The following is a 57,671-nucleotide window of genomic DNA, read 5'->3' on the forward strand; positions in this document are numbered from 1 at the left end:
AACAAACATATCTTTGAATACCAATTATTTCTATTTACATGTTTGTATATTTAGGTTATGCACTTGCTAAAGGAAATTTTGTTGGTTTTTTAAGAAAAGGAACAACAGAAATTGATTATTCATTTCCATATCCATTTTTAGATTTTCATAAAAGTTTAACTACTTTCTTTATTTATATCTTTGCAATTTTAATCTTATACATAATTTTGATGTTACTTTTTACTCTTTATAATAATATCCTTTATAAAAAAAATAATAAACCAATAGCGGCTTTAAGAGATACAAATTTTTAATGTAAAATAATTTATAAATAAAGTGTACTAGTTTATAAACTAGTACACTTTATTTATAAATTATTTATTATTTAAAAAATATTGAAAAATAATTGTAGGGAGGAATATATATTTGTGAAAAGTAAAAATTTGAAATTGTATTATTTTTTTTAAATATTATTTTGTTATTTTTTGCCTCCTTTTTCTTAATATATTTTATTTTAAAATTATATAAAAACTCCTTGTATAGCATATATAGTATACAAGGACTTAAAGTCAAATATAAAATTAAAACCGGCATTACCTAAATATTTTCTAAACATTTATAAATGCTATTTTTATTGTAACTCACTAAAAAGAAAAAACAAGTAATAACATTTTTTACACTTATCATTTTATATTTTTATATAAAATATTGTTTTTTAACAAGTACTACTTAAAAATAATAAACTTTATTTTAAATATTTCTTTTTACGAATAATAACAACAACTATTGGAATTATAGTTAAAAAACTAATAATGAAGCCACAAATGATAATAATATTTCAATTATTAACTAACATCTTAGTTGTTAATGATATATTAACATCTCAGGGACGATCTGAATTATTACTTTGTAAATAATTAACATAATTTTGTTTAGTAATATCACCTTGATATTGAATAAATCATGATAAAAACTCACCAGCAGCATTATTTTTTAAATCTTCAATTTTAATACTATTATTAGTAGCACTAGTTAAATATTGTTGAAAACCCGCTAATAAATTATTAGTTTTTTCAAAAAAATCAGTACAATTTGGAAAATTAGGTATTTTTGTATTGCTTCTATAAACAGTAATATATTGTTCAGAAGCAGCTTGACGTTGTAAGTCAGATGTATCTAAACCTATACAATAAACTTGAAAATTACTTCCTTGATTAAGAGTTAAATTATCACCATCTTTAATAGGTGTTCCCAAATCATTTTTTGCTTTTTGTAAAGTTTGTGAATCAACTTTTCATTTTAATCAATGTTGTTGTGAATCACTAATATTTACTTTAGCTTTCTCAATGGCTTTATTCATAACTATTAATGTATTTTTATTATCTTGTGAATTATTTTGAACTAAATATTGAGGTACAATTACAGGATTTTCTTTAACTTTTTCATCACTAATAGTACTAAATTGAATATTTGAACTATTATTTGTTAACTTAATAGTTTTACTATAACCACTATCTTTAACACTAACATTAAAACTAGTTGATTTTAAATGATCATCTGGTTTATGATTTAATATTGCATAACTAATTGAATCATTATCAACAACTTCATCCTTTTTATCATTTATTAATAATTGTTCATTCTTATCATTTTTATTTTTTGCTAAAATAGCTAACATTGGTTGATTAGTATCATTGGGATTACCATTATTAAGTGGTAAAATTGCTAACCGATCTTGAACACTTTTATGACTATTTAAAAAATCATCGCTCGGTTTAATCATATAAGGAATACTAAAATAATTATTAAAATCTGCCCTAGGATTTACCGTTGCAAAAATACCATTGTTAATCTGCGCTGGTAAACTATTATCATGGTAACCAACATAAACATAGCCAAAACTAACAATATCATTAAAACTTTGTTTAGCAACACTACGACCAATAACTTTATCAGTAAAATATTTAATACCATTATCTGGCAAGATATTATTAGCTTTGTTTTCAATTTGTTCCTTAAATTTCTTATTAACATCTTTACTAATATCATCATTTGGATTATTATTAACCTTATTAATAAGGTCTGATCAATCATTAAATTGTTCTGTTATTACTTCTTTATGCAATCTAATAAAATCTTCATAATTATTATTAATTGAATTTCAAGTATTAGCTTCACTAATTAAATTTTTATTATTTTCCTTAACAGTAATATGAAACCCAGAAAGTTTGTTACTCTCATTAACAGTACTAATATTAGATTGATGATTAGTAACTATCATTAAACTACTAGTAAGAGATAATGCCAAAGCCAAACTTATTGTTTTAAAACTTTTAGTTTTTTTAAAACTAAAAGATAAGAAATTTGTCATTATGATTACTCCTTTTTTACCTATTATTTGTGTTTATAATTATAATATTAAATTAAGCATATTTAATTAAATACTTAAAATCTTAGTTTTAATAAAATAAAACTAAGGATATATAATCAATTATTAAACTTTTTGTTAAATCAACATATATAATTTTAATACTTATATAATTACTTATATATTCATTAAAATTATAAGGATAAAAATTATATCCTTAACATTAATAATAAACTTTATTAGCAAAAAATCAAGATTAAATAATTAATAAGTTAATTTTTTTAACTTATTAGGTGTTTTAAATAATCAGTTAGTAAATATTAATAGTGATAAGGAAAAACTTGATATACTAAATAAGTAGCATATTCAATCATAATAAAAAATTAAATTTCCTATCAAAAATTTAATTAAATTTAATTCTAATATAAATAGGAGAAAAAATATGAATTGAAAAAATAGTAGTGAATACCGATTAAAAAAAAGAAATCTTATTAAATTTATTTGACGTTTATTTGGTCTACTTATTATTTCTTTATTCTTAATTTTTGATTTAATAATTACTATTAATTATCCCAATGCTTTCATTGTTCCTAATGTTGATAAACCAACTGAAAGATTAGCAATTTATTATTTTTATTTTACAACTCAAACTAATTATTTAGTACTCATTTATTTATTTGCTTTTTTATTTGAAAGTAAATTTAAAGAAAATTCAAAACCAAGTTTTTATATTTTATTAAGCATTACTATTTATATTACAATTACAATGTTAGTATTTTGAATAGGTATCATTAGTAATAGCCAAGAAAGAAGTAAATATGGAACTGATATTTATTTATGATTTAAAACAATAATTCTAAATCTAATTATGCCAATTGTTATGATTTTAAATTTTGCTTTATCATGTGGACGTGATTTTTATTCACTAAAAAATCATCATAAACTTTATATGTGATTTATCTTATTTTCTCCTTGTTTAACATGTAGTACACCACGAACCATTACCATTACTACATAAAAACAAGGAGAAAATATTAATACTTGTTATCCTTACTTTTTTTTCAACTACCAAAAATATGGTGTAGGAGTATTAGTTACTGCTATTATTTTTCTGTTAATTATTAGTATTGGTTTACAATACCTTTATTTATGAATTAATAATATACAATATAAAAAAAGCATGATGATGATAAACCAAATTTTCCAATCATTACTTATCCTTATGGTTTTAAATTATAAAAAAATAAAATAAGGCTTTTAATTTCTAAAGCCTTATTTATATAATTTATTAAATATTTTTAATTATTCATTTACCATAGAAACTACTTCTTCTGGTTTATTAGTAACTGGAAGATATTTACCAATAATTAATAATACACCTGAAGCAATATTAAGTCCTAAAAAAATAATATTAATACCACTAATAAAATTAAAATGTGATGAAAACATAGCTATTAAAGAAAAACCTGCTAAAACTAAAGTTACAATTCCAACAGCTAAACCACTATTAGCATTTCCTTTTAAAACATTATTGCACATGATAATTATTGCAATTAAAAGTCCAAAAATCAATCCAACAATAAATATTGTACTAACTCCTGATGTTAATGAAGTGTGATCATATTTTGTAAAACTGTTAAAAATGACACTACTTGCTGTAGCTAAAATAATTGTAATAATTACACTTTAAATAATACTTATAATATTTGTTATGAATCCAATTTTAGCTCCAATGTATAATTTTTTATCTAATTTCTTTTCAACCTTATCCATTTTTTCTCCTTTTTTCTTAAAATCTTTTTTACATTTTAATATTCTCAATCTTAACATAAAAAAAATTTGGCATCGTGCTATTTTCCCATTGCTGGTATTTTCGCCGCTGGAGTGCTTAACTGCTGTGTTCGAGATGGGAACAGGTGTGACCACTCCGCCATGGACACCAAATAGTTTAGCAATTGCTCCCTAAAAACTAGAAACAGACATCTTTAAATTTGATTACTTTTGATTTGCAATAGAGAATATATTCTTCAATAAATCCTCGATCTATTAGTATCAGTAAGCTGAACATATCACTATGCTTACACACCTGACCTATCAACCTTGTAGTATTCAAGGGATCTTACTTCTTTCGAATGAGAAATCTCATCTTGGAACTGACTTCGCGCTTAGATGCTTTCAGCGCTTATTCATGCCCTACATAGCTACCCAGCTGTGCCACTGGCGTGACAACTGGTGCACCAGAGGTAGGTCCATTCCGGTCCTCTCGTACTAGGAACAGCTTTCCTCAAATTTCTTGCGCCCACGACAGATAGGGACCAAACTGTCTCACGACGTTCTGAACCCAGCTCGCGTACCGCTTTAATGGGCGAACAGCCCAACCCTTGGAAGCGACTACACCTCCAGGATGCGATGAGCCGACATCGAGGTGCCAAACCTCCCCGTCTATATGAACTATTGGGAGAGATTAGCCTGTTATCCCCGGGGTAACTTTTATCCGTTGAGCGACGGCCTTTCCACACAGCACCGCCGGATCACTAAGCCCAACTTTCGTTCCTGCTCGACTTGTATGTCTCGCAGTCAAGCACCCTTTTACCTTTGCGCTCTACATATGATTTCCATTCATATTGAGGGTACCTTTGGGCGCCTCCGTTACTTTTTAGGAGGCGACCGCCCCAGTCAAACTACCCACCAGACACTGTCCTTAGACCAGATTATGGTCTCAAGTTAGAATTTCAATATAGCAAGGGTGGTATCCCAATGGTGACTCCATGCCTACTAGCGTCTGCATATCAACGTCTCCCACCTATGCTGTACAAACTACACCAAAATTCAATATCAAGTTGTAGTAAAGCTCCACGGGGTCTTTCCGTCTAATCGCGGGTAACCTGCATCTTCACAGGTACTAAGATTTCACCGAGTCTATAGCCGAGACAGCGTCCGGATCGTTACGCCTTTCGTGCGGGTCAGAACTTACCTGACAAGGAATTTCGCTACCTTAGGACCGTTATAGTTACGGCCGCCGTTCACTGGGGCTTCAATTCAAAGCTTCGCTTATTACGCTAACAAATCTCTTTAACCTTCCAGCACTGGGCAGGCGTCACCCCCTATACATCGTCTTACGACTTAGCAGAGAGCTGTGTTTTTGCTAAACAGTCGCCCGGACCTCTTCACTGCGACTCATATTGCTATGAGCTCCCCTTCTCGCTAACTTACGGGGTTATTTTGCAGAGTTCCTTAGCTATAGTTATCTCGCTTGCCTTAGGATATTCTCCTTGACCACGTGTGTCCGTTCTCGGTACAGGCACCATGGTGATGTCTTTAGAAACTTTTCTTGGAAGTATGGCATCAAATGCTTCGTTACTAAGCGAACCGTTCACTCCCCATCGTACTTCAAGGTTAACGCTGTGCGGATTTGCCTACACAACCCTCTTTGTACTTAGCCCAGCACTACCAATCACTGGGACATTTTAGCCTTCTCCGTCATTCCATCAGTCACCATGGTGGTACAGGATTATCAACCTGTTATCCATCGACTACGCCTTTCGGCCTCGCCTTAGGTCCTGACTAACCCTGGGTGGACGAACCTAGCCCAGGAAACCTTGGTCAATCGGCATGAAGGATTCTCACCTTCAATCGTTACTCACGCCGGCATTCTCACTTCTAAACACTCCACTAGTCCTTCCGGTCTAACTTCGTCGCAGATTAGAACGCTCCCCTACCGCCCACAATATATGTAAACATATATATATATATAGACCCATAGCTTCGGTACAATGCTTAGCCCCGGTACATTTTCCGCGCAGAATCATTCGACTAGTGAGCTGTTACGCACTCTTTAAAGGATGGCTGCTTCTAAGCCAACCTCCTAGCTGTCTGAACAATTCCACATCGTTTTCCACTTAGCATTGATTTGGGGACCTTAGCTGATGATCTGGGCTGTTTCCCTCACGTCCATGGACCTTATCACCCATAGACTGACTGCCAGATATGTAACAATGGCATTCGCAGTTTAATTGCATTCAGTACCCCGAGGTGGGGCCATCATACATTCAGAGCTTTACCTCCATTGCACTAATTCTGACGCTAGTCCTAAAACTATATCGGGGAGAACCAGCTATCTCCAGGTTCGATTGGAATTTCACCGCTAGCCACAAGTCATCCACGGTCTTTTCAACGAACGTTGGTTCGGTCCTCCATTAACTGTTACATTAACTTCAACCTGCTCATGGCTAGATCACCTGGTTTCGGGTCTACGACCACATACTAAACGCCCTATTCAGGCTCGCTTTCACTTCGGCTCCGTCTTTTCAACTTAACCTTGCATGTAATCGTAACTCGCCGGCTCATTCTACAAAAGGCACGCCGTCACCCATTAACGGGCTCCAACTTGTTGTAAGCATATGGTTTCAGAAACTATTTCACTCCCCTCTCGGGGTACTTTTCACCTTTCCCTCACGGTACTGGTTCACTATCGGTAATTGGTTAGTATTTAGCCTTACGCAGTGGTCTGCGCAAATTCCAACAAGGTTCCACGTGCCTCGCCGTACTCAGGATACTGTCAAGAGATTTATACATTTCGCATACTGGGCTTTCACCATCTATGGCGTTGCTTCCCAACAACTTCTGCTATATATAAATTTTGTAACTCTTCATAGGTCGAACCTAATAGACAGTCCTATAACCCCAGTCTGACGACTGGTTTAGGCTGCTCCCTTTTCGCTCGCCGCTACTAAGGGAATCGCATTCGCTTTCTTTTCCTCTAGGTACTAAGATGTTTCAATTCTCTAGGTATCACTCTGCACAACTATGAATTCATTGTACAGTACTATCTGATTAAAGATAGTGGGTTTCCCCATTCGGACATCTCCGGATCAAAGCTTATTTCCAGCTCCCCGAAGCTTATCGCAGGTAATCGCGTCCTTCATCGTCTTCCAATTCCAAGGCATCCACCATACGCTCTTAATAATTTATTTTTAGAATATCCTATTGCAAGATAAAAATTATCTTATTTTTTTTAAAAGATGTCTATTATCCAGTTTTTAAAGAACAATTGCTCAGAGAAAACAATCCCTGAAAACTAAACAGAACAAAAGAAGTAATCCAATAAATCATCCATCTATTTTTTCTTGTTGTCTTGGTTTCTTATTAGAAACTAAACTCCATAGAAAGGAGGTGATCCATCCCCACCTTCCGGTAGGGATACCTTGTTACGACTTAACCCCAATCATCAACCCTGCCTTTGGCAGCTCCCTCCTTACGGTTAGGACACCGACTTCTGGCATTGCCAACTCTCGTGGTTTGACGGGCGGTGTGTACAAGACCCGAGAACGTATTCACCGCGACATTGCTGATTCGCGATTACTAGCGATTCCGACTTCATGAAGTCGAGTTGCAGACTTCAATCCGGACTGAGACTGACTTTTTGAGATTTGCTTGACCTCGCGGTTTAGCGACTCTTTGTATCAGCCATTGTAGCACGTGTGTAGCCCAGGTCATAAGGGGCATGATGATTTGACGTCGTCCCCACCTTCCTCTAACTTACACTAGCAGTCTCCTTAGAGTCCCCAACTTAATGCTGGCAACTAAGGACAAGGGTTGCGTTCGTTGCTGAACTTAACCAAACATCTCACGACACGAACTGACGACAACCATGCACCACCTGTATCCTTGTTAACCTCTACTATATCTCTATAGCTTCGCAAGGTATGTCAAGACCTGGTAAGGTTCTTCGCGTTGCTTCGAATTAAACCACATGCTCCACCGCTTGTGCGGGTCCCCGTCAATTCCTTTGAGTTTCACTCTTGCGAGCATACTACTCAGGCGGAGTACTTAATGCGTTAGCTACAGCACTGCCTCATGGCAACACTTAGTACTCATCGTTTACGGCGTGGACTACTAGGGTATCTAATCCTATTTGCTCCCCACGCTTTCGTGCCACAACGTCAGTAATAGGCCAGTTAGCCGCCTTCGCCACTGGTGTTCCTTCATATATCTACGCATTCCACCGCTACACATGAAATTCCACTAACCTCTCCTATACTCTAGTAATGTAGTTTCCAAGGCGGTTAGGGGTTGAGCCCCTAAATTTAACCTCAGACTTGCAAAACCGTCTACGCACGCTTTACGCCCAATAAATCCGGATAACGCTTGCCACCTATGTATTACCGCGGCTGCTGGCACATAGTTAGCCGTGGCTTTCTGGTAAGGTATGGTCGATACTAAAATCATTTCCTATTCTAGCACTTCTTCCCTTACAACAGACCTTTACAATCCGAAGACCTTCATCAGTCACGCGGCATTGCTCCATCAGGCTTTCGCCCATTGTGAAAAATTCCCTACTGCTGCCTTCCGTAGAAGTTTGGGCCGTGTCTCAGTCCCAATGTGGCCGTTCATCCTCTCAGATCGGCTACGCATCGTTACCTTGGTAAGCCATTACCTTACCAACTAGTTAATGCGCCGCATCCCCATCAATTAGCGAAGCAAATGCTCCTTTCATTATTATTTATCATTGCAAATAAATAACATATGCGGTATTAGCTGTCGTTTCCAACAGTTATTCCCCACTAAATGGTAGGTTAGATACGTGTTACTCACCCGTTCGCCACTAAAGTATTGCTACTTTCGTTCGACTTGCATGTATTAGGCATGCCGCCAGCGTTAATCCTGAGCCAGGATCAAACTCTCAATAAAATTGTTTTTGTTAAAAGATGATGTCTGACTTATTTAATTTTTAATAAAAAATTGACGGATTAATTCTTGTTCTATTTAGTTTTCAAAGATCGTTTTTTCTAGTTTGTAACCCATTTATTTTTGGGACAATAACAATAGTACAACATGCCATAATTATTGTCAACCTAATTATCATAAAAAAGCATTATTTTTTTAAAATTAAAATTATTAAAATTTTTTATAAAATTAAAAAAATAAAATATTATTTATTCTACTAAAAATTTAATAGTAATATAATCACTTTTAATTGTTAATTGATATTGACCAATACCAATAAAGTCATACAACTTTAAAGCAAGATTTTTAAATTTTTTATTACAATCATTATTTAAAAATAATATTTTTTCAATATTATTATTTTGTAAATCTTTCACTAATTTTGAATTAATCGTTTTATTTTCTGGTATTGATCAGTAATATTCTTTTGTTAATTTATTATAACTAGTTAATTTACCATAATTTGTTCCATCAATATCTGCAAAAATTACTGATTTATTTTCATTAAATGTCAAATGACCCGCTTGAAAGGCAATAATTTTTAAAGGTCCAAGTTTTTTATTAAAATTAACACGATTAATTGCACATAGTGCCTGATGCACAGTAAATGTTGATTGATAAGATAATAAAGGGTAATCTTGATTAAAATGTTCATTAAGTAATAATGTTTCATAATCTAGTTTATATTTAAGAATAATTTTTAGTTCATTAACAACTAATTTGTTATTTTCAATGAAATTTGTAACTAAACATGGTATTTCATTAAAATTTGGAAAAATACGATTAAATACTTTATTACTTGTAACCTCATATAATAATGATGCTATTAATAAATTGTCATAATGATAATTAATTAATTTAGTATCTAATTCTTGACTTAATCTTAAATAAAAATAATTAACTATTTGATAATCATTTAAAAATAAGAATTGTTTTAAGATATTTTGATTACGATTAGTATCATTATCATGGGTTTGATAATTTTTTATTTTTTTTGCTATTCGTAAATAAAAATCATTTAAAAAATTATAAAATTCTTGAATTGTCAAATCATAATCAATTAATATTTTAAAAATAGCATTATCATTATAAAGTTGATAGTATGATTGAATTACCAAATAAATTTTTTTTCGCGATTGATATCATTGCTTTAAATTAGTTAAAATGACGTTTTGACTTCTTGGTTCTAAAGTAATAGTACATCCATAAGGTAAATTAAAACTATTAGGTAATTGTTTATTAACATTGATAATATGTGAATTTGAAAGATTTTTAATACCAATCGTTATGTCATATTTTTTATCAATATTAGCAATTAAATCATAAACCTCTAAACAATGTTTAGTTTCTGTTTTTCTCAATCCTCTTCCTAATTGTTGCAAATATACTGTTTTTGAATTAGTTGGTCGTAATAAAATAATAGTATCAATTTCAGGAATATCAATTCCTTCATTAAAAATATTTACTACACATAAATAATTAATAATTCTATTTTTAAAATCATTAATTATTTTACTACGATTAGTTTGATTTTTACTTGTTAAAAAGTCTGCTTTTAAGCCCTGATTTTGCAAAAATCTAGCAACAATTTGTGCATGAGTAATGTTAATACAAAAAATTAAACAAATCCGATTACTATAAAATCCAATATAGTCATTAATTACATCTAATAATAACTTATTTCTTGCTTCAGTATTTAATTTTTTAAATAATTGCTGATCATTATTTAAATCAATACCAGTTAAATCAGCAGTAATGTCATCAATACAATAATAATCAAATGGTGATAAAAGTTTTTCATTAATTGCATCTCACAATCGTAATTCATGTGCAAACTCATTATCAAAATAATTAATAATGTTTTTATTATCTTCTCGTTCTGGTGTTGCTGTTAAACCAATAATTTGTTTAGGATGAAAATAATTAAAAATTGTCTGAAAAGTTTTGGCAGCCAAATGATGAGCTTCATCAAAAATAATAATATCAAATTGTTGATGTTTAAACTTATTTAGATGTCTATGTACAGTTTGTACTGTTGCAAATAAATATTGTTCTTGAAAATTATTTTGTTTACTATTTAAAATAGTTGCAAATTTTTTATCATTTATTACTTTTCGAAAAGTAATAATTGCTTGTTCAATAATTTCTCTTTGATGTGCTAAAAATAAAATTGAAGGTTTTTGATTATTATTTTCTTTGATTTGATTTAAATAGTCGAAAGCAGATACTACTGTTTTACCAACACCTGTTGCCATGACAATTAAATGTTTTGTTTTTTTAAGTTTTCTTCTTAACTTTAATTTATTAATTAAGGCAATTTGAAAATCATAAAGAAAATAATTAGTTGCTAATCATTGTTCATCTTTTTTATTTACAAGCAATCGATTATATTCAATTCGCGATAGTAATTGTAATCGTTGTTGTTCATTATTTAAATCAACTAAATTATCATTTCATAATTTATAATACTGATTTAAAATATTTTGATATAGTTGCTTATTATCAAATTCATTAATTTTAATATTTCATTCACGACCACTAGTTAAACCTTTTTGCGTTAAATTTGATGAACCAATTATTGCTGAAGAAAAACCTGAATTTCGTTTAAAGATGGCAGCTTTAATATGAATTCTTTCACTACGTTTTTCTAAATTATTTTCAACTTTAACTTTAATATTAGGATACTTTTTTATTATTTTAACTAATGCATATAAATTAACAAATAAAGCCATATCATCAAAAGTAGTAGTAATAAAATTAATAGTAATATTATGATTTAGAGCATAAGTAAATGATGAACGTAACTTATTAATAATTGAATTTGATATAAAAGGATAAATAAAGTATACTTCATCACAAGTTCTGATTTCCTGATTTAAATGATTAATTAATACTTGTTGGTTTTCATTAGTAAATAGAAAATTGTCACTTAATCTAATATTAGAAGTTAAAGGATTATCAATTATACTATCATTTACTTGTAATAAAATGTTATTACTAAATTTATTAGTAGTAAAATTACTTATGATTTGATTTAAAAAATTAATTTTTGCTTCTGGTGATTTAATCGTTTTTAATTGTTCAATTAAAATATTATTTAATTGTTTAACTAAATAATGATCAATGTCTTTAATTAATTCTTTTTCATCATTAATATGTGATGTTTGGAAATTATTGGTAATATCATCACTAATCTTTAATAATAAATCATAATAGCCCTTATTTTTCATACTCTACACTTCCTAATAATAAATAGTGTCTATTTTAATAAATTATAATCTATATTTTAATAAATTATTAACTATTATAAAATAATTTTGTAAAGTAAAAAACCTCTAATATTTAAAATATTATTTTAAATAAATAAGAGGAAGGTAATCTAAGATAAGATATATTCATATTTTATTTTTTTTCTGTTGATGATGTTTTTTCTGCTTGTAATGGATTAGTAATACTTACACCTTTGTATGCCTTGCATTTCATACAGGCATGATGTGGTTTAGTAATTGCTCCACAATTTAAACAGTTAGTTGTAGTTGTTGCAGATAAACTATCATGGGCACGACGTGTATTTTTACGCATTTTTGACGTTCTTCTTGCTGGTACTGCCATAGTCTGTTGCCTCCTTACTTTCGTATCTCATAAATTATATATTGATTTATCAGAAAAATCTATTTTTTTTGATAAGTTTTTCAAATTTTTGGAAATAAAATACTAATAAATCAAATATTTTATTTATTGTTATAAAATAAAAAATATTTTAATTATTTTATAATCCTAAAATAAGTTATTTATAATCGTGTTACATATTTATATTGAAAAGAATTATCTATATTTCAGTCTTTTATATCAATTTCTTTTTGAACTTCAGTTAGTTCATTATGTAAGTAATTAATTTCAGCTTTTACTTGTTCAAACATTCTTTCATAAATTTCCAAAATAACATCTTTATTTATATTTTCTATTTTTAATATTTTATTTTCATATTTGGCTAATTCTCTTTTTCTTTTTTAACATTTTTTAATTTGACTAACAGTTGTATTATCAACTTTGATAATTTTTCCTTTAACATAAAATGGAGAAATAAAATCATTCTTATTTATATTTTAAATATTATCACCTTTAATTATACTATTTTCGATTAAAAAAATTTTAATACTATATTTATTAATGTTACTTAAATAAATTTAGATAAAAAAATTGTAACTTTCATTAGTAACTTTTATTGTATATGATTTTTTTAAATTTTATAAATTAAAAATTAACAAGGAGTAAAAACAATTATGTCACAACAAAATAAAAACGAACAAAATACTTTCAATCAAAATGAAAAGCAATATTCATCAAAATGAAAAGATGAGATTCCCAATTGTTTAGCATTTGAAGTAGAGTATAGGATGACGAAAGCAAATTATATAAAAATTTGAATTGATTATTTTACATTTAAAAATTTGATAGATATTTATGTTTCAAATGTTTCTACAGAAGCTCGTCTTTTTGAAGAACTAAGAAGGTTTCCACGAATTGATAATACTAAATCAAATATTTGACTTACAGATATAGAAACAGGTTTTAACATTCTTTATAAAAACTTTCCAGAAATAAGAAATTTTTGAACAAAATTACCAACAGATGGATCACAAGGTTTAGTAGTCAAAACAAATAGAGATGGCGATTGAAATAAATGAGATTTTACAGTACACTATCAAAGCAAAGATCTCTAAATAAAAGAATGAAAGAGGTTTTTTAGAAACCTGTACATATTTGTTTTGCAAAGTACTAATTCAGATTAATTCTATCTTTAAATTTATTATAAATTGAACAATTCCTATTCAAAATTGAAATGAATTGTTCAATTTTTGTTATATTTTAATTACTAAGTAAAATATTTTGAAAAACTGCCATATCATTAAGAAAGACTTTTTTATTTCTGATGACTTTTTGTAATTGATGATTAATTATCTTTGCTTAGTAAATTCAATGTTAAATATTTTTAAACAGTATTATTTTCAATAATTTTCCTATCAAAATCAATCATTTTTAAAAAATAATATAAGCATTTTTCAAAAATAATTTTGTCTATTAAAGAAAAAACTTCTTTAAAAACAATCCTTAAATATCAATTTTTATCAAAATTATTAGTTTTCATAAATTGATTTTAATTATTTAAAGATAATAAATAAATGAAGTTAATGATTATTGTTTTCTCATTTTCTGTTTTAGATATTTTGTTCTTTCTTTTATATTTAGTATATAATTGTTGATTTACATTAATTAATAACCACCCTTAGTTTCTTGTCCTGAAATAATAGCAACACCATTACTAGTACCAATTCTAGTAGCACCAGCATTAATCATCGCCATTGCATCATCTTGATTTTTAATACCACCAGAAGCTTTAATTGCAACATGAGGACCAATATTTGCTTTCATTAATTTAATATCAGCAACCGTTGCACCACCATTAGCAAAACCAGTTGAAGTTTTAATAAAATCTGCTTTTACTTTAGTTACTAACTGACAAGCAATAATTTTTTGTTCTGTTGTTAATAAACTACACTCAATTATTACTTTTAAAATAATATTTTGTGGACATGCATTACGAACTGCTTGTAGATCTTGCAATACAAGTTTTTGATCATTATCCTTTAATGCACCAATATTAATAACAACATCAATTTCTTGAGTACCATCTTTAATCGCATTAATTGTTTCTGCTACTTTAGTTTGTTTAGTATTGGCACCCAATGGAAAACCAACCACTGTACATACTTTAACATTACTATTTTTTAATAAAGTAACAGCACGATTAACATAAAATGGATTAATACAAACTGCTTTAAAATAATAAGTTTTAGCTTCTTTACATAATGTATCAATCATTGATAATGTTGCTTCTGGTTTTAATAATGTATGATCAATATATTCATTTAAATTAATATTACTTTTCATAAACTTCAACTCCTAATTCATTTTCACTTTTAATAATTGCTTCAATAACTTCAAGATTCATTAAACTATGATTTAATCAATAATCTCGACTTAAATAATCTTTATTTTTAATCATTTTTACAAAATCATTTAATTCATATGTCATTAAACTTTCTTCATTAGTATTATCTGCGATTTCTTTTATTCCGTTTTTAGTATAAACCTTAATTCCACTTAATGGATGAACTTGTGATAAAACAAGACTACTATTATGACCTATAAATTCACTTTGTGCATAAGAGGTTACTCCTTTACTACAAGTAATAGTAGTAATAGTTCCATTTTCATGCTTCAAAATAACATGATTACTTAAATTAACACCATTAGGTAATTTAATTGCCATCGCTTTAACTGTTTTTACTTTACCTAATAAATACAATACTAATTGTAATGGATATACTAAACTATCATAAGTTGCACCTTTACCAAAATCTTTATCAAAAACAGAATCATATATTCCTTTTTCAACTGATGGCATTCTTGAAGAAATACGATTAAAATTAAGGTTAACTATTTCTGGATTTATTTCATGAACTAATTTTTTTAATTTAGAAAAAATAGGTAAATGAACAGTAACATAAGCTTCTAATAAAATTATTTTTTTACTTCTTGCTAAAGAAATTAGGTCTTTAACTTCTTCAACTGTAAAAGTAATAGTTTTTTCTACTAAAACATGAATATTATTATTTAAAAATAATTTACTTTGTTCGTAATGCAAACCATTTGGTGAAGCAATATAAATAGCGTCAATATGTTCTATCATTTTATTTAAATCATCAGTACTATGGGCAATATTATATTTTTTTGCTCATGTTTCTGCTTTATCTAAACTTCTTGAATATATACAAGTTATTTTAACTTTTTTATTAGTTAACGCTTGCTTTATAAATCTTTGAACAATTTTTCCAGTTCCAATAATACCAATTCTAATCATCTTGTACTCCTTTAACTTTTTAAACTTGTTTCATAATTAATGATTGACATTAAAAATAAAGGTGCAGTTTCGGCACGTAAAATTAATTTTCCTAAACTAATATTACTAAAATTAAGTTGTGTTAAAGTTGCAATTTCTTCTTTAGTGATTCCTCCTTCGGGTCCAACTATAATTGTTATTGATGATAATTTATTATTTATTTGACTAATCCAACTAGTTTCTGATGAATTTTCATATGCAACCAAATTAAGATGAGACCGATATCGTTTTAATTGTTTTAAATCAAAAACAACGGGTGTAACAATCGGAATTAAATTGCGATTTGATTGTTTGGCAGCAGCTTTTGCAATATTTTGTCAACGTAAAACTTTCTGTTCTGCTTTTGTTCTCGTTAAAATACTAACACATCGTTTTAACTGCAATGGCACAATTTGATAAACTCCCAATTGTACTGCTTTTTGAATGACTAAATCAAATTTTTGTTCTTTTAATAACGATATTACTAATGTGATTTTACATCTTAATTCTGAATTACTATTTGGCACTGTTTTTATAATTTCGCATTTAATAACTGATGTAATTTCAATAATTTTTGTTAAATATTTTTGTTCTTGATGAATAATAACTATTTCATCATTAATTTTATGACGTAATACTTTAATTAGATGTTTACTATCTTCTTCATCTAATATTAAAATATTATTAGTTTTATGGTTAGTAAAGTAGCATTCCATAGTCCACCTCTAATTTGATTATAACATAAGGTAAAACTCAAATTAACAAGTTTTAACTATCATCTTTAATTTCTAAAATATAAAATTTCTTTTTTCTTTTATCATGAAACTAAATTAAAAACTACTTAATTAATTAAGTAGTTTTTAATTATTTATAAAATAATACATTTTGCAACTTTAGTAGTAGCATTATTATCTATGTTTACTAAAGGTTTATCATTTATTATGTTCTTATTTTTATTACTTTCTTCGAATGTAGCAGCAACTTTTCCTCGTCTTTCTCTTTCTTTTTCTTTTCCAAAACTATTATTTACTTCATCTAATTTTTTTGCAAGTGAATCTTTATCTTTTGTACTTCATTTTTCATATGGTTCTCATGGCATATTTTTTTACTTCCTTTATTATTTTTTGAATATTTTTTCTACCCTTTAAATACTCAGTAAAATTATATATTTTTTATAAATGTAAATATAAAAAATATATAATTTTACTCTTTTTAACAAAACTATTAAAATTATTTTTAAAACAATATTTTATATTGAATAACTTCGTTGTTTTGTTACTGGACTAATTGGGGGTTGTATATCAGAAGAATTAACTATAACACTTAAATCAAAATTTTTAGCAACAGGATTAGTAACTGTTGGTTTTGCTTTATCTGGATTTTCTCACGTTATTTTATTACTTAATAGTTTATTTATTTTTTGCTTTTTCCTATTATCTAATTCTTGTTTTAAAATATTAAATTGTCTTTCTAATTGAGTTTCTACTTTATCACTTGTCAAGTCTCTAATTATTGTTTTAAATTCTTTTTTATCTTTTTCAATTTTTTCTTGATTTTTAAACATTTTATTATAAATTCATGAATCAACTTTTTTTATTGCAGTTGAAACTGTTGTTGCAGCAGTTTTAATAAATAAGCCAAGCGTAATTGAAATTAAACCAACTATAAGTTTGTCTTTTAATTCTGTTGCAATTTCCCTCCTTACAAAGGGTAAACAAGAAATCAATATTGGAACACCAACAGAAAGTACTGAAATAACACCCCACATTGTGAATTCCGCTATAGATGGTTTTTCTTTACATTCTGTTTGTTCTTTTATAAACTCTTTGATTGGTATTCTATCAAAATTATTATTATTATTATTTATTAATAAAAGATCATTTTTGTATTGACTTAAATTTTTATATTGTTTTGTTTGCGTTAATATTTGTATATTATCATTATCAAAGTTGTGAAAAAACATTATTTTTTCTGAAATTGATTGATTATTATGTATAAAAGTTGTTATATAATAACAATTATTATTTATTGTCAAAATTTCTTCATATATTTGTTTAACTTTTTTACCATTTTCAATTTTTTCTTGTTTAATTTCGTTTTCTAATTTTAATATTTTATTTTCATATTTTAATTCTTTTTGTAGAATGTTAATTTTATTAAGTTTAATTTTTAGTTTTTTTATTTTTTTCTATTTTTTGTTAATATTTTGGTTTTGTTCTTTTCATCATTATTTAAAAATTGTTTAATATCATTTTTTAATTCATTTTGGATATTGCTATTTATCTTTTGATATTCATTTAATTGTTCTTTTCTTTGTTTTAATTTCCTTAACCTAGTTGTTTTTTCTTTAATTTCATGTTCATATTTGGCTAATTCTCTTTTTCTTTTCTTTAACGTTTTTTTACCAAATAATTGACCACTAACTATTGCATTTTTAATTTTTTCTAAATTTTCCTTTGCTTTTTTTAATTCAAATTCAATTTTTAAAGTTTCATCATTATTTTCTTTTTGTAAATTTAATATTCTGTGTGCTCTTGCTTCTTCAATTATTATTTTCTTTGCTATTTGTTTATCAAGATCTAAAATTGTTACAGAATTATATCTATACTTTTGTGATCCATTTTCAATTATTTTAGTTTGTGATATTTGACTTGAATTAAAAGAACTAGTAAATTCAGTATTATTTATATTTTTTTTATTTTTTTCAAATCTTATTGTTAAGCCCCCATGTCTTGCTTTTATAGCAATTTCTGACTTATTTAAAATATCATTTATTCTTTGTTGTTTAATGATTTGATGAAATGTTTGCAAATTTGTTTTATCAGCCATTCTTTTTTCTCCTTTTTTTAAACAAAAACCCATTTACTTTAATTTAAAGTAATGGGTGATATAAACTCAATAATAATTATATGTTATCAAATTTTGTCTTTTTTACAACAAATTTCCATAATTCAAAAAATAAATAAAATTTTAAGTTTTAATTAAATTTAATAAAAATATATTTTTAAATATTATAAATGTTATACTTTAATATATTATTTAAAAATTAGTGTTTACATTTTTTTAAAATAAAAATTTAAAAAAATGTATTTTATTTTTACGGGGGTAAAAAATATGAAAAAAATTAGCAATAAAACAAAATGTATATTAGCATTAAACTGAATTACAATTATCACAGTTTGAATATTACATAAAAAAAGTACTGAAGAACTAGATAAAATAAATAATAGTTCAGAAAAAAATATAAATGAACTTGAATATAAAAAATTAAAAACAACTTTAACTGACTATATTACTTGATTAGAATACTATTCTAAAATTTTTGTTATTTTTGGCATAACTCTTACTACATTAACAGTAATAGAAATTTTATACCAACAAATTTTTTTCCTAATAAACCAATAACAAAAGAAATGAAAAAAATCTTTAACTTATCTGAAAAATTAACTTTTAATGAATTAAAAGAAATAAAAATTAAACTTTCAAAAATAAATATTAATATTCCAAAATTTAAAACAAAATATACGTTATTACAACAAACTAATATTATATTAGAAACAATTAATAACTACCTTGATAATGAAAATAAAACAAACTATCAACAATACTTAAATGAACTCTATACTTTAAAGTCATGATTAGAAAATCAAAAATCACTTTTCATTTGTGAAACTAAAAAAGATAACAAACAACAAAAATCATTAATTACCACATCCATAATACCTAAAACAAATCAATCAGTTAATAATATTACTAAATGTAATAATAAAGAATTATCTTCTCATTTTTTAGAAAATCTATGACCAAAATGATTTAATAGTATTTTAACTATAGAAGAACAAACACTACTAAATATTGCTTATCAAAAAGCAAAAGAAAAAGAAGAAAAAAATTTTGAAAATTATTAAAAGAAAATAAAGAAATAATAAAAAACAAAGGAATAAAACACTTTTTAGAAATAACATTTAAAATAAATAAAACTGAAAATAAAATAGCAAACATAGTAAATCAAGAAATATTATTTTCAGATATAAAAATTATTGAAAGAAAACAAAAATTAAACTTAACTTAAAATTTGACATTAAAATACTTATATAGTATAAAATATCAGTATAATTAAATAAATTTTGCCCTTATATGCTAGTAATATGGACTAGTGTTTCTACGTTTAACCAGAAATTAAACACTATGGGTTTATTAATGATTTTTTGTCATGATAAATCAACATCAAGCACTTGGGAAATGTTGATTTTTTTATTTTTAAATTAACTCTAAGAAAGGAATAAAATATGTTTTATAAAAAAACAATTAGTAAGTTTTTTAAATTTGATAGTCTTAATGCTACTTTTAAAAAAGAAATTATTGGTGGTTTAACAACTTTTTTAGCAATGGTTTACATTTTATCTGTACAACCTAGCATTTTATCAAGTGCACCAAGTATTAATGTCAATAATGGGAATATGCAATTTGGGGGAATTTTTATTTCTACTGCTATTGCTGCATTCATTGGTACAGTGATTATGGGATTATCTGCTAATATGCCAGTTGGATTAGCACCAAGTATGGGATTAAATGCTGTATTTACTTTTAATATTGCTAATAATGGAATTGGATATGAAGGAGCTTTAATCGCAGTAATGATTTCTTCCATTTTATTTTGTTTAATATCTGCTACAAAAATTAGAATGTTAATCATACAATCATTACCACAATCAATGAAATTAGCAATTGGTAACTGGTATTGGTTTTTTTATTGCATATATTGGTTTTAAAAATATTGGCTTGGTAGAAATTAGTGGTAGCGGTTTACCAATTGCCTCATTAGCAAATTTAAAAGATAACTGACCATTAATTTTAATGGGAATTTTTGTTTTAACTCTAATATTCATTTTATATTTTAAAAAAGTTCCAGGAGCAATTGCATTAGCAATTTTATGCGGTCTAATAATCTCATTAATTATTGGTAATGTTAGTAATAGTGATTTTATTAAAAAAAACTTTGCACATTGAACTAATTGAAGTTACTCAGATTTTAGTTCTTGAAAAATTAATTTAAACAATACCTATAATGCAATTGTAAATCCGAAAATTTGAAGTTCACCAACAATGTATATTGCTATTTTTGTCTTTTTATTTGTTTCTTTCTTTGATGCAACAGGTTGTTTATATTCAATTACTCATCAAATTAATGAACAAGTTAATAGTAATTATGAATTAAATAAAAAAGCATTAATGGCTGACTCATTTGGTACATTATCAGGTAGCTTAATTGGTTGTTCACCAATTACTACTTATATTGAATCTTCAACTGGTGTTGCACAAGGTGCTAGAACCGGATTTTCAGCAATAATTACTGGAACAATGTTTTTAATTGCTATTATTTTATATCCAATATTTAAGCTAATTACTCCTTGTGTTTCTGGAGCAGCTTTAATTTTTGTTGGTAGTTTAATGATAAAACAATTAATAAACATCGAATGAAAAAAATCTGAGATTAGTATTGCGGCTTTCTTTACAATTATTATTATGATAATTACTTATTCAATTACTAATGGTATTGCAATTGGTTATTTGATTTATACTTTGGTATCAATAATTAATAAAAAATATAAAGATATTCATATTATTACTTATATTCTTGATCTAATGTTCATTGGTTACTTTATTGCTTATGCTTTTGTTCAATAATATATGATATATTATCGGTGTTATTTACTAAACTACTTTTACTCATAAAACTCAATTTATAAAATTAATATATAATTTATACTAGATTAATTAAATTAATTAAGTATCGTTTTTCTTTTATTATTTGTTTTTATAATTTTTTATGTTAAGATTTGTTTATTATTAAAATGTATAAAATTGGTTTTTTAAAACCTAGAACGCGGAAGTTTTATATATGGATATTCAACAAGATTTTTATGTTAAAAAAATTTTTTATGCTTGTTATGTTAAAAATGTTGTTTTACCTATTTCTTTTTTAAATAATATTGGAAATAAAAAAGGTAAATGTTATGTTGGAAATAAACAAAAATTGAGAAATAATACTTCTCGTACTAAAACTAATTTAATTCAAAAAGCATTACATAATTTTTATAATAGTAAAATGTTAAGTTTTGTTACTTTGACTTATAAAAATAATATGCAAGATATTAAAAAAGCAAAAAAAGATATTGGTTTATTTTTTATTAAATTAAAAAAGTGATGAAATGACCCTAAACGTTTTCAAAATTTAGGAGAATTAAAGTATTTTTATGTTTATGAATATCAATCTCGTGGTGCTATTCATTTTCATATAATTTTTAATAGAAAGATATATAAAAGTATGTTAGCAGAATGATGAACTCATGGTTTTAATGATTTAAAAGTAGTTAAAAAAGGTACAAATGAATTTGTTGTTAAATATTTAGGAAAATATGTTACAAAAGCCATGGATGATGTTAAATCTATAAATCAGACAGATGTAGGTGTAAAGGCTTATGCTTTTAGTCGTAATTGTAAAAATCCTCTTGTTGTTCGTGGTATTAAAAAATTGACAATTGGAGATATAATTAAAGCAAGTTTTAATGCAACAAATGTATTTTATTTTAAAACTCAAAGAGATAGTAATGGTGATACTGTGATGATTGGTGTTATTATTGAGAGTACTGTTGTAAATGATTATTTTAAAGAATATGAAGATTACGAAAAATATGTATATTTAAGTGCTTTATCGTATAAACATTATTTATGGACTAGTGAAATTGGTTATTTAAATCATAGAGATAGAGATGTTTTGACTTGGGTTTATAAAGTTTTTGGTAGTAAAGTTGAAGAAATAAATTTTAAGAAAAAAGTTTTATATTAGTTTAATTTTTAGTATTTTTTTTATTTTTTTAAATTATAATAAAATATAAAAGGAGAAAAAAATGGATACTAAAACAATAATTGAAATTTGTACTAGTATTATTAGTGCTATGTCTGTTATTATAACTTTAGGAATTACTATATATTTTCAATTTGAAAATAGAAAAAGAACAATTAGAACAGAATTATATAAAGAATTAGAAAAGATTTGAAATAAATATCAATTTTTTTCTTATGAAGAGAAAAATTTACTTAGAGATTATAAAAATGAAATAATAGGTAGTAAACAACTTTCAGTAAAAGAAATGTCAAAACAATTTATAACACATTTTAATTCGTATTTGTGAGAAGTAAATATTTTATTATCTATTTTTAATTTCGAAAATAAATATGAATGTTCTCAATGTAGAAGTATTATTGATACAAAAAAATGAGATGAATTTACTAATTCATTATATAATAGGAAAAAAATAATTGATTGAAGTGTAATTTTTAAATTCTTTTTAGTAACTGAAAAAAACAAGTTAAAAATTATGATTGCTATTTGCCCGAATTGTTTAAAAAATGATTTAAAATAATAAATTTAAAAATTTTAAGTTTTATCATAAAAAATTAAATTATTAAAGAATATACTTGTATATATATATATATAATGGTTAATGAACATTAGTGATTATTCGCGTTCTTACTAATGTTCATTTTTTATTTTTAGTTGAAATTTTATATTTTTATGATATATTATTAGTAAGTATAGGTTTACCCTACTATGCTTGACTTATTAAATTAAATTTTAATGAACGCGAAAGGTTAAGTATTTTTTTATGTTTAAAGTTCAATTAGTTAATATTGAAAAAGGGCGTATTATTCCCGATAAAAATAATAAAGGTCAAACATTAAAGTTTGATGTTTTGAAGTTTGTAGAAATAAACAAACAAACAAGTGTGCCAACTGGTCAAACACGTGATAAATGATATAATCCGGAATTTGCTAGTGATTTTAATAATTGTTTATCTACTCTTGATTTAAAAGTTGGTAATTTTTATTCACTTGAACTTGATTTAAGCGGTAATATTAAAAAACTTTCTAATTGAAAATAGTTATTTATTAAAAGGGTAATTTTAAATAATTATTTTATGTTAGGAGTTAATTTTAAATTATGGCTAGAAGTAATAATTGTTCTTGTGGACAACCGTTTCATTTAGCTATTTATATGTGTAAACTTTGTGACCAAGTTATTTGTCCTAAAAGAGTTTTACAAAACTTATATACTAGAAAATATTATTGTCCAAATTGTATATTAGATATTGCTTTAAATAAGGCAATGAGACAGCAAGAAAGTAAGTTAAATTATGAGACATAAATGTAGTGATTGAACTTATGAACGAGTATATGGTTGTGAAATGTGTTACAGAGTTGCTAATGAAATGGAACGAGTAAAAAAAGAGAATAAAAGAAATAAGTAAAAATTAAATAAGGGACTTATATATGGATTATATATTTTTCATTAAGCCCCAATGGATTAGATTATAATTCATAAATAAGCTCCTTATTAGTATATAAAGTAAGGAGTTTTATTTATGCCTAATGAATTAGAGCAAACTAGTAATTATACTTTAACTAAAATTTTAAGAACTGGATTAAGTCCATTAAGTGCTATGGTAGGTGTTAGTGCTTATTATGGTCAATATTTAAAAGACCCAGTATTAGGTTCTATAAATTCTTTGTTATTTAGTAAAAAGTTAGGAATTGATATATGGAATATTAATCAAAGACCAACTACTAGAAATAAAGTTATTAATAGTTATAAAAAGATATTTTTAGGTTTAGGGACTATTGGTTTAATTAACTATGCCAAGTTTGTTCAGTATGTAGATAAGTCAGTTTCTTTATTAAGAGATGAACCTTGTTTTTGGCCGCCTTGTCCTACTGAACCACCAATTCCTACTCCAATACCAACTCCTAATCCAGTAATTGATAAGCCTTTTGTAGATTGAGATACTTATATATCTTTAAATAGTTTTGGTATAGCGAATGTTATTAGTGGTTTAACTGAGTTAATACCTAATAAATTTGAAGCAATAAGAAAGATATGTAATATGGCTACTGGTGGATGTTTGATTAGTAGTGGTGTTGCTATGGGAATTAATAATAATTTTAATAATTATTTTGCTATTCCTACGATAATTGCGGGAGCAAGTGAAATTATAAATAGTTTATTGTTGCCATTAGGCAATACACATAATAATATAGAGTTACAAGAAGTATTTACTGATGAAAGAGCAAGATTAATTAACACTAGTGTTAGTGATTATCAAAGTACAAATGACAGTATGGTTGATGTTGATTTAAATGATGATAATATGTCGGAGATTAATTTAGATAGAGCAAGTTTAAACTGGGATTATTCTTATGCTTATACATTAGGTGGTGTTTAAAATGAAAAAAGATAAATGAAAAAATATGCCAAGACAAAAGTTACATAAGAAAAAAGCAAAGCGAAATTTTGAACAAAGATTAAGTGAAAATATGAGTTTTGATAATTTTTTAGGAGGTAAAAAATAATGGTTAAATGAATAGTTGTAATATTGGCTGTGTTTGCTACTTCTTGGTTTTTTAAAGGTACTATTAAAAAGTTAGTTTGAAAATTTAAACATAAAAAACATGATATAGTTGATCCCGATTGTTGATATTGTAAAGAACAAAAACGGAAAGAAAGAGCAAGAAAAGAATTAGAGGAGGGAGGTGATTAAAATGCCCGCAGGTTTAACCGCACTATTAAATATGATTGGAGGTATTGGCCAAAAATTATTAGAATCTTTTAGTTATGTATTTGATTGAGTATTTGCTGGTGATTCAATTATGACAAATTGACCAGTTTTAATTCCAATATTTATGATGGTCTTAGTATTTATTAAAGAATTTATAGGACATATTATTCGTGGATTTAGGTAGAAAAAACTAAAGTTGTTTTTAGGAGGTAATAGTTATGATTAAATTATTTTTTGCAATAATTTTTGTTTTTCCTTTATTAGGTAAACTTTTACCTTCTTTAAATAATATTGTGCAAAATATTTTGCAAAGTTATATTACTGATTTTTCCGGTTTACATAATTTATCTTTGGTTATTAAAAGTTTTATTTTTGGTGATAGTTCACAACAAATAGTTTCTATGCCAGCACCATTGTTAGCAATTATTTTAGTACTTTTTACTTTTTCATTAATTTTAAAATTATTAAAAATAATATAGGAGTAGTTTATTATGGGTGTTGCTTTTATTTCAAAAATTTTAGAATTATTTGCGCAAATTTTTATGAAATTTTGAAATTTGCCAATGGCAGATTTGGGTTTTAATTTGGGGACTTTTGTTGTTTTTATTCTTTTAATAAAGTTTGCTATGTCAGTTTTTTTAAATATTGATATTCAGCCAGTTTTTACATCGGGTACTGTAAAGCAAAGTTATAGAAATATTAAAGGAAGTTCAAAATTTGTTGGAAAGCAAATTGCTAAACAACATGAAAGAAAACGTTTAAGAAATAAGGCTAAGGGTGTTGAAAATAAAAAAGGGAAGTTTGTAGGTGCTTAATTTATGAGTGATTTTGTTAATAGTATATTGCATTTAATTTTTATATTTTCTAGTAATGATATTAGTATATTTTTAAATCAACCAAATATTACTGATGAAGTTTATATTTTGTTTAATTTGACTTTTTGGTTGGTATTAGGTGTATTTTTTAATTTTATTTATCGTAGTATTAAATTTGTTTTTAGGTCATTATTTGGGTAGGTGTTAATTATGAGTGTTTGAGATATTTACAATAAAATACATCAATGTATAGTTGATTATTGAACTATGTTTATAGGTAGTCCAGTTGATGATTTTACTACTATTTTATGAAATTTAGTGGTTTATGGAACTCAGTTTTTTATTGGATTTATTATATTTTATGGTTCATGGTGAATTTTAAAATGTTTATTTGGTAAATAATTATGTGATTTAAGTTTGTTAAATTATTTTTTGTTGTAAATAGTACTGTTCAAGCACCAACTAGTTTAATTGTTTTTAATGCACCTAGTGAAAGTAATTACACTATAACTAGCGATATGGTTAAACCCGTTAAATATAATGATTTTAATGATTGAGCAACTATTCCATGAAACTCTGCTTATTTTGATGTTGGCCAACCAGATTTAAAATTAGTTTCTGCTGTTGTACATAAAACTACTGATACTCCTTATTCAATTCAATTTCATTCTGATGTGGTAGGTAATTTTGATAGACGAGTTAGTGATTTGTCTACAAATTATGATTTTACAGAGCAAGATTTAAACCAGTTATCTCTTATTTTATTTAATCATAATTATATACAAACTGGTAAGTTTAATGAGTTAGTTTTTTGAAATTATAATGTTTCTAATAATTTAAGTTTTAAGTTGACTTTTGAAATTACAAAACCTTTGAGTTTTTATATACAAGGTTTTATGTTTTATATTTCTGCTGAATATTTTAGTTATTTTTCTTCTATTTATACATTTTCATTTTTAGATTATGAGGGTAATATTCGTTATAATTTTAAAGGTGTATTAAATGATAAAGATAGTGTTTATAATTTAGGAAAATATAATTTTGTTACTATGCCGGTTCGTGTTCCAAATTTAAAGCATTTAACAATTGATTTTGATTTATCTTCGTTAACTAATCGTGACGGTTTGCATGTTAAATTTGGTCAGATGAATATTTTTTCTTCCAAAGATATTGTTCCAGTACCACCAAATAGTCCTTTTAACCCTGAGTATGAACGTGTTAGTTGATATGATGTTTTTGGTCATCTGCGTAATGCTTTTAGATGAATACTTTATGGTGTTGTTGGTAAAGTTTTACCAGTTGAACCATTAAGACAATTTCTTTTTACAACAGATAGTTTATTACGACATATTTTTTCAGATACGATTAGTACTGCTTTAAATGTTGATATTGTTAGTGGAATAGAAAATATTATACCTTTATGGTTATTTGTTAGAGCAATTAGTTTAATTATAGGTTAGGAGTTTATTATGGAAAATAAAAGATTGTTTTGATGTGAAATTTTGATTACAGTTGTTGTTTGTTTTTAACATCATTAGTTACTGCATTATTTTTTAATTTTGATGTAGATAAATTAAAATTATTTTATGAAAATTCTGGTTTTGATGTTCAATTTTTATTGTTTATTTTTAATTTTATTTTTTCTTTTGTTTTTGGTTCATATTTTATGAAATTTTGTTTTTGAATTAAAAGTAAGTTTAAAAATAAAAATAAGGTGGTTAAATAATGCCTTGATATGGTTACGTGTTATTGGTTATAGGTTTGATTATGATTATTTATCCAATTCTTATAACTATTCGTAATGTTAAAATTTTAAAACGTGTAGGTAGTTATATTATTTCAGCGCCACCACGCACTGGTAAATCTGCTCTTGCTTGTTTTTTAGCACAAACTCATAAAAAACGAGTAGTTAGTCCTTTTCCTATTAAATTAAAAAATGGTTATTCTTATTTGGTTAATTATAATGATGTTTTTACTTTTAATCAGTTAGCAAGTAATTATGCTTTTGAGGAAGAAGATTTAATAATTTTAGATGAATTAGCATTAAAAATAAATTCTAATGATTTAGGAGTACAGTTTAAAAATCAACAAGAAAGTTTAGGACAATTTTGTAAGTTAATAGGTCACATGTTTAATGGTACAATGTATTTGATTGAACAACACCCTAATAGAATACCAGTACAAGCAAGAGAAAAAGTAGAGTATGTTGTGCAAGTTAAAAGAATGCGTTTTTTGGGCTTTGTTGTTATATTTAATCTTAATTTATATACTAATATTGAGGATTATAATAAAGTAGTGTTTTCACGACGTAGAACAAAGAAAATGATTAAAAAAGGCATAATGCCTCCAAGTTATAGCGGTGAAGCAATGGCTATGACTTTATTTTTTCCTAGACATTGGTTGAAAAGGTATAATTCTAGGGCTTTACATTATGTGCATGAACTTAAAAGTGAATTATCACCTAAGAAATACCTTAAAGAAGCAAGTAGTATCGATATGACTTATAGTGATATTAAATTTGCTGGTTTGGATAAATTGGATAATATTTTAAAGAAAAAAGATAAACTTAAAAATAAAGATAAATAAAAATGATTATAGTCCCAGTGAACCTACTGGGACTATAATTTGGGTGAGCCACGTAGTGGCGAGGGACGAAGTCCCTATATACTTGAATATTACTCTAAATGATAGTTATAAATCATTAAAAGTAATTAATACTATTTATGGGGGTACAAATATGAGAAGTATAAAAATAACATTAAAAATGATGAGTGCAATTACTTTAACTTCTATTAGCACAAGCTCAATTATTGCTTGTGAATATGATTCAATAAAAGTGCCTGATTTAAATTCTAGATATGCAAAATTATTAGGATGATATAATTCAGATAACTCAATAAGTTTAATCCAACAAAAATTAAGTTATGATAGTAATAACGAAAAATATTTAATTATTGCCGATGATTCATTAATTACACCCGATAATCTCTTTAAAAATAAATTATTAATTACAGGTTCTACTTCAAAAAAATATAAAGCAAGAAATGAGCATGCTGCAGCATTTTTACAAGAATTAGGATATACATCTGGTAATGAAAATCAGGATTATTCAAGTTATGATGTTAATGAAATTAGTAATTTAATTGCAAAAGTTAGAAATAGTAATCCAGGTAAAATTACAGAAAATAATGAAAATGACTTTCAAGTTAGTGACGGTACTTGTCAAATTGATATTGTAAACAAAGATGACAAAATTGATAAACTTATTACATCTTATACTATCAATACAAGCAAAAATAATCAATTAGGTATTAATAATATAATTATTACTAATATTATATTTAATAAAAGTACTTTAAAATTAACAACAGAAGAAGGTTTTAGACAAGGTAATCCGATTACTAGTTTTAAATTTTAATTTAAAACTAATGATAAACAAAAGCAATTTGATGAACTAGTTAAAATACTAAATACAAAAATTTCTACACAATTTTTTAGTGATAGTAACACTTGAACACCAGTAACAGGAAATTTTCCAAATTCAAAAGTTTTTTTAGAAATCCATTTTGGTAATGTAAGTATCCATAGAATTGATTGTGGAATAGCTCCTACAGAATAAATTAAATTTGATTTTCAACACTTTCAAAATTTTTAAAACCAACTTTCAACAAGATTACTTAAATGAAATTTTCAATAATATAAATAAACATATAAAAAAGTTATCAGAAATGATAACTTTTTATTAAATAAATTAAATATAAAACTTATATAATTACTTCAATTATGTTAATTTACTATAACTTGTATTGGATTTATTACTATCATTATACTTTTTTCTAAACATGGTTAAGACAATAAATTTTTATGTTCTAATTCTTCTCTTTTAAGTTGTTCTAAATAATTAGATACTTGTCTTTGATTATCACTTATATTTTTGATACAAGTTTCTAAATTACTTTTAATAATAGCCATTTTTTGTTCAATTAAACTTATCTCTACATTTAATATATTTATTTCTTACCCTCTATTCATCATTTTTTTCCTTTCAATCTAAACTCATTTATTTTAAAATAAAAACTATATTAAGTTTATAATAATTATAAATTAATAATTTTTAATTTTAATTTTTAAACTTACTTTGTATATCCTTTTTTAGTTATTTACTTAATTTATATAAAAAGATATTAAAAATGAGAGTATTATCTCTCATTTATCTTTTTAATAAAAATTAATATTTCAAAATTATATGATTAACAGTAAAACTATATAAATATAATCTGTTAAATTCTAACTAAAGGTTACACCTTGCAAGTTAATATTCCATACTCGATCACGGAAACATTTAACTGTATCAATGCTTCAATTAATGCTTACATAAACATTTTCTTCATCATGTCAAATATGAATATAACCATGTAATTCAAGAAAGGCTCCTCAAAATCCACCATCATAATAATAACTAAGCTCAAATATATTTTTGTTTCTATCATTATTAATATCATTAGTATTAATACTTAATTGCGAACCTTTTAATTTTTGATCAGTATAAGTATTACAATAAAGACTAAAATACGAATTATCACCAAAACTTAATTTACTAAACTTATTAGAAAAACTATCTCAATCTGGTGCATAATTTGTTCAATTAGATAATAGAGTAATATCGGGGCTGGTTCAAGTACTTTTTAATGAACCAACACTATTAGTTTCACTATAATTATAATTTAGTTGATCATTATTAATAATACTACTATCAATAGTAAAATCAGCAACTATCTTCCCTTTATAAATAGTTTCATCACCACTAATAGTTACTTGTTGATTAGTAATATCATCTTCACTAAATTTAATTGCATCTAACTTTACATTTGGATTACTTTTACTAATCGCAGTTTTAATTTCTTCAATATTTGGTTTTGATAATCCATTAGTTTTAATTGTTCCTAAATTTAAATTTTTAAAAACATCACTTAAAAGTTCTGTTTTATCACAATCATAAGTAACAACAATACTATCATTGCTATAAAATTTACCATCACCATTAATAACTGCACTATTATCAGTAATTTTATCAACTATAATTTTGCTTACATCAAGATTATAGTTAGCGGTTTTAAGTGCTGAAATTAATTGTCCTTTACTTGGTTTGTTTTGTCCAGGAATATTAAAAGTTGGTAATTTATTATTTAAAACACTATTGAAATCAATAAGTAAATTATCAATTACTACATTAGGACCAGTGTATACATATTGATTAATAGATTTAATAGTAACACTATTATTTTGCAACGTTACTTGAATAGCATTCATATTTAAGCTTGAATATTGTTTTTTCAATGCACTATTAACATCTTCTAAAGTTATTACTTTTCCTATAATAGCAATTTTATCTAATCCCTTATTAATAACGTCTTTAAGAGCAATTCTAATATCAAGATTTAAACTTAGTATTACTTTACCAGTATATTTTTTTTGATTTGTACTAGTAATAGTGGCACTATTAGTAGAAGTAATTTCTATTGCAATAAAAGAAGTATCTAACTTTTCTTGGTAAGTATCACGTAATGCTCTCATTACATCATTATTTGATGGTATATCATGACCACTAGTCTTAACCGTTAAATCTTTTTTATTAATAATAGTACTTAAATCAACACTATCATTAGTACTAAATGTAACTGTTACCTTACCAGTATAAAGAGGAATAATATCATCACCCGTAATACCTGTAATAGTTGCTTCTTTATTAGAAATAACGTCAATTTTAAGGCGATCCATTTCTAAATTAGAATATTTTTCTTTAATACGACTGTAAACAGCTTCCACAGTAGGTTTTTGACCACTAGTACTAAAATTACCAATGGATGCTCCATCAACAATTATTGTTCTAATATCAATAGTTTGGATTTGATAAGTAATTTTAATTTTATCTTGATTATAAAAAATACCATCACCAACAACAAAAGCATAATTAGTGGTTTTATTAATAATTTTAATATTATCAGTATGAAGTTCATGATTTAAAATAAATAGTTGTGATTTTAATTCATAATCTGTAGGTATTGTTCCTCGATGTTCCTCTGGTACAATTTTTAAATCTGTTTGTGTTAAATCTTTTTTTAAATCTTTTTTGAATATAGTTAGATTATTACATGCCGTTGTACTAGCAGTGACTGCACTTGATAATAATAATGCACCCATAAATGATAATGGTTTTTTCATATATACCTCATTTAAATATTGTAAAAAATTAATAATTATTTTAAAGTGATTATATCATAATTTAAAAAAAATTAAATTCTAGATTTTTAAATGATTTTATTAAAAAATAGCTTGTTATATATTTTACATTTTTAATGTATGTACTTTTAATGAAGGAGTTGAAATCGAAATATTTTGTACATCTTTATTAATTTTTTTAATAACAAAATTTGATATTTTATTATCATTTTCTAAGTTTTTCTTTACAAAAAATTGTTTTTTATAACATTCAAAATACTGTTCTTTTCAATATTTAACTATTTCTTTTTCTTTTTTATAAAGTTTAATAGAAAATTTATATCAAAATTTATTGATTGATAATTCTAACTCAAGATTATTAACTAAGAATTCATTATTTATATTTTTACTTAATAAAAAATTTTGATGTTCTAAAAGTTGAATTTTTATTTCTTGAAAATTATAATTTTGTTCTAAAATTGAATCTTTTATCATATCTATCTCTTCGTCACAATAGTTATTTCTATTAAATATGATTTCATTTAAAATTTCATTATTACGTTTATATAATTTTTTTATATTTAATATTTTTTCATTTATCTCTTTTAAATGTTCTTCTTTCATTTTTTTTCCTTTCAAAAAAATTCATTTATTTTAATTTTTAAAATAAACTATAAATAATAATAATAAATGATTATCTAAAAAACATAAAAAATGCTTTTAACACTATTAAAGTTTTTATTATTACTTTTTTTGAAATTTGACCTATTTTGAAATAATATAAAAGATTCTAAAGTTGACAAATTTTTTTTATTTTCTATACTGTATATAACTAAATATTAGTTTTTAATCCATTTACTTTCATAAAAAGTAAATGGGTTTTTATTTTGAAAGGAAAATTAAATATGCCAAAAAAATCAAATTTTGAAAAAAAAGATTGAAAAGAAAAAGAAAAATTTGATGAAGAAGAAATAATCAACTTAAGTATTTTTCATACAATAACAATTTTAGAAGTTTTAAATGATAATCCTATAATATTTTTTAAAAAATTAAATCATATTATTAAAGAACTATATATAGAAACTATTTTATTAAAAATGCCAAATACATATGGTTCAAATGCTAACTCAGAGTTTTATTATATAAATCAAAAAGCACAATATGATTACTTTTCAATTACTGTAAATATTGAACAAAAAACGTTAAAATTATTTTTTTGTTCAAAAAGTTTATACCTACAAGGATTTACTTTTGAAACAACTTATTATTATTTTGAAGACAGCACATTAATAAATCCTAATATAAAAAATATTTTTTGCCAATCTTTACCTTTTGTAGGAAGTTATGTAGCAAGTAATGGACTCCAGGCACATAATAATTATTCTTGACAAACAATACATAATGATTTTTTATTGTTAACAAATTCTAACTTAAATGAAAATCAAATTAAATGCTCATTAATAGGAGTAATTCTAACTACATCAGAAAGTATTCGTTTCAGAAGTGTTAAATATTTTATTCTTCAAAGTCAAAGACCTATAAATCCAATAATACAAAGTTGAGTTTTTTTTCAAAAAATTATAAGAAATTGAGATCGCGGAACACATAATGCTATTAATTATCTTTTAAATAATAAAGGTAACTTAAATAAATATTTTCACCAAGAATTAAGTAATAATGGATTAAGAATAATGGTTTTTAACACAAGCATGTATCATGCAATTAACAATTATCAAAATCCACCATTAATAACTCCAAATCAAAAATGAAAAATAAAAAAATTACAAGATTGAATAGATATCGGTATTAAAATCTGTGAAAAACAAAAATACGCTATTGCTAAAGAAATAAATAAATTTCAAAACTTAAATAATCTTATTGAAATACTGAAAAATTTTAAAAATGATATTATTACAAATAAAAAATTACAAGACGAAATAAAAACAGCAAAAGATTTTGCTGATAATATTATTGAAATAAATAAGGTTTTTGATATAAAGACAAACCCAGAAAATATAAAAAGTTGTTATATTTAAAAAATAAATTATTCTTTTATTTTAACTCTTTTGACTCAATTTCATCAATGTTGTTACTTCTTCTTCTGTCAAATAACGATATTCACCCATTGCTAAATCTTTTAAAGTAATATTAGCAACTTGTAAACGCTTTAAAGTAATTACTCTACTTCCTACTGCTTTAATCATACGTTTAACTTGTTGATTTTGTCCTTCATGAATAGTGAGATGTAGTAAAGTATTTTCTTTTTTTATATTTTTATAAATTATTTTAACAATAGCAGGAGAAGTTGTAAATGAAGTTGATAAAATAATACCGTCTTGTAGTTTTTTAATAGCATTTGATGACAAAATACCACTTGCCAATACTTCATATACCTTATCTATTTTATAACGAGGATGAATAATAGCATTAGTAAATTCACCATCATTAGTCATTAACAACAAACCTGAAGTATCAAAATCTAAACGACCGACTGGGTAAATTCTACTATTAATATTAGTAAAATAATTCATTACCGTTGGTCGATTTTTAGGATCACTTACTGTTGTTAAACAATTAGGTGGTTTATAAAATGCTAAATAAATATGATTAGATTGCTTAATAATTTGATTATTAACTTTAATAACATCACTACTTGTAACTTTAAAACCTAACGTTGTAATAATTTGCCCATTAACTGTTACTTGCCCATTAATAATTAGTAATTCTGCTTTTCGTCGTGAACATACTCCAGAATTAGCAATAACTTTTTGCAAGCGTTCTAAATCATTATTCATTAGTAAAGTTGTAGATTTCTTGTTCATCATTTTGGTTATTAAATTGAGGCAAAGTTGGCAATTGAGTTAAAGATTCGATATTAAAATGATCCATAAATTCATCAGTTAAATCATATAAAATTGGTTTTCCCGGTAATTCACTACGACCAATCTCGGTAATTAAATTTAAACTTTTTAGTTTAAAAATAATAGAATCACAATTTACACCACGAATATCTTCAATTTGTGGTTTAGTAACTGGATGATTATAAGCAATAATAGCTAGTGTTTCTAAAGCTGCTTGTGATAAACGTATTAAAGGTTGTTGTTTTAATACTTGATAGCGATTATAATGAATAGGTTTTGTTGTTAATTTATAAATATTACCAACTTTAATTAAACTTAAACCACTGGTATCATCATCATTTAATTTCATTTGTAAAGATGCAATTAAATTTTCAACAGTTTTTGGTTTTTTTGTTAATTCTAAATATTCAGCAAGTGTTAATAAATCAAGACCTTCATTGCCAGCAATAAATAATAAACCTTGTAAAACTGCTAATCTTTCGTTTGTTTTTCAATTGCTATTATTCATTTTTCTCACCTCGATAAATTACTGTAATTTCAGTAAAAGTATTAGTTTGTATAATATGTAACATTTGATGATTTGCAAGATCTAAAATTGCAATAAAAGTAATAATAAAATAATGTAAAGTTAATGTTTTAGTAAAAAATAATTGTTCTAAAGTAAAATGTTGCTTGGGATTTTTTTTCAGTAACTGTTTAATTTCTTTAGCTCGATCTTCAGCTGAAATTAAGTTTAATGCTAAATTAACTGGTAATTTATTTTCATTTTGTAGTCTATTAAATAAGTTTAACATTGCTTGTGTTAGTTTATTAACATTATTTTTTACCAAAATTGGTGTAATTTCATCAACTAAATATGTTTTTAAATCACTAGGTGCTTTTGTTAATAATTGGGTTCTATATACAGCCTGTTCTTTAAAATAATTACTTATTTCTTTAAATTTTTTATATTCTAATAAACGAGCAATTAATTTTTGACGATTAACTTCATTTTCATAAGCACTATCTACTACTAGTTCTTGTTTTGGTAATAATTGTTTTGATTGCAATTCTAATAAATAAGCAGCAATCGGTAAATATTCACTTACTAAATCAATGTTTTTAATTAATTCTTCATTAATAAAATGAACATATTGGTTAGTAACATCATTTAGATTTAAATCTAAAATATCAATATTTTTTTCTTTAATTAAATGCAAAAGCAAATCCATTGGTCCTTGAAAAGATTCAATTGTAATTACTGGTTGTAACATTATTCTCGTTCCCTCAATATCATTTTATACTTATTAATATTAATTATAACTTAATTTAATAGTACTTGATTAATCTTTAATAAATAAAAAAAACTTATTTTTATTTTTTTAATGATTAAAATAAGTTTTAAAAGTTATTATATTTTTAAATATTATTATTTAACTTCACGTAACGTAATATGAATATTTTCAGCAGATATTTCAAATTTTGAAGTTGTCTTTATATCTGGAAAGACTTTACTTAGATCATATTCTAATTTAAAGTTTAAATTAAAATAACCATTTTTTTCATTAGGATTAAGATTAAATCTACTTTCAGGATTAGTAATAGTTATTACATTATTTCATTTAGGAACAAGAATACTATAAATTTTATTAATATTAGCAAAATAACCATTTGTTATAACTTGTTCTTTTATTTTTCCATCTTTGTCATAATCTGAATACTTATCTGAAGCTTTTAGTAATTCCTTTACTGTATCAACTGTTCAGTCAGAAAATATTTTTGAAATTTGTGTTGTTGCATCAACAAAAGTTTGGTTAATCTTAATAGCAGTAGTACTTTCAATATCACCAGTATTAAAAGTAGAATTACCATCATTACCAACTAAGAAATCAATAGTAATATTACTAACATTACCATTAAATACAATTGATTTATCATCATTATTGGTCACCGTTGGATCTGTCATTTTAAATAAAGTTGATTTAGGAACATTTGAAAAATCACCTGAAAATTCAAAACTTAAACTTAAACCAGAATATTGAACTTTATCTTTAATGGCAACATTTAAATTTTGTTTAATATATGATAACTGAGTTCTAGCAATTTCTTCTTTTTCTTTTTTTTCTGCTCCTTTAATTTCTCCAGTTATTGGTAAATTTTCAACATTAATATTTAGATTACCTTTAGTAATTTCTTCTTTAATAAAGTCTCTAATTGCATCAGCTTTTTTTTGATCACTAGTATGACTTGTATCATTATTAATTGTAATTTTAATATCTTTAGTAACTGATGGTAAATTTAAATAAGAGATTTCCGCTTTTACTCATAAATGACCATTGACTAATTCACTACCAGTTGGTAAAACAAACTTAGGTTTGTCTTTTTCATCATTATCATTATCTTTTTTTGGAACATAGTCCATAATTTTGACATGTGCATCAGGGTGATATCAATTTGTTGGATGTTCATTGGTACTTTCTTTAAGTTTACTAGAGAAAAAGTTACCAATAGCTGTTTGCACAGAAGTATCTAATTCGCTAAAAATTTTACCTTTCATTTCTCCTATATTGGTATCATCTGATAAATTAAGATCAGCCTTAATTTGCACACTACTATCAGTAACAAAAGAGGCAGCAAAATTAAGAATATCCCTTGGAGTCATTTGATTATTTTCACTACCACAAGCAACAACTGTTACAACTGGTGTTGTTGCTAAAGCAAGTGTGCCCAGTAATTTCAATAAAGATTTCACAAAAACGCTCCTTATCATTTCATTTAATTAATATTTTTTAAAATACTGTAACATTATAAACAATTTTAAACTAAATTACATTATTATTTCTAAAATTATTGGTTTAATATCGTATTTTTTATTAGTAATCTGAAATGTAGAAATTGCCAAATCTAAAAATTGTTGATGAAAATGTTGATCTTTATTAGTATGGAGTTCCATAATTACACTATTTTTTTCAACTTTTTGACCATGAATTTGTTTTAAATAAATTCCTGCCACTGGATCAATGATATCAGTTTTAGTAGTTCTTCCTGCTCCTAATATTACTGATAATTCACCTAAAGCATAATTATTAGTAACATCTAAATAGCCCGATAATTGTGCCTTAACTTTAATAATATATTTAGCTGGTGGTAATTTATCAATATTATCAAGATATTTAGTATCTCCACCTTGACTTTTAACAAAATCATAAAAAATTTGTAGTGGTTTTTCACTAGTAAACATAGCATTAACTTTATCAATACCCTCTTTTAAGGTTTTTACGTTTTTAGCTCCCAATAAGGCTAAAGCTACTAAATTACTAACAAGAATTTTCAAATCTTCTGGTCCTTTATTTTTTAAACTTAAAATAACTTCTTGTAATTCTAATGCATTACCAATTGTTTGTCCTAAAGGCTTATTCATATCACTAATAATAGCATAAATTTTTTTATTAAAAGCTTTACCAATATGTACCATTAATTTTGCTAACTTTCTTGCAGTTACTATATCCTGAACAAAGGCACCTTTTCCACATTTAATGTCTAGTAAAATTAAATCAGCACCCATTGCTATTTTTTTAGACATAACACTAGCAGCAATTAATGGCAATGAATCAACTGTTCCTGAAACATCACGTAATGCATATAATTTTTTATCAGCAGGCACTAAATTACTAGTTTGACTAATAATACTCATACCAACTTTATTAACAACTTTAATAAAATCTGATATTTCCAAATCACATTTAAAATTTGGAATTATTTCCAGTTTATCAATAGTACCACCAGTAATACCCAATCCTCTTCCAGAAATTTTTGCAACCTTTAATCCACAAGCAGCAGCTAATGGACCAAATACTAAACTAGTTTTATCACCAACACCACCAGTTGAATGTTTATCAATACTAAAACCAGTAATTTGTGATAAATCCATGGTTTCACCATTATTAATAACGGCTTTTGTATATTCTACTAATTCATCATTAGTCATTCCCTGAAAATAAACAGCCATTGCTCAAGCACTAATTTGATAGTCTGGTATTGTTTCATTGACAATACCTTTTGTTAAAAATTTTAGTTCTTCTTTATTTAAACTTTGTCCTAATTTCTTTTTAGAGATTAAATCAATCATATACATTTTAATAAAACACCTTACTTTCTTTTTATTAAATAACAATTGCAATTGCAATTGCATTAGTTTCATTATGTGATAAAGATAAAAGTAATTGATAATTCTTAATGATAGTTATTGGTTGATTATATTGATTATAACTAATATCAATATTTTTAAATGTTAACTTTTCTTGTGGTAATGCCTTAAAAATTGCTTCTTTTAATGCTCATCTTCCTGCCAAAAATTCCTGTTGACGTTGTAAAGAATATTGATTAAAAAGTATAATTTCTTTCTTACTTAAAATTCTTTTAGCAAATTCTTCAATATTTTCTATTCGATTTACTTCAATAATATCTATACCTACACTACGCATTGTTAACTCCTTATATAAAATAAAAGGTTAAAACCCTAAAATCCTTGTTTTTATTATATAATTAATATGAAAGAAAGTGTGATATTAATTTCAATAAATCAAATAAATTTTGAAAAGATGGTGGTATATTAATGACATTTTACTTAAATCAAAAACAAAAATCATTAATTAAAGAACACTACCAAAACTATAAAGTTGATAATAAAAATAGTAGTTATGAATTATTTCAATATCATAATATAACAATTGAAATTTATCAAGAAAAAGTTATTTTTAAAGGTACTAAAGAGGATATTATTGCAGAATATCGTAGAATTTGAAATCAACTTGATGAAAATCAATCACCAGTCATTGGCAATGCTGAATTTGGTATTAATAATTTTTTTGGTCCACTTGTTATTATTAGTTCTTATATTGGTTCGGGTAATTTAGAAAAATTACGTTTACTTAACATTCGCGATTATAAAGACTTATCACAAAGTAAATTTATTGAATTAGCACAAGATATTATGAAAACAATTATTTTTGAGTCAGTAATCATTAACAATCGTAAATATAATCAATGAATTGATGCGGGTTATAGCCCCAATATTATTAAAACCTGAGGAGAAAATCAAGCATTAGTTCGTATGTTACAACATAGAATTCAATATGATACTATAGTTATTGATCAATATATTAATGAAGATACATATTACAAATACATTGAAAATATGAAAGATAATCGTAATAAAATTATTAAAGATAAAGTTCAATTTGTTACTAATGCAGAAAGTAAGTATTTAGCTATCGCTTGTAGTACTATTATTAGTCGTTATTTATTTTTAGAAGAAATTAAAAAAATAAAAGGTATTGACACTAATACAATTCCATTAGGTACTGGAAAAGAAGTTAATATATTTTTAGAAAAAATTAAAAATGAAAAAACAATTGAATTTAATAAATTTCTTGAACGTCATAGCAAAAAATCATTTACTGAATTTTTTAAATAAATAAAAAACTTAATTTTTATTAACTATATATAAAAAGATATTTTTTATTTAAAAACTATTAAATAAATGATATAATCCAAATCAGATATATGTTTAAATATATTTTTAAGTCCTATTTTGTTTTTATAAACAAAATAGGACTTTTATACTTAAAGGAGAAAATAAAATGCCAAAAGAAGAAAAAAAACCTTTATTAGAAAAAAATAAACATACTAATTATGGAATTACCCAGCAACAATCTTCTATAAATAATAGTAATTCAAGTAGTACTGAAAGTCTTAATAGTTCAAGTACAATCATCGAAATAGAAGATAGTGAAGAAAATAATTGAATAAATTGTAGTAGTCGTTATGGAGGAACAACACAAAAAAAACTCGATGATAATGGAAATTGAAAATATGAAACCCAAATTAAAAATAACTTTGATAGTTTAACTTTTTTTAATGAAAGCACTATTACCATTAATAACAATCAATACTGACAAAAACTAACATTTGTTGAAAAAAATGGAACAGTAATTATAGTGATTTTAGAATTATTAAAAATAAACTTTAATAGAAATACAATAGAAATATATAAAAAAGAATACAATGATGTTGATGAATATATTGATGATAATTTAGATTTAAAAACTTTTCAAAAAAAAGAAAGAAGATTATCACCCGAAGATCAATTCTTAGAAGGTATTACTATAAAAACTATTAATAATCTTAATAAATTTATAACAAATACCAACTCACTTAATGAACAATTAAAATTATTTAAAGAAAATTCTAATAATAGAGATTTAAATGTTTTATTAAAATTATATAAATATTTAACAATAATACAAAATTTTATTGATCAAACAAAACCAGGAATAATAAGAAATATTGCATATAAATTTTTAGGATTATTAGAAATTTATATTGGACTTACTGGTAAAAATTTACAAAGAGTAGTTTCTAATTTTCCCATTGATGGTAAAGAACACACATCCCAAGATTATATTGATGCTATATTTTGAAATTGACAAAATTATGTTATGGTATTACTTGATACTGCACTTGGCACATTTTTCACCTCAGCAGCTTCAAGTTGATCACGAGATGTTTTTTTTAATAAAAAAAACAAAACAAATCCCATTGAAATCAATCAATTTAATACCAGTGACTTTGAAAAATATAAAGAAATATTTGAAACACTTTTATTTGAAGAAGACCATCAAAAATTAATGAAATATTTTTCAAATATTTCCATACTTAATGATTTAATACAGAAATTTAATCAAATTGAAAATTGTGTAGAAACAGAATTTGAATATCATCCAAATTTTAAAAAAGAAATTGAACGAATTAAAAAACTAATTATTAATTCACAAACAGAAAATAATAATGCTAATAATGATATTGAAATTAAACAAGTAATATCTTTAGCAAATAAAACAATTAAAACTATGGAACAACAAAATAATAAACCAATAGCATTAGTAACTAATTGAGGACGTAATCTTTTAGTTAATTTAACTTTAGAAACACTAACATGGGCAGGTAGTCATATTATTCTAACTGGTTCATCAGAAAATACTTCTAAAGAAGATTTTAATTTACATGATTGAATCACGAAAGACATTTTTACTACAGGTGCTTTAGCAGCAAATATAAGTCGTTATTTTGTTATGAGACCAATTAATAATATTTTTAAATCGGGTTTAACAAACTTAGGAATTCCAACTAATCTTTGTCCTGAAAAACTTTCAAAATGAGTTGAAAAACAAACTAGATATAAAAAAATATTAATGGCAATCCCTTTATTTTTATCAGTCACTTGTACTGTTAATGCTGTTAAAACAGAAGCTGCATTAGTTACTGAATATGGATTTCAAAAAGCCACAAAATTATTTTATGAAAAATTTGTTAGATGAACAACATTAGGATTTTCAATTGGTGTAACAGCAATTGATATGATTGCTTTTGCTATTTCTGATTTTTATAAAGATGTATTTAATCAACCAATAACTATAAAAAAAATAACAGCAATATTAACTAGTTGTTGTGGATTTACTAAAAAAGAAGCAGTTTTTCTTGAAAAACATTTAGAAAAATTAGAAAACAATGGGAAATTCACAACTTTTGATGAATTGTTTAAAAAATATCAGGAAGAAGAATTTGAAGATTCTGGTATTGAAGAAGTTTTATCACAACAAATAGAATCAGAAAAATCATCAAATGAAAAAGAAACTGATGACGAAACATCAATAGAAGAATTTTCTATTGACAATCCATATGAATTTGCAAATGATATAAATAACCAACCATCAACAAGTACAGGAATATACCATCCAATGCTATTCAATTAAAAGCACTATTTAAATTTAATTTTTAGTCACTCTTTTAAAAAGAGTGACTTTTTTAATATTTTATATTTATTTTTTTTCTAAAAAATGTACACTGATTTTGGATATTTTAGATGTATAAGAATAAATATACCAAAAAAGTAGTGAGAAAGGGATTTTTATGGATGAAAAAAATAAAAGAGAAAAAGAAATAGCAAGAATAAAAGAAAAAATTGCAGCTAATAAATTAAAAAAAGAATCCGAAAAAGCTGAAAAAGAAAGACAACAACAAGAAATCGAAAATAAGAAAAAAAATGAAAATAAAAAAACTTTATAAAATTAATATTTAAAGAAAAAATCACTTAATTATTAAGTGATTTTTTTATAAAAATGATTAATTTTAATATGGACGGTTGTCAAAGGACGTATGAGATTAACCCTTAGAATTATTAGTAATATTAACAATATAACTGCAAATTCTATGATTTGTTAATTAAATTATACCATAAATTTTAAAAATGTTAAAAAATATAATTACAAAATTACATTTAAATAACACAAAAATTCTAATCTTAAAATTAGTTTTTAAAAATATTAAATTGTATTAATTTAAGTACTATTAAGATAACTTCTATAATTTAAATAATTTGCTTTTGCTATTAATATATTATTTAATGTTTGATAATTATATATTTTTGCTCCATTAGTTAAAGATTTTAAAAAATGATATACATCACTTTCTGCAGAACATCCAATATTTCAATCAGCATTTTGATTAATAATTCCTTGTTCATTATTTTTAAAATAATTATAAGTTTTTTTAGTAACTTTATTATGATTATTTTCTAAAATAGTAATTAATCCATTATAATTACCATTTGAAAAAGTAGTTGTTACATCTAAATACTTTGTTCAATCAAGTGCTTTTTTTTGATGTTTACCACGAACATTAACAAAAGATTTTCATAAATAACTATAAGCATGATATTTATCTAAAATATAATAACAACCCAATCAACTAGCCATTGCTCTAATTCATAATGCACCATCCCCAGCAACTACTAAATTATAATTATTATATTCTCAATTAATAGCAAATATATTTAATTTAATATCATAATGATATTAGGGAGGTTCCCAAAAAAGTAGGAAGATAAATTACTAGATAAATAAATTCTTTTGAATATTACCATTTCAAAATGATGATAGACAAATTAAATTCTCTTTTACCCTTAAATTTATATTCGACGTATTTTAAAAAATATAGATTTTATAAGATAAAATAAAAATTATTCTCAAAGGAAAAAGACAAGAAATAATCTTGTCTTTTTTTGTAATTGTAAAATTTTAAAATTTTTATTATTAACACCCTTTAAATATCTACTACACGCAGTGACCAAGTAGGAGAAAGTTAATAATTAATAACCCTCTTTAACACTATTATCAACACGTGTTAGGGAATTAAAACAGTGAACTACAACACAGTTGTTAAAAATAGTGGCCAAAACATGTGGACTTGCATGGATAAATAAAAAGTGGAGTGATACCTAATAAAATATACTAACCAGTAATGGTAATTCTTGGGGTGGGAGCGAATTGGAAACTAGTATATATAGACCTACTAGGGAACCTACTATATTAATTCTATTCTTTATTTAACCAACCTTGCCACCCCCCAGTGAGCAAGCGTTGGTTTTATTTTTTTTGAAAATTTTTTTGGGCGAAAAAATAAATTTCAAACTTGTAAAAAAAATTGAGCGGTGCCGGTTCAATTAAAATATTAATTTGTTTAACACAAATTAAATAAATATTGAATCGAATGCCTCGATTTCTTTTTAAAATTTCACAATTTATTTTTGAGCCCAGAATTTCTGGAATGAATAAAACTAATAGTATTAATAATATAAAAATAAAAATATATATTCTTTATGCTACAAGCAACAGAATATATTAGAAAAGAAAGTAAAAATGGAAGAAAAAGAAAAGAAAGAATTAATAGAACAAAAAATCAAAATAGCAAAAGAACATCAAAAAAAGTGATTAAAAATAAAAATAATTATTACTTTAATTTCAACTTTAATTGGATTAATAATTTTATTAATTACTGTAAGTAAAAATTAAAGAAATAAATAAAGTTATGAATATTAATGAAAATAAAAAATGTGAATTAAGAATTTGTAAAAATAAAGTTTGAAAAGATTGTATTAATAATTCTACTAAAACTATTAAATATAAAAATTGACCAATACCTTATTTAATATGTGACAGTTGTTATCACAAACTACCTAAATACCTTAAACAAACAGCAAAAATAATTGAAAAGGATATTTTGATTATGAATAAAACTAAAAAAAGAAGAAAAAGATGTGTTGAATGTAATGAATTATATGAAGATAACAAAATCAATATGCTTTATCACTTTAAAACAGAATTAGAAGCAGAACAACATAATACTAAAAAATATGAAGATAATTATGATATTGAAAAACATTTAGATTATACAAAATCATATGGATATGTTTGTGATTGATGTAGAGATGATTAATAAATGCAATACGAATTAATCATTGGTATTGACCCTGCTGGTATTGGTAATAATGGAATTGTTATATACTCAAATGAAACTAATAATATTATTTTTAATGAAACATTTAAAGCAAAAACAGTTTTAGAAAGTAAAAATATATATAAAGAATATTTTAAATTAATTAAAAAACAATTTAAAAATAAAAAAATATTAGTTATTGTAGAAAATTTCTTTTTAAGTTCAAAACAGTTATTAACTAATCCATTAGCAACACCAAAAGTTATTGGTGCTTTAATGATATTAGTACAAGATGTTATGAACTGAGATTATCATGAAAATGAACCAAAAAACAAAAATAAAATAGAAGATTATAAAGGAAATATAAAATTTACAAAACATGAACAAGATGCTTATAAACATATTCAATATTATTTAAGGAATTATAAAAATGAAAAATAAAGAAAATTACGTTAAATTAACAGTAAAACTTAGTAATACTATTGAAGTAAAATATCATGAAAAAGGTAATAAACAATTATATTATACTGTTCGTGGTCAATGAAATGGATTAAACTATGTTACTTTAATTTTTAATAACCCAAAATTTTATAAACGATGTATTTTATTAAACAAAAATGATGAAATTATAGTAACTGGTCAAATCTTTAATACTTTAAATATTCATAAAAATCGTGCATTTTGTTCAATTAATGTTAAATGATTTAAAAAATGAAAGGAATAAATAATGAATTTTGATGAATGATACATGAAAAAAATAAAAGAAACTTTAAAAATTATTGAAAGTGATAGTTATAAAGAAGAACTAAAAAAACATAATGAAATCATTGAAAAACATAAAAATTTAATGAAAGAACTAAATAATGAATAAAGAAAAATTAATTAATTATATTAAAAAACAACAAAAATTCTATAACGGTACAGAAATAGATTTGATACTTGATATTTTATTGTAAAAAATAATTAATGGTGAATTTAATAATGAATAAATGTAAAAAATGTAATAAAAGAATCTGATTAAGTAAAAATTGATGTATGACATGTTTAGAAATAATAGTTAATAATTTAAATAAAAATAAGGAGAAATAGATAGTGAATAAAGACCAAGAAATTATTAATGAATATAATAAAAAACGTAATAAAGAAATAACTGAAGAACATTTATATAATATAGAAAAATTAAGAGAAGAGTTTAAACAAAAAGTAATTAATAAATATAATGAAAAATTAATTATCTGATTGAATAAGCAAATTAGTATTTGTTTATGTGATTCATTAAAAGAAGCAGGTAAACTTACTGCTTATTATAAATTAATTGAGTTTATAGAAAATGGAGAACTTCATTAATGATAATATTACCTACTTTGTTTGAAAATAAAGATGAAATTGAAATATTATCACCATTTCCAAAAGCAATTCATACAAGTAATGATATTAGAGCAATTATTTTAAGACAATATCCAAATGTTAAATCAAAACACATAATTGTTTCTGACCCCGAAAGTAATGTTGCATTAATAGTTGGTGATAATGATGTTTATCAAGGTTGAATTAAAGTAACAGTTAAAAAATTAGAAATTAAAGGAGAATAAACAAATGCAAAAGGAAAAAATTAAAATTAGAAATTATGAATTTGAATTAAATTCTTATGTAGTAGATTCCTTATTAGATGTTATAAGAGAACTGATAAAAACAAATAAAGGAGAATAAATTATGTTAGATGAAATTTTAAAAGTAATTTTTGATAGAGCAGATAAAAAAGAATTAATTAATATGATAGAAAGATTAATTCTTTGTACTAATAATAGAAAAGAAACAAAAAAATGACTTATTAGAGAATTTGATAAAAATAATTATGTTTTAGAAAAATTATTACAATTAGAAATACAAGGAGAAAAAAATGGAAACAAATAATTATACTTTAACTAAATTAATTAGAACTGGTATAAGTCCTATTTGTGCAATGATTGGTACAAGTGCTTATTATGGTCAAGTAATTGCAAATCCAATATTAGGTTCAATTAATAGTTTATTATTTGGTAAAAAATTAGGTTTAGATATATGAAATTTAAATCAAAGACCAAATACAAAAACTAAATTAATTAATAGTTCTAAAAAAATTATTTTAGGTTTAGGAACAATTGGTTTAGCAAATTATAGTAAATGAACAGAAAATAATATTAATCCTATTATTCCAACAACACCAACTCCAATAACTACTACAACTACAACAGAAGGTCCTCCATGATTACTATTAAATAAACAAGAAAATCAGTCATTAATGGATTGAGATACATATATTAGTTTAAATGCTTATGGTATATCAAATCTTATTAGTGGAATTCTAGAATTAATACCTAATAAATTTGAAGCAATAAGAAAAATTTGTAATATGGCAACTGGTGGATGTTTAATATCAAGTGATGTTGCTATGGGTATTAATAATGATTTTAATAATTCTTATGCAGTACCTACCATAATTGCTGGTGTAAGTGAAATTATCCATAATTTACTTCCAATAGAAACAAATCATAATAGAGAAATGCAAGAAACTTCATTTACAAATGAAACTGCAAGATTAATAAATGATAATAGATTTACTATTAATAGTGAAACATCAAGTCAATATGGTAGTGGTAATATAAGCGAAGCACTATTAAATAATGATAATGCTTCATTAAATTGAGATTATAATCACATGAGTTTATAAAGGAGGTGAAAAATAATGAATAAAGAAAAATTACTTGAATATTACAATGATAAATTAAAACAACATGAAAAAGATTTACAAGAAATACGACTGAATGAAGGTATAGCTAAAAATATTTTAATAGACACAAAATATATGATTGAAAAAATTAATAAAGGTGAATTTGATGAATAATCAAAAATAAAAAAATAAAAAATTGAAAGGAAAATATAAAAATGAAAGAATTTTTAAAAGCACTTGAAACAATTGGAATAAGCACTGGTATATTAATTTGCAGAGAAATTATTGTTTTATTAAAACGATTTATTACAACTCCAAAACATGTTAGAGCAAATAACAAAATTATCAAACATCAAAAAAAATTAGCAAAATTAAATGAAAAGATTAATAAAGAAAATAAATAATAAAGGAGAAAAATAATATGACAAAAATTGAATTTAATGAAAAATATAGAAAACAAGATATCAGTATTGATAGAGATTTTGATTTACATATTGATAATTGTTTTAAATTTTCTGATATCAATACATTAGAAAATGCTGTTAATGATTATAAAAAACTAATAAGTGAAATGCCACAATTAGTTAAAGATTGATTATTGGGATAAGATTAGGAGAATGTTAAATGTTAGAAAATGAAAATAATGTTCAACAAACAACTGAACCTTTAACTGAAAATAATGCTCAACAAGAAATAGAAAATAAAGTTAATGAAGCAGAAAATAAGTTAAATAAACTTAATCAAGAAATTAAAGAAAAAGAAATAATTAATATATTTAAAAAATATCAAGTTAAAAGTGAATTTTATGATTTTTTAAAATTTAAAACTAATAATTTAGAAAATTCAAAAATTGAAGAAACTATTAAAAAAATCATTAAAGAACAACCAGTATTTAAAGAAACAATTAATACAGGTGGCAAACCACAAACAATAATAACAAATCAACCAAGTTCAATAAAAAGTACATTATTGGATTATAAAAAAAATAATAATTTATAACAGAAAGGAAATCAAAAAATGGCAATACAATTCAATAAAAATTTAGATAATACCGAAAAATTAGTAGAAGCACCAGAGTTTATAGAATTTTATAAACAATCAAATTCACCATGAGCAAGTTTTTTTCCTATCGAAATGGTTAATTCAACAAAAATTGAATTTATAGTTAAAAAACCAAAAAATTCAGAAATTAAAGTATTAAAATGAAATGATAAAAGCAAAGGATTAGATGTTAGTTATGCTGAAACTATTAAAATTTTAAAAGAAATTAAAGAAGAAGCAGTTGCGGGTGAAATAATTGCTAATGTTGATTTAAATGCTGAAAATGGACAAAATTTATTAAATACAATGCAATATGAAGTTGCTAATGACTTAGCAGATTATTTAGCAAATAATGATACAAATGTAATTGCAAAATATGCAACTAAAATAGACATTACTGATAAATCACCAGTAGGATATTTAAAATCAATGTTAGATGCTTGAAATACTTTATTTCAACTAAGAAATAGTAATAATTGTCGTTTTTTTATTACTAATAATCTTTATGATAGTATTGTTTATTTAGCTAATAATAAAGGATTAATTACTGATAATCAGATTGCTCAACAATTAAGATTAAATGGAAATGATTTATATATTAAAGGTGTACTATGTCAAATTGTAATGGATGATTATATGACATTTACTGATAATAATGAAACTAAAATTATGTCTTTTGTTTTAGCAACACCAAGAGCAATGAAAAGATATATGTTACAAAATACAGTTGTATATGTTCAAGATATTGCTGATGGTAAAGTTGGAAGAAAATATTTAGTTGGTGGAGAAGTAACTGGTGAATCAATACCCTATATAACAGATGAAGAAACAACTTCACGCTGAATGTTATGTGCAATTGTTAATAATGATAAAAATGATTTAAAAACTAAGATTACAAATTTAACAACTGATATTACTGCAAATGGTAATAACAATAACAATGAATTAAATACAGAAATAAAAAGTACTAATGAACTTAAATCATTAAATCCAAATTTAACAAATCCAACTATTAAATATTTTAGTGATGCACAAGGAAAAACTAATGTAAGTAATCAAAAACAAAAAGCAGGTGACTTATATATAACTATTACTGCAAATATTAATGACTTAAATTATAAAGGAACAACAAATCCAATTAAAATAACTCTTAAATAAAGGAAATTAATATCATGCCAATTGGTACAACTAGTACAGCAATACTTTTAAACATAAATAAACCAAAACATACTAGAACAAGTAACCAACAAGAAAATAAAAGTTTTTGATGAGAAATTTTAGAAATGATTGGTGTACAAGTAATAGCAGTAGCACTTGCTCCTTTTACTGGTGGTTTAAGTGAAAGTATAGCACTTGGATTAGGTGCAAGTGATTTTATTGCAAGTACTATTAATTTTGGTATTTATGCTACAACTGATTTTACTATTAATCAAGTTTATGATTATTTAAAAGGAAATGTAACACCATTAAATACTTTTTTTAATATATTACCTGCATTTGTTGGAATTAATAAAATTAGTCGTGGTTATCGTACTACTAAATTTATTAAGTTAGCACAAAAAACTAAAACATTAGAACAAATTGGTGTTAAAGAAGCAAAAAATTTACAAGAAATTATTAGTCAAGTAAGTGGAAAAGAAATTTTAACAGATAAAATCATTGGTAATAAACGTTATTTATTTAATTATAGTTTGGCACCTAATCGTGAAACAATAACACAAAATTTAGGTTATGTTGCTGAAAAACAATTTAAAAATAATTTTAAATCTTTAAAATCACAACAAATAAAAGAATATTTATCATTACAAAATACATTAATAAAATTAAGTCCACAATTAACTCCAAAGTTTAAAATTAAAGATATTGAAAAAGCAAATAACTTTTTAAAAAAATATAATACTGAATTAAAAGAAGTATTAAAAATGAACCAACATGATTGATTAAATTTAGTTCATACAATACATACAGAGAATAGATATGGAAAATCTTTAATTTTAGATTTACAAAAAATTCGTGCTAATGCTATTAAATTTAATTTTAAAAATAGTTCAATTCATAAAATTGTTTTAAATGCAAATAAAATTTTTAAGTATTTTGATATTAGATTTTATTTAAAAAAAGGTTTAAATAAATTTTGAAAAGATACACCATATTTTGAAAAATTACGAGAAAGTATATATAAATTACAAGAAAAATTTGAAAAATTAGAAAAACAAGCATTTGAAAAAATTAATAAATTAAAAGAAAAAGCAACAGATTTATTTACTAGTGCAGAAAAAAGAGCAATTAAACATGCACAATTAATTCCACTAAATTCACCAGTATTTATGGGTTGTAAAATTCAACCTTTATCATTAGACAAATGTGCAATTACTATTTATCATCGTAATCCTAAGTATAAACCAATTACAGTTGTTGATAGTATTCTTAAAGCAAAAACTTTTGTTACTCAAATACATCCATTTCATTGATATCGTTGATATAGTGGTTGATACATTGGTTATGGTGTTAATCGTAATAAATGATTAAAAGCAATAGCATTTGCTCCACCAGTGGTGCAACAAGTAATTAGAGATAGTTTTAAAGTATATAGAGAAATATTTAGAACTATTAGAACTTATCATAAAGTAGTAAATGTTATTAATAATCCTATTGAAAATATTAATAAATCATTTAAAAGTGTTGGTTTAAAATTTTCAGTTAATACTTTATTTGGTACTGGACTATTACATCATTTAGAAAAATTTGCATATAGTCAAGTTGTAGAAAAAGGTAAGAAAAAATTACAAAAAGAAATTATCCATATATCACATAGGAAAACTAAAACAAAAACTAAACATTATAAAAAAGCATTTTTTAAGGAATGATAAATTATGATTAATAAACTTTGAACTGATGTCAGTCTTGAAAATTATAATAACTGATATCCATTAACTGGAAAAATTACAGAAACTCCACCGCAATATATAAATACATGACCTAATGTAAAAGACTGATTTACAACTTTTGCTATTCGCGCTCAAAATGATATTAATGCTTATCTTGATTTTATTTTATCTAAATTTCCTTTTGATAGTTTTAAAGATGAATTAATTAAAGAAACATTAAGAGATATGGTTTATGTAATGGTTGAACATTGAGTATTTAATCGTACACCAATTGAATTTAATGTTGATGCTACTATTCAATTCAATAATGGTACATCATTTAATGCAAGTAGTATTCCTACAATTAATGTTTGAGATTTAGCACCAAGTAGAATGAAAATATGAGCAAGATTAACAGAATTAAAACAAGTATTTTCAAATTATAATCAAGATGAAATAGATATTGAAAAAATTGACTTAAAAGTATTTTATACTAGAAATCAAGTTGATGAATTAATTAAAGAACAAAAAGAATTTACATTATCAAAACAAATAAAATTATATGATGATTTAGTTAATGATAACGAAAATGAGATATATAGGGGTCGTGTTACAAACTTTATAAATAAAGGTTATGTTGCAACTGATTATGACCCAAAAACTGAAACAATGATTTTAGATTGACCTGATGAAATTGGTACATTACCACCAGAAGCATTACAAAATAATCCACAAATTGGTGATTTTACTCATGCTGCGACTGCTGACTTTTCTGCTAAACAACAAAAAAGAATTACTACTAATGAAAATAGTATTAAATTATTAGAAAATAAAGTTGATATTAATAAACAAAATATTGATGATATTAAAAATAATTGATTTAATATTGAAACTAGTCCTTTATGAAAAAAAGTTAAAAATGAAAATATTAAAACAGATATATGATATATTATTGATTGAACATATTATTTTATCGATAGTAAACAACTTATTATAAGTAATAATAAATTAACTAAATCTAATATAAGAATTACTAATCATCAAATAGAAAATAGACAAATAATAATTGAAAAAATTGATGTTAATATTGACAAAGTAATGTTATTATATGATGATAATTTAATAAAATTTATTGTTGCTAATAGCACAAAAAAGTATACACCAATAATTCATAATATATATCAATATCAAGGTACTGGAACACCAACTGAATTTATAGCAGAAGAAAATACTGAACGTGATTATTATACAAAACTAGAAACTAATAATTTATTAGATAAAAAACAAGATAAATTATCTTTAATTAAAGAAGATATTACTTATAAAGTTTTACAATATAGAGAATTAGGAACTGGTTTATTTACGGGTGATTTAGATATTCCACCAACTAAATTTATTAAACAATGAATTAAAGATAGTGGTGGTGGAGTTGACCCAACTAAATATTATACAAAACCAGAAATTGATAAAAAATTAGAAGATGTAAAGTCACAATTCCCTATTGCATTTCAATTGAATGCTGTAAGTCAAGAAATCCCTAATTTAGAAACTATTAATAAAACTGTTGCTGGTGCTATTAATGAAAATAAAGCAAATATTGATAAAAAACAAGATAAAGAAATATGAAAAGTAATAAGTAAAAGTAAAAATAATCGTGAATGAGATACGTTTGAAATTAATTTTAATACTGTATATAGAGTAATTATAACATTAGATGAATTACCAGTAAATCAAGCAAATATAAAGCATAAAGTAGAATTTAAAACTGGTAATTATTTAGGTGGAGATTATTTACTTGCAAAATTTAAAATTAAAGATGAAGATGTAATATTAACTTTAACTGTTAGAGAAAGTAGTTTTAATTGTAGTTTATATTTAAAAGGTGGAGATATTAATTATGGTGCTATTCTTTCATTAGAAGAATTACAAAATACAATTAAAGTTGATGTTACACCAAAAATAAAAATTAATTCAAAAAGTTTAGAAACAAATGAAGTTGAAGAAAATTGTTGAGATATTGAATTACCAGATAATCCAACACCAAGTCCAAATAATCAACAATGAAAAGATGTAGGAACAAGAGAAAAAAATAAATGAGATAATTGACAAATTACTTATGATTTTATAGTTAATAAACATTATAGAGTTTATTATTCTTGAAGTATATATAATCCAGTTTATACTATTCAAGAATTTATTATAACGGATAACAAAATTGCTGGTGTACCAATACAAACCTTTAATGATAGTGTTAATATAGTAATTTTATCAGTTCAACATGCTAAATTGATTACTATTTATAGTGGAAAAGGTAATTTAAAAGGTAATGTATGAAAATTAGAAGAATTACAGGAATAATATTATGTTTTTTAAAATTATAAAAATTATTTTAGGTTTAATTGGAGTAATTCTATCATCAGCAACTGCTGGTTTAATTATATTCATTATTGTAAAAATTATATTAAAAATTAATCAAATATTTTAAAGAAAGGTGGTGAATATTATGCTAAGTTTATTTAAAAGAAAAGAAAAAAATAATATTAATGATAATCAAAGTGAAAAATTAAAATTTTTAACTAATAAAAATAAAAGTACACATGCTTCTATTTTAAATTATTTTGGTTTTAATGATTTTAACCATGAAACTTATTTTACTGATTTTGTAGCAGAAAATAATGCTAATTTATATAATGCTCCATTAGAAATTAATAATGAAACCATTAAACAATATTTAATTCAACAAGAATTTTATAGAAAAAATTGAAATTCTATTTTTAAATTAAGTAAATTAGGAATTAGTGGTTATTTAATTTATATTGCAAATGATAATTTATATTTTCAAGTAGTTGATATACAACAAAGAGTTTATGATATTACTGGTAAATTAATTGAATGTACTATTTTTTATGATAGTTATCAACAAAATGCACAAACTGTAAGATTATTCGAAGTTTATACATTAAATAATGAACAAGTAACAATTAATCGTGCAATTTATAGTATTAGTGATAATAAAAAACAATTTCCATTAGATTTTAAATCATACATTAATAATCCTAATTTATCACAAGAACAAACATTAAACATTAACTATATACCAATAGCAATTATGAGAAATAAAGCAAATGAACAAGCAGATTGTGATAAAGTAATGGATAAAATTAAAGCATTAGATGTTATTTATGAACAAATTGTTTTAGATACTATTTTAAACTCACCTAAATTTATATTTAGTCAAACTTATGGTAATGTTCAATCAGCATTAGAAGAAGCAGTAAGAACTTTGGTTACTAAAAACTACATATTTAAAAGTGGTGGAGATAATAATGAACAAAACGAAAATATCAATATGACAAATAGTAATTTTAAAGGTAAAAATTTAACTGATATATATGATTGAAATGTTAATGAAATATTTAAACGTTGTGGTATTCATATACCAAGTCAAAAGAAATCTGCACAACAATCAGTTCCCGAAAGTACAGCAGTTAATATTTCAACTATTAATTATATTGAACAAAAATTATGACAATTTAATATTGATATTCTTAAATTTATTCAAATATTAGTGAAAATTGATAAAGATTTATTAAATAGTAAAACATTTAATATTAATGATGAACAAGAAATTAATAATTTAACAGTTAAATTAAAATTATTTAATCCCGAAAATAACCAATTAATAGGAGATAACAATGGAAAACAACAACAAACCACAAACGAAGTTTCCACAGAAACAGAAGCAAACTAAACTTAATCAAGCAGAAGTAGAAAATGATTATTTAATTGATAATATTCCATATGATTTTACTAATATGATGGGTGCTACTAGTGACCCAGATATTAATAGAGCATACGATGAATTTAAAAAAAGAACAATTTATATTTATGAAATTGAGCGTTTATTTAAAAATAATGAAAATAATAGTTTAAGATTTTCAGCAAATACTATTAAAATAGGTTTTATTGATATTGATAAAGTATTAAAAACTACTGCTGCTGAAACATCAGACTTTACTATGCAATTAAATCAAAGAGCAAGTACTAATATTAATGATAATACAATTGAATATAGTATGACTGATATTAAAAATTTAATATTTCAAGAAATAAATTTATTAAATCAATTTAAGTTATATGCAGTATCTATTAATGAACCATTAACTGAAAATAATATTGATAATTTATATATCATTAATAACTATTCACAACCTTATCAAAATCCAAAAACAAGAAGTACTAAAAGTATTACTATTATTAAAATTAAAGATTTTAAAACAAGAGATGGTTATCCAATTATTATTAAATTACAAAAACCATTAGACAAAGATACCAAGGTTAAAAGTATAACTTTAAAATTTCCTAAAACAATGTTATTTGGCAATATAAAAGTAAATGGTGAAATTGATGGATTAAAAGTATCACCAAATTTATTAATTGCTGATGATAACCAATTATTTCCATTATATGCTTTACCAATTCAAACTCAACCAAAAGTTAATATTTTACAACAATGATTTAGTGACCAAATTTTAGAGTGAAATATTGCTAAAAATTTCATTAATCAAAATTCTATTTTAGAATATTTAGATATTGGTGAAATTATACCTAATCCACCATCACAAGAATTTAAACACGTTAAAAAAATTGAATTAAAAAATGTTGAAACAATCGTTACTAATGAAAAAAACCAACAAACTAATATTCAAAAAGAAATGAATTTTATTTTTTCAAAAAATGATGAAAGTAGTTATATTTCAGCAGATACTGATACTTCATGTGGTCCTAACTGTCCTAGATTATTAGAAAATAAAAAGTGAACTATTAAAGTTGCAGAAGGACAAGCAACTGCACAAACACATTGAAAAATCAATGAAATTGATAGTGTAGTTTTAACTTACGATAAAATTAAACCAACTACAACATTGGGAAAATTATTAATGGATATGTTAGGTTATACTTATAATTATCAAGCAAATTTTAAAGGTTATGACCCAAAATATGATGCAAATCCAGATGTTAAAGAAACACCTGATATTACAAAATTAAGAAATGAGTTTGAAAATCAAAAACCACATGATGTAATTAATAATTTATTTGAACAATGAAAATTAGACAATCCTAATTTTATTAATAATTCAAAAGTAAAAATTTTTAAACAAGTAATTATGATGTTATCAAATTGTATACTTTCTTATTTATCAATTAATA

At 24.5% G+C, this 57,671-nt stretch carries 69 protein-coding genes, 3 rRNA genes and 1 riboswitch (2 of these 73 cut by a window edge); of the genes, 47 read left to right on the top strand and 25 right to left on the bottom strand.

The genetic code is table 4. The features are described 5' to 3' along the window. Positions 1 to 293: the final stretch of a hypothetical protein gene (locus AACK83_RS04720; RefSeq protein ID WP_252320357.1), read on the top strand. 511 nt of this gene lie to the left of the window's left edge; 293 of the gene's 804 nt are visible here — the last part of the coding sequence; its start codon lies off the left edge, out of view; the stop codon is at positions 291 to 293. Between the two features lie 431 nt (positions 294 to 724). Here the strand turns inward: AACK83_RS04720 and AACK83_RS04725 are convergent, their stop codons facing one another. Further along, a complete protein-coding gene (locus tag AACK83_RS04725; RefSeq protein ID WP_338959602.1) occupies positions 725 to 2,350 on the bottom strand; it encodes a hypothetical protein in 1,626 nt (541 codons plus the stop codon). A 439-nt stretch (positions 2,351 to 2,789) separates the two neighbouring features. Between AACK83_RS04725 and AACK83_RS04730 the strand changes: the two genes are divergently transcribed. Further along, positions 2,790 to 3,365: a hypothetical protein gene (locus AACK83_RS04730; protein WP_338959605.1), complete on the top strand. Its 576-nt coding sequence runs from the start codon at positions 2,790 to 2,792 to the stop codon at positions 3,363 to 3,365. Positions 3,366 to 3,649: 284 nt separating this feature from the next. Here AACK83_RS04730 and AACK83_RS04735 read toward each other — a convergent pair whose 3' ends face one another. From AACK83_RS04735 to AACK83_RS04765, 7 genes are all read right to left on the bottom strand, one after another. Next, positions 3,650 to 3,886 (bottom strand): hypothetical protein, encoded by a 237-nt coding sequence (locus tag AACK83_RS04735; protein WP_338959359.1) that lies wholly within the window; start codon positions 3,884 to 3,886, stop codon positions 3,650 to 3,652. A 298-nt stretch (positions 3,887 to 4,184) separates the two neighbouring features. Further along, positions 4,185 to 4,291, bottom strand: a 5S ribosomal RNA gene (gene rrf / locus AACK83_RS04740). Positions 4,292 to 4,373: 82 nt separating this feature from the next. After that, positions 4,374 to 7,320 (bottom strand): 23S ribosomal RNA (locus tag AACK83_RS04745). Positions 7,321 to 7,512: 192 nt separating this feature from the next. Beyond that, positions 7,513 to 9,037 (bottom strand): 16S ribosomal RNA (locus tag AACK83_RS04750). The 16S, 23S and 5S rRNA genes sit together here, the layout of an rRNA operon. 245 nt (positions 9,038 to 9,282) lie before the next feature. After that, on the bottom strand, positions 9,283 to 12,303 hold the full coding sequence (locus AACK83_RS04755; protein WP_338959607.1) for a DEAD/DEAH box helicase family protein: 3,021 nt from the start codon (positions 12,301 to 12,303) through the stop codon (positions 9,283 to 9,285). 172 nt (positions 12,304 to 12,475) lie between these two features. Continuing rightward, entirely contained in the window at positions 12,476 to 12,685 is a 210-nt protein-coding gene (rpmF, locus tag AACK83_RS04760; RefSeq protein ID WP_338959609.1) for a 50S ribosomal protein L32, read from the bottom strand. A 179-nt stretch (positions 12,686 to 12,864) separates the two neighbouring features. Continuing rightward, positions 12,865 to 13,011 (bottom strand): hypothetical protein, encoded by a 147-nt coding sequence (locus AACK83_RS04765; RefSeq protein ID WP_338959612.1) that lies wholly within the window; start codon positions 13,009 to 13,011, stop codon positions 12,865 to 12,867. A gap of 345 nt (positions 13,012 to 13,356) precedes the next feature. Here AACK83_RS04765 and AACK83_RS04770 point away from each other — a divergent pair, with 345 nt between their 5' ends. Beyond that, a complete protein-coding gene (locus AACK83_RS04770; protein WP_338959615.1) occupies positions 13,357 to 13,797 on the top strand; it encodes a hypothetical protein in 441 nt (146 codons plus the stop codon). A 269-nt stretch (positions 13,798 to 14,066) separates the two neighbouring features. Here the strand turns inward: AACK83_RS04770 and AACK83_RS04775 are convergent, their stop codons facing one another. The 7 genes from AACK83_RS04775 to AACK83_RS04805 form a co-directional block, all read right to left on the bottom strand. Further along, the gene (locus AACK83_RS04775; protein ID WP_338959618.1) at positions 14,067 to 14,222 is read right to left on the bottom strand and encodes a hypothetical protein; all 156 of its coding nucleotides are present in this window, start codon (positions 14,220 to 14,222) and stop codon (positions 14,067 to 14,069) included. A gap of 125 nt (positions 14,223 to 14,347) precedes the next feature. Further along, positions 14,348 to 15,025: a deoxyribose-phosphate aldolase gene (deoC, locus tag AACK83_RS04780; protein ID WP_338959620.1), complete on the bottom strand. Its 678-nt coding sequence runs from the start codon at positions 15,023 to 15,025 to the stop codon at positions 14,348 to 14,350. Then, the gene (locus AACK83_RS04785) at positions 15,015 to 15,998 is read right to left on the bottom strand and encodes a Gfo/Idh/MocA family oxidoreductase (RefSeq protein ID WP_338959623.1); all 984 of its coding nucleotides are present in this window, start codon (positions 15,996 to 15,998) and stop codon (positions 15,015 to 15,017) included. The genes deoC and AACK83_RS04785 overlap by 11 nt, the downstream gene beginning before the upstream one ends. Positions 15,999 to 16,009: 11 nt before the next feature. Then, positions 16,010 to 16,732: an RsmE family RNA methyltransferase gene (locus tag AACK83_RS04790; RefSeq protein ID WP_338959626.1), complete on the bottom strand. Its 723-nt coding sequence runs from the start codon at positions 16,730 to 16,732 to the stop codon at positions 16,010 to 16,012. A gap of 152 nt (positions 16,733 to 16,884) precedes the next feature. Beyond that, a complete protein-coding gene (locus AACK83_RS04795; protein WP_338959629.1) occupies positions 16,885 to 17,115 on the bottom strand; it encodes a hypothetical protein in 231 nt (76 codons plus the stop codon). A 150-nt stretch (positions 17,116 to 17,265) separates the two neighbouring features. After that, a complete protein-coding gene (locus AACK83_RS04800; protein WP_338959632.1) occupies positions 17,266 to 17,979 on the bottom strand; it encodes a hypothetical protein in 714 nt (237 codons plus the stop codon). Positions 17,980 to 18,194: 215 nt separating this feature from the next. Beyond that, the gene (locus AACK83_RS04805; protein WP_338959633.1) at positions 18,195 to 18,845 is read right to left on the bottom strand and encodes a hypothetical protein; all 651 of its coding nucleotides are present in this window, start codon (positions 18,843 to 18,845) and stop codon (positions 18,195 to 18,197) included. A 285-nt stretch (positions 18,846 to 19,130) separates the two neighbouring features. On the opposite strand from AACK83_RS04805, the gene AACK83_RS04810 reads away from it, so the two are divergent. The 20 genes from AACK83_RS04810 to AACK83_RS04905 all read left to right on the top strand — a co-directional run bounded on the left by AACK83_RS04810 (position 19,131) and on the right by AACK83_RS04905 (position 29,866). After that, complete coding sequence (locus tag AACK83_RS04810; protein WP_338959635.1) at positions 19,131 to 19,421, top strand: hypothetical protein; 291 nt, start codon at positions 19,131 to 19,133, stop codon at positions 19,419 to 19,421. An 8-nt stretch (positions 19,422 to 19,429) separates the two neighbouring features. Further along, positions 19,430 to 19,924, top strand: coding sequence for a hypothetical protein (locus AACK83_RS04815; RefSeq protein ID WP_338959637.1), 495 nt, complete (start codon positions 19,430 to 19,432; stop codon positions 19,922 to 19,924). Between the two features lie 203 nt (positions 19,925 to 20,127). Next, positions 20,128 to 20,225, top strand: a riboswitch (purine riboswitch). 80 nt (positions 20,226 to 20,305) lie between these two features. Next, positions 20,306 to 20,788: a solute carrier family 23 protein gene (locus tag AACK83_RS04820; protein ID WP_338959640.1), complete on the top strand. Its 483-nt coding sequence runs from the start codon at positions 20,306 to 20,308 to the stop codon at positions 20,786 to 20,788. Next, on the top strand, positions 20,745 to 21,704 hold the full coding sequence (locus AACK83_RS04825; RefSeq protein WP_338959643.1) for an NCS2 family permease: 960 nt from the start codon (positions 20,745 to 20,747) through the stop codon (positions 21,702 to 21,704). The genes AACK83_RS04820 and AACK83_RS04825 overlap by 44 nt, the downstream gene beginning before the upstream one ends. A 214-nt stretch (positions 21,705 to 21,918) precedes the next feature. Next, positions 21,919 to 22,866, top strand: coding sequence for a rolling circle replication-associated protein (locus AACK83_RS04830; protein WP_338959646.1), 948 nt, complete (start codon positions 21,919 to 21,921; stop codon positions 22,864 to 22,866). Between the two features lie 61 nt (positions 22,867 to 22,927). After that, the gene (locus AACK83_RS04835) at positions 22,928 to 23,443 is read left to right on the top strand and encodes a hypothetical protein (protein ID WP_338956756.1); all 516 of its coding nucleotides are present in this window, start codon (positions 22,928 to 22,930) and stop codon (positions 23,441 to 23,443) included. 243 nt (positions 23,444 to 23,686) lie between these two features. Further along, entirely contained in the window at positions 23,687 to 23,962 is a 276-nt protein-coding gene (locus AACK83_RS04840; RefSeq protein ID WP_338956755.1) for a hypothetical protein, read from the top strand. A gap of 59 nt (positions 23,963 to 24,021) precedes the next feature. Further along, on the top strand, positions 24,022 to 24,225 hold the full coding sequence (locus AACK83_RS04845) for a hypothetical protein (protein ID WP_338956753.1): 204 nt from the start codon (positions 24,022 to 24,024) through the stop codon (positions 24,223 to 24,225). 217 nt (positions 24,226 to 24,442) lie between these two features. After that, on the top strand, positions 24,443 to 25,300 hold the full coding sequence (locus AACK83_RS04850; RefSeq protein ID WP_338956752.1) for a hypothetical protein: 858 nt from the start codon (positions 24,443 to 24,445) through the stop codon (positions 25,298 to 25,300). A gap of 1 nt (position 25,301) precedes the next feature. After that, positions 25,302 to 25,427 (top strand): hypothetical protein, encoded by a 126-nt coding sequence (locus AACK83_RS04855; RefSeq protein ID WP_338956654.1) that lies wholly within the window; start codon positions 25,302 to 25,304, stop codon positions 25,425 to 25,427. Then, a complete protein-coding gene (locus AACK83_RS04860) occupies positions 25,427 to 25,615 on the top strand; it encodes a hypothetical protein (RefSeq protein ID WP_338956750.1) in 189 nt (62 codons plus the stop codon). The genes AACK83_RS04855 and AACK83_RS04860 overlap by 1 nt, the downstream gene beginning before the upstream one ends. Before the next feature lies 1 nt (position 25,616). Continuing rightward, on the top strand, positions 25,617 to 25,817 hold the full coding sequence (locus tag AACK83_RS04865; protein WP_338956748.1) for a hypothetical protein: 201 nt from the start codon (positions 25,617 to 25,619) through the stop codon (positions 25,815 to 25,817). Between the two features lie 34 nt (positions 25,818 to 25,851). Then, positions 25,852 to 26,112: a hypothetical protein gene (locus tag AACK83_RS04870; protein WP_338956747.1), complete on the top strand. Its 261-nt coding sequence runs from the start codon at positions 25,852 to 25,854 to the stop codon at positions 26,110 to 26,112. 12 nt (positions 26,113 to 26,124) lie between these two features. Continuing rightward, positions 26,125 to 26,448: a hypothetical protein gene (locus AACK83_RS04875; RefSeq protein WP_338957437.1), complete on the top strand. Its 324-nt coding sequence runs from the start codon at positions 26,125 to 26,127 to the stop codon at positions 26,446 to 26,448. A gap of 3 nt (positions 26,449 to 26,451) precedes the next feature. Beyond that, positions 26,452 to 26,649: a hypothetical protein gene (locus tag AACK83_RS04880; protein ID WP_338956743.1), complete on the top strand. Its 198-nt coding sequence runs from the start codon at positions 26,452 to 26,454 to the stop codon at positions 26,647 to 26,649. 9 nt (positions 26,650 to 26,658) lie between these two features. After that, complete coding sequence (locus AACK83_RS04885) at positions 26,659 to 26,850, top strand: hypothetical protein (RefSeq protein WP_174481228.1); 192 nt, start codon at positions 26,659 to 26,661, stop codon at positions 26,848 to 26,850. 2 nt (positions 26,851 to 26,852) lie between these two features. Continuing rightward, positions 26,853 to 27,908, top strand: coding sequence for a hypothetical protein (locus tag AACK83_RS04890; RefSeq protein WP_338956741.1), 1,056 nt, complete (start codon positions 26,853 to 26,855; stop codon positions 27,906 to 27,908). 32 nt (positions 27,909 to 27,940) lie between these two features. Continuing rightward, complete coding sequence (locus AACK83_RS04895; protein WP_338956739.1) at positions 27,941 to 28,174, top strand: hypothetical protein; 234 nt, start codon at positions 27,941 to 27,943, stop codon at positions 28,172 to 28,174. Continuing rightward, positions 28,174 to 29,034: a hypothetical protein gene (locus tag AACK83_RS04900; RefSeq protein WP_338959649.1), complete on the top strand. Its 861-nt coding sequence runs from the start codon at positions 28,174 to 28,176 to the stop codon at positions 29,032 to 29,034. Before AACK83_RS04895 ends, AACK83_RS04900 begins: the two co-directional genes overlap by 1 nt. A gap of 151 nt (positions 29,035 to 29,185) precedes the next feature. Next, positions 29,186 to 29,866 (top strand): hypothetical protein, encoded by a 681-nt coding sequence (locus AACK83_RS04905; RefSeq protein ID WP_338959652.1) that lies wholly within the window; start codon positions 29,186 to 29,188, stop codon positions 29,864 to 29,866. A 428-nt stretch (positions 29,867 to 30,294) separates the two neighbouring features. On the opposite strand, the gene AACK83_RS04910 is transcribed toward AACK83_RS04905, so the two are convergent. The 3 genes from AACK83_RS04910 to AACK83_RS04920 form a co-directional block, all read right to left on the bottom strand. Beyond that, positions 30,295 to 30,420, bottom strand: a complete 126-nt coding sequence (locus AACK83_RS04910) for a hypothetical protein (protein WP_338959655.1) — start codon at positions 30,418 to 30,420, stop codon at positions 30,295 to 30,297. Positions 30,421 to 30,735: 315 nt separating this feature from the next. Then, positions 30,736 to 32,670, bottom strand: a complete 1,935-nt coding sequence (locus tag AACK83_RS04915; protein ID WP_338959657.1) for a hypothetical protein — start codon at positions 32,668 to 32,670, stop codon at positions 30,736 to 30,738. Positions 32,671 to 32,793: 123 nt separating this feature from the next. Beyond that, a complete protein-coding gene (locus AACK83_RS04920; protein ID WP_338959305.1) occupies positions 32,794 to 33,291 on the bottom strand; it encodes a hypothetical protein in 498 nt (165 codons plus the stop codon). A 281-nt stretch (positions 33,292 to 33,572) separates the two neighbouring features. Between AACK83_RS04920 and AACK83_RS04925 the strand changes: the two genes are divergently transcribed. After that, complete coding sequence (locus tag AACK83_RS04925; protein WP_338959660.1) at positions 33,573 to 34,703, top strand: ribosome-inactivating family protein; 1,131 nt, start codon at positions 33,573 to 33,575, stop codon at positions 34,701 to 34,703. Positions 34,704 to 34,724: 21 nt separating this feature from the next. On the opposite strand, the gene AACK83_RS04930 is transcribed toward AACK83_RS04925, so the two are convergent. From AACK83_RS04930 to acpS, 6 genes are all read right to left on the bottom strand, one after another. Next, complete coding sequence (locus tag AACK83_RS04930; RefSeq protein ID WP_338959663.1) at positions 34,725 to 35,462, bottom strand: pseudouridine synthase; 738 nt, start codon at positions 35,460 to 35,462, stop codon at positions 34,725 to 34,727. Further along, complete coding sequence (gene scpB, locus AACK83_RS04935) at positions 35,455 to 36,036, bottom strand: SMC-Scp complex subunit ScpB (protein ID WP_286641535.1); 582 nt, start codon at positions 36,034 to 36,036, stop codon at positions 35,455 to 35,457. The genes AACK83_RS04930 and scpB overlap by 8 nt, the downstream gene beginning before the upstream one ends. Then, complete coding sequence (locus AACK83_RS04940; protein WP_252319677.1) at positions 36,029 to 36,781, bottom strand: segregation/condensation protein A; 753 nt, start codon at positions 36,779 to 36,781, stop codon at positions 36,029 to 36,031. The genes scpB and AACK83_RS04940 overlap by 8 nt, the downstream gene beginning before the upstream one ends. 155 nt (positions 36,782 to 36,936) lie before the next feature. Continuing rightward, positions 36,937 to 38,259, bottom strand: coding sequence for a hypothetical protein (locus AACK83_RS04945; protein WP_338959667.1), 1,323 nt, complete (start codon positions 38,257 to 38,259; stop codon positions 36,937 to 36,939). Positions 38,260 to 38,334: 75 nt separating this feature from the next. Further along, entirely contained in the window at positions 38,335 to 39,642 is a 1,308-nt protein-coding gene (locus AACK83_RS04950; protein ID WP_338959669.1) for a thymidine phosphorylase, read from the bottom strand. A 28-nt stretch (positions 39,643 to 39,670) separates the two neighbouring features. Beyond that, on the bottom strand, positions 39,671 to 39,991 hold the full coding sequence (gene acpS / locus AACK83_RS04955) for a holo-ACP synthase (RefSeq protein WP_174479919.1): 321 nt from the start codon (positions 39,989 to 39,991) through the stop codon (positions 39,671 to 39,673). A gap of 131 nt (positions 39,992 to 40,122) precedes the next feature. Here acpS and AACK83_RS04960 point away from each other — a divergent pair, with 131 nt between their 5' ends. The 3 genes from AACK83_RS04960 to AACK83_RS04970 all read left to right on the top strand — a co-directional run bounded on the left by AACK83_RS04960 (position 40,123) and on the right by AACK83_RS04970 (position 43,634). Further along, entirely contained in the window at positions 40,123 to 40,983 is an 861-nt protein-coding gene (locus AACK83_RS04960) for a ribonuclease HIII (protein ID WP_252319664.1), read from the top strand. Between the two features lie 166 nt (positions 40,984 to 41,149). Further along, the gene (locus tag AACK83_RS04965) at positions 41,150 to 43,321 is read left to right on the top strand and encodes a hypothetical protein (protein WP_338959673.1); all 2,172 of its coding nucleotides are present in this window, start codon (positions 41,150 to 41,152) and stop codon (positions 43,319 to 43,321) included. A gap of 157 nt (positions 43,322 to 43,478) precedes the next feature. After that, positions 43,479 to 43,634 (top strand): hypothetical protein, encoded by a 156-nt coding sequence (locus AACK83_RS04970; RefSeq protein WP_174479916.1) that lies wholly within the window; start codon positions 43,479 to 43,481, stop codon positions 43,632 to 43,634. 272 nt (positions 43,635 to 43,906) lie between these two features. On the opposite strand, the gene AACK83_RS04975 is transcribed toward AACK83_RS04970, so the two are convergent. Continuing rightward, entirely contained in the window at positions 43,907 to 44,323 is a 417-nt protein-coding gene (locus AACK83_RS04975) for a hypothetical protein (protein ID WP_338959675.1), read from the bottom strand. A gap of 784 nt (positions 44,324 to 45,107) precedes the next feature. Between AACK83_RS04975 and AACK83_RS04980 the strand changes: the two genes are divergently transcribed. The 20 genes from AACK83_RS04980 to AACK83_RS05075 all read left to right on the top strand — a co-directional run. Continuing rightward, positions 45,108 to 45,251, top strand: a complete 144-nt coding sequence (locus AACK83_RS04980; protein WP_338957035.1) for a hypothetical protein — start codon at positions 45,108 to 45,110, stop codon at positions 45,249 to 45,251. 14 nt (positions 45,252 to 45,265) lie between these two features. Continuing rightward, a complete protein-coding gene (locus AACK83_RS04985; RefSeq protein WP_338957033.1) occupies positions 45,266 to 45,418 on the top strand; it encodes a hypothetical protein in 153 nt (50 codons plus the stop codon). Between the two features lie 16 nt (positions 45,419 to 45,434). Beyond that, positions 45,435 to 45,842: a hypothetical protein gene (locus AACK83_RS04990; RefSeq protein ID WP_338957031.1), complete on the top strand. Its 408-nt coding sequence runs from the start codon at positions 45,435 to 45,437 to the stop codon at positions 45,840 to 45,842. Between the two features lie 3 nt (positions 45,843 to 45,845). Further along, positions 45,846 to 46,283, top strand: a complete 438-nt coding sequence (locus AACK83_RS04995) for a hypothetical protein (RefSeq protein ID WP_338957028.1) — start codon at positions 45,846 to 45,848, stop codon at positions 46,281 to 46,283. Beyond that, a complete protein-coding gene (locus AACK83_RS05000) occupies positions 46,273 to 46,566 on the top strand; it encodes a hypothetical protein (protein WP_338959677.1) in 294 nt (97 codons plus the stop codon). Before AACK83_RS04995 ends, AACK83_RS05000 begins: the two co-directional genes overlap by 11 nt. A 3-nt stretch (positions 46,567 to 46,569) precedes the next feature. Continuing rightward, a complete protein-coding gene (locus tag AACK83_RS05005; RefSeq protein ID WP_338957025.1) occupies positions 46,570 to 46,713 on the top strand; it encodes a hypothetical protein in 144 nt (47 codons plus the stop codon). Positions 46,714 to 46,934: 221 nt separating this feature from the next. Then, the gene (locus AACK83_RS05010) at positions 46,935 to 47,189 is read left to right on the top strand and encodes a hypothetical protein (RefSeq protein WP_338956667.1); all 255 of its coding nucleotides are present in this window, start codon (positions 46,935 to 46,937) and stop codon (positions 47,187 to 47,189) included. Beyond that, positions 47,189 to 47,434 (top strand): hypothetical protein, encoded by a 246-nt coding sequence (locus tag AACK83_RS05015; protein ID WP_286640816.1) that lies wholly within the window; start codon positions 47,189 to 47,191, stop codon positions 47,432 to 47,434. Before AACK83_RS05010 ends, AACK83_RS05015 begins: the two co-directional genes overlap by 1 nt. Before the next feature lie 121 nt (positions 47,435 to 47,555). Continuing rightward, positions 47,556 to 47,756 carry a hypothetical protein gene (locus AACK83_RS05020; protein WP_338957016.1) on the top strand — a complete coding sequence of 67 codons (201 nt, stop codon included), beginning with the start codon at positions 47,556 to 47,558 and terminating at the stop codon, positions 47,754 to 47,756. After that, on the top strand, positions 47,743 to 48,552 hold the full coding sequence (locus tag AACK83_RS05025) for a hypothetical protein (protein WP_338957014.1): 810 nt from the start codon (positions 47,743 to 47,745) through the stop codon (positions 48,550 to 48,552). The genes AACK83_RS05020 and AACK83_RS05025 overlap by 14 nt, the downstream gene beginning before the upstream one ends. A 15-nt stretch (positions 48,553 to 48,567) precedes the next feature. Continuing rightward, complete coding sequence (locus tag AACK83_RS05030) at positions 48,568 to 48,726, top strand: hypothetical protein (RefSeq protein WP_338957013.1); 159 nt, start codon at positions 48,568 to 48,570, stop codon at positions 48,724 to 48,726. 41 nt (positions 48,727 to 48,767) lie between these two features. Then, positions 48,768 to 48,956, top strand: a complete 189-nt coding sequence (locus AACK83_RS05035; protein ID WP_338957011.1) for a hypothetical protein — start codon at positions 48,768 to 48,770, stop codon at positions 48,954 to 48,956. 17 nt (positions 48,957 to 48,973) lie between these two features. Next, the gene (locus AACK83_RS05040; protein ID WP_174480219.1) at positions 48,974 to 49,159 is read left to right on the top strand and encodes a hypothetical protein; all 186 of its coding nucleotides are present in this window, start codon (positions 48,974 to 48,976) and stop codon (positions 49,157 to 49,159) included. A 17-nt stretch (positions 49,160 to 49,176) separates the two neighbouring features. Continuing rightward, on the top strand, positions 49,177 to 49,551 hold the full coding sequence (locus tag AACK83_RS05045; RefSeq protein ID WP_338957002.1) for a hypothetical protein: 375 nt from the start codon (positions 49,177 to 49,179) through the stop codon (positions 49,549 to 49,551). Positions 49,552 to 49,569: 18 nt separating this feature from the next. Beyond that, positions 49,570 to 50,751: a hypothetical protein gene (locus AACK83_RS05050; protein ID WP_338959680.1), complete on the top strand. Its 1,182-nt coding sequence runs from the start codon at positions 49,570 to 49,572 to the stop codon at positions 50,749 to 50,751. Positions 50,752 to 50,765: 14 nt separating this feature from the next. Then, complete coding sequence (locus AACK83_RS05055) at positions 50,766 to 52,463, top strand: hypothetical protein (protein ID WP_338959682.1); 1,698 nt, start codon at positions 50,766 to 50,768, stop codon at positions 52,461 to 52,463. 3 nt (positions 52,464 to 52,466) lie between these two features. Beyond that, positions 52,467 to 54,818 (top strand): hypothetical protein, encoded by a 2,352-nt coding sequence (locus AACK83_RS05060; RefSeq protein ID WP_338957178.1) that lies wholly within the window; start codon positions 52,467 to 52,469, stop codon positions 54,816 to 54,818. Between the two features lie 4 nt (positions 54,819 to 54,822). Continuing rightward, positions 54,823 to 54,945, top strand: a complete 123-nt coding sequence (locus AACK83_RS05065) for a hypothetical protein (protein WP_255495924.1) — start codon at positions 54,823 to 54,825, stop codon at positions 54,943 to 54,945. A gap of 18 nt (positions 54,946 to 54,963) precedes the next feature. Then, on the top strand, positions 54,964 to 56,211 hold the full coding sequence (locus AACK83_RS05070) for a hypothetical protein (protein ID WP_338957148.1): 1,248 nt from the start codon (positions 54,964 to 54,966) through the stop codon (positions 56,209 to 56,211). Next, a protein-coding gene (locus AACK83_RS05075) for a hypothetical protein (protein ID WP_338957151.1) crosses the window boundary here: on the top strand, positions 56,156 to 57,671 show its 5' portion. It continues 611 nt past the right edge of the window; 1,516 of the gene's 2,127 nt are visible here — the first part of the coding sequence; its start codon is at positions 56,156 to 56,158; its stop codon lies beyond the right edge, outside the window. Before AACK83_RS05070 ends, AACK83_RS05075 begins: the two co-directional genes overlap by 56 nt.

It is taken from the genome of Spiroplasma endosymbiont of Tiphia femorata (assembly GCF_964020225.1).
In the GTDB taxonomy this organism is placed as follows: domain Bacteria; phylum Bacillota_I; class Bacilli_A; order Mycoplasmatales; family VBWQ01; genus Spiroplasma_E.